Annotated in this window: 62 protein-coding genes and 1 tRNA gene (2 of these 63 cut by a window edge); 51 read left to right on the top strand and 12 right to left on the bottom strand. The window is 71.0% G+C overall.

The window, feature by feature from the left end; translation table 11 throughout:
* On the bottom strand, window positions 1–355 hold the 5' portion of the coding sequence (locus E7744_RS03880) for a molybdopterin-binding protein (protein WP_137772991.1). Its footprint begins 32 nt before the window's first position; only the first 355 of its 387 coding nucleotides appear in the window; it begins with the start codon at window positions 353–355; the stop codon falls past the left edge of the window.
* A gap of 66 nt (window positions 356–421) precedes the next feature.
* Complete coding sequence (locus E7744_RS03885; RefSeq protein WP_137772992.1) at window positions 422–1633, bottom strand: pyridoxal phosphate-dependent aminotransferase; 1212 nt, start codon at window positions 1631–1633, stop codon at window positions 422–424.
* Between the two features lie 125 nt (window positions 1634–1758).
* Here E7744_RS03885 and E7744_RS03890 point away from each other — a divergent pair.
* The 13 genes from E7744_RS03890 (at window position 1759) to E7744_RS03950 (ending at window position 18820) form a co-directional block, all read left to right on the top strand.
* Window positions 1759–1831, top strand: a tRNA-Trp gene (locus E7744_RS03890).
* A gap of 71 nt (window positions 1832–1902) precedes the next feature.
* Window positions 1903–2163, top strand: a complete 261-nt coding sequence (secE, locus tag E7744_RS03895; protein WP_137772993.1) for a preprotein translocase subunit SecE — start codon at window positions 1903–1905, stop codon at window positions 2161–2163.
* Window positions 2164–2238: 75 nt separating this feature from the next.
* Window positions 2239–3114, top strand: a complete 876-nt coding sequence (gene nusG / locus E7744_RS03900) for a transcription termination/antitermination protein NusG (RefSeq protein ID WP_137772994.1) — start codon at window positions 2239–2241, stop codon at window positions 3112–3114.
* 139 nt (window positions 3115–3253) lie between these two features.
* On the top strand, window positions 3254–3685 hold the full coding sequence (gene rplK, locus E7744_RS03905) for a 50S ribosomal protein L11 (RefSeq protein ID WP_137772995.1): 432 nt from the start codon (window positions 3254–3256) through the stop codon (window positions 3683–3685).
* A gap of 75 nt (window positions 3686–3760) precedes the next feature.
* On the top strand, window positions 3761–4465 hold the full coding sequence (gene rplA, locus E7744_RS03910; RefSeq protein ID WP_137772996.1) for a 50S ribosomal protein L1: 705 nt from the start codon (window positions 3761–3763) through the stop codon (window positions 4463–4465).
* Window positions 4466–4596: 131 nt separating this feature from the next.
* A complete protein-coding gene (locus tag E7744_RS03915; protein ID WP_168199745.1) occupies window positions 4597–6204 on the top strand; it encodes a glycoside hydrolase family 10 protein in 1608 nt (535 codons plus the stop codon).
* 18 nt (window positions 6205–6222) lie between these two features.
* On the top strand, window positions 6223–7374 hold the full coding sequence (locus E7744_RS03920; RefSeq protein ID WP_137772998.1) for a GNAT family N-acetyltransferase: 1152 nt from the start codon (window positions 6223–6225) through the stop codon (window positions 7372–7374).
* Window positions 7375–7582: 208 nt separating this feature from the next.
* Window positions 7583–8128: a 50S ribosomal protein L10 gene (rplJ, locus tag E7744_RS03925; RefSeq protein ID WP_137772999.1), complete on the top strand. Its 546-nt coding sequence runs from the start codon at window positions 7583–7585 to the stop codon at window positions 8126–8128.
* Between the two features lie 92 nt (window positions 8129–8220).
* The gene (gene rplL, locus E7744_RS03930; protein WP_137773000.1) at window positions 8221–8610 is read left to right on the top strand and encodes a 50S ribosomal protein L7/L12; all 390 of its coding nucleotides are present in this window, start codon (window positions 8221–8223) and stop codon (window positions 8608–8610) included.
* Window positions 8611–8834: 224 nt separating this feature from the next.
* Window positions 8835–10079 carry an acyltransferase gene (locus E7744_RS03935; protein WP_137773001.1) on the top strand — a complete coding sequence of 415 codons (1245 nt, stop codon included), beginning with the start codon at window positions 8835–8837 and terminating at the stop codon, window positions 10077–10079.
* Window positions 10080–10308: 229 nt separating this feature from the next.
* A complete protein-coding gene (gene rpoB, locus E7744_RS03940) occupies window positions 10309–13830 on the top strand; it encodes a DNA-directed RNA polymerase subunit beta (protein WP_137773002.1) in 3522 nt (1173 codons plus the stop codon).
* 56 nt (window positions 13831–13886) lie between these two features.
* On the top strand, window positions 13887–17777 hold the full coding sequence (locus E7744_RS03945; RefSeq protein WP_137773003.1) for a DNA-directed RNA polymerase subunit beta': 3891 nt from the start codon (window positions 13887–13889) through the stop codon (window positions 17775–17777).
* Between the two features lie 173 nt (window positions 17778–17950).
* On the top strand, window positions 17951–18820 hold the full coding sequence (locus tag E7744_RS03950) for an aldo/keto reductase (RefSeq protein WP_137773004.1): 870 nt from the start codon (window positions 17951–17953) through the stop codon (window positions 18818–18820).
* Here the strand turns inward: E7744_RS03950 and E7744_RS03955 are convergent.
* A complete protein-coding gene (locus tag E7744_RS03955) occupies window positions 18817–20028 on the bottom strand; it encodes a peptidoglycan bridge formation glycyltransferase FemA/FemB family protein (protein WP_246858537.1) in 1212 nt (403 codons plus the stop codon). The two genes, E7744_RS03950 and E7744_RS03955, sit on opposite strands and share 4 nt — an antisense overlap.
* 68 nt (window positions 20029–20096) lie before the next feature.
* Between E7744_RS03955 and E7744_RS03960 the strand changes: the two genes are divergently transcribed.
* The 36 genes from E7744_RS03960 (at window position 20097) to rplQ (ending at window position 43519) form a co-directional block, all read left to right on the top strand.
* Complete coding sequence (locus E7744_RS03960) at window positions 20097–21383, top strand: carbamoyl-phosphate synthase (protein WP_137773006.1); 1287 nt, start codon at window positions 20097–20099, stop codon at window positions 21381–21383.
* 250 nt (window positions 21384–21633) lie between these two features.
* Entirely contained in the window at window positions 21634–22008 is a 375-nt protein-coding gene (rpsL, locus tag E7744_RS03965) for a 30S ribosomal protein S12 (RefSeq protein ID WP_137773007.1), read from the top strand.
* Window positions 22008–22478, top strand: coding sequence for a 30S ribosomal protein S7 (gene rpsG / locus E7744_RS03970; RefSeq protein ID WP_137773008.1), 471 nt, complete (start codon window positions 22008–22010; stop codon window positions 22476–22478). The genes rpsL and rpsG overlap by 1 nt, the downstream gene beginning before the upstream one ends.
* A 92-nt stretch (window positions 22479–22570) precedes the next feature.
* The gene (gene fusA, locus E7744_RS03975) at window positions 22571–24685 is read left to right on the top strand and encodes an elongation factor G (protein ID WP_137773009.1); all 2115 of its coding nucleotides are present in this window, start codon (window positions 22571–22573) and stop codon (window positions 24683–24685) included.
* Window positions 24686–24970: 285 nt separating this feature from the next.
* Window positions 24971–26161: an elongation factor Tu gene (gene tuf / locus E7744_RS03980; protein WP_137773010.1), complete on the top strand. Its 1191-nt coding sequence runs from the start codon at window positions 24971–24973 to the stop codon at window positions 26159–26161.
* 80 nt (window positions 26162–26241) lie between these two features.
* The gene (locus tag E7744_RS15755) at window positions 26242–26382 is read left to right on the top strand and encodes a hypothetical protein (RefSeq protein WP_168199746.1); all 141 of its coding nucleotides are present in this window, start codon (window positions 26242–26244) and stop codon (window positions 26380–26382) included.
* A gap of 3 nt (window positions 26383–26385) precedes the next feature.
* The gene (locus tag E7744_RS03985; protein WP_246858538.1) at window positions 26386–26925 is read left to right on the top strand and encodes a DUF3817 domain-containing protein; all 540 of its coding nucleotides are present in this window, start codon (window positions 26386–26388) and stop codon (window positions 26923–26925) included.
* 325 nt (window positions 26926–27250) lie between these two features.
* Window positions 27251–27559, top strand: a complete 309-nt coding sequence (rpsJ, locus tag E7744_RS03990; protein WP_010145320.1) for a 30S ribosomal protein S10 — start codon at window positions 27251–27253, stop codon at window positions 27557–27559.
* A gap of 20 nt (window positions 27560–27579) precedes the next feature.
* Window positions 27580–28230, top strand: coding sequence for a 50S ribosomal protein L3 (gene rplC, locus E7744_RS03995; protein WP_137773011.1), 651 nt, complete (start codon window positions 27580–27582; stop codon window positions 28228–28230).
* 5 nt (window positions 28231–28235) lie between these two features.
* Window positions 28236–28886, top strand: coding sequence for a 50S ribosomal protein L4 (gene rplD / locus E7744_RS04000; RefSeq protein WP_137774827.1), 651 nt, complete (start codon window positions 28236–28238; stop codon window positions 28884–28886).
* A complete protein-coding gene (gene rplW, locus E7744_RS04005; RefSeq protein WP_115931893.1) occupies window positions 28883–29188 on the top strand; it encodes a 50S ribosomal protein L23 in 306 nt (101 codons plus the stop codon). The genes rplD and rplW overlap by 4 nt, the downstream gene beginning before the upstream one ends.
* A gap of 37 nt (window positions 29189–29225) precedes the next feature.
* Entirely contained in the window at window positions 29226–30065 is an 840-nt protein-coding gene (rplB, locus tag E7744_RS04010) for a 50S ribosomal protein L2 (RefSeq protein ID WP_137773012.1), read from the top strand.
* Between the two features lie 12 nt (window positions 30066–30077).
* Complete coding sequence (rpsS, locus tag E7744_RS04015; protein WP_137773013.1) at window positions 30078–30359, top strand: 30S ribosomal protein S19; 282 nt, start codon at window positions 30078–30080, stop codon at window positions 30357–30359.
* Window positions 30360–30405: 46 nt separating this feature from the next.
* The gene (gene rplV / locus E7744_RS04020) at window positions 30406–30768 is read left to right on the top strand and encodes a 50S ribosomal protein L22 (protein ID WP_029139314.1); all 363 of its coding nucleotides are present in this window, start codon (window positions 30406–30408) and stop codon (window positions 30766–30768) included.
* A 3-nt stretch (window positions 30769–30771) separates the two neighbouring features.
* Entirely contained in the window at window positions 30772–31578 is an 807-nt protein-coding gene (gene rpsC / locus E7744_RS04025; RefSeq protein WP_137773014.1) for a 30S ribosomal protein S3, read from the top strand.
* Entirely contained in the window at window positions 31578–31994 is a 417-nt protein-coding gene (gene rplP, locus E7744_RS04030) for a 50S ribosomal protein L16 (protein ID WP_137773015.1), read from the top strand. The genes rpsC and rplP overlap by 1 nt, the downstream gene beginning before the upstream one ends.
* Before the next feature lie 2 nt (window positions 31995–31996).
* Complete coding sequence (gene rpmC / locus E7744_RS04035; protein WP_137773016.1) at window positions 31997–32272, top strand: 50S ribosomal protein L29; 276 nt, start codon at window positions 31997–31999, stop codon at window positions 32270–32272.
* Window positions 32269–32547, top strand: coding sequence for a 30S ribosomal protein S17 (gene rpsQ / locus E7744_RS04040; protein WP_137773017.1), 279 nt, complete (start codon window positions 32269–32271; stop codon window positions 32545–32547). The genes rpmC and rpsQ overlap by 4 nt, the downstream gene beginning before the upstream one ends.
* Before the next feature lie 336 nt (window positions 32548–32883).
* Window positions 32884–33252 carry a 50S ribosomal protein L14 gene (gene rplN, locus E7744_RS04045; RefSeq protein ID WP_137773018.1) on the top strand — a complete coding sequence of 123 codons (369 nt, stop codon included), beginning with the start codon at window positions 32884–32886 and terminating at the stop codon, window positions 33250–33252.
* 5 nt (window positions 33253–33257) lie between these two features.
* Entirely contained in the window at window positions 33258–33599 is a 342-nt protein-coding gene (gene rplX / locus E7744_RS04050) for a 50S ribosomal protein L24 (protein ID WP_137773019.1), read from the top strand.
* Window positions 33599–34195: a 50S ribosomal protein L5 gene (rplE, locus tag E7744_RS04055; protein ID WP_137773020.1), complete on the top strand. Its 597-nt coding sequence runs from the start codon at window positions 33599–33601 to the stop codon at window positions 34193–34195. Before rplX ends, rplE begins: the two co-directional genes overlap by 1 nt.
* 71 nt (window positions 34196–34266) lie before the next feature.
* Window positions 34267–34665 carry a 30S ribosomal protein S8 gene (gene rpsH / locus E7744_RS04060; protein ID WP_137773021.1) on the top strand — a complete coding sequence of 133 codons (399 nt, stop codon included), beginning with the start codon at window positions 34267–34269 and terminating at the stop codon, window positions 34663–34665.
* Window positions 34666–34694: 29 nt separating this feature from the next.
* A complete protein-coding gene (gene rplF / locus E7744_RS04065; protein WP_137773022.1) occupies window positions 34695–35228 on the top strand; it encodes a 50S ribosomal protein L6 in 534 nt (177 codons plus the stop codon).
* Window positions 35228–35602 carry a 50S ribosomal protein L18 gene (gene rplR, locus E7744_RS04070; protein ID WP_137773023.1) on the top strand — a complete coding sequence of 125 codons (375 nt, stop codon included), beginning with the start codon at window positions 35228–35230 and terminating at the stop codon, window positions 35600–35602. Before rplF ends, rplR begins: the two co-directional genes overlap by 1 nt.
* Window positions 35599–36378: a 30S ribosomal protein S5 gene (gene rpsE / locus E7744_RS04075; RefSeq protein WP_137773024.1), complete on the top strand. Its 780-nt coding sequence runs from the start codon at window positions 35599–35601 to the stop codon at window positions 36376–36378. The genes rplR and rpsE overlap by 4 nt, the downstream gene beginning before the upstream one ends.
* The gene (gene rpmD / locus E7744_RS04080) at window positions 36371–36607 is read left to right on the top strand and encodes a 50S ribosomal protein L30 (protein WP_137773025.1); all 237 of its coding nucleotides are present in this window, start codon (window positions 36371–36373) and stop codon (window positions 36605–36607) included. Before rpsE ends, rpmD begins: the two co-directional genes overlap by 8 nt.
* Window positions 36600–37058 carry a 50S ribosomal protein L15 gene (gene rplO, locus E7744_RS04085; RefSeq protein ID WP_137773026.1) on the top strand — a complete coding sequence of 153 codons (459 nt, stop codon included), beginning with the start codon at window positions 36600–36602 and terminating at the stop codon, window positions 37056–37058. Before rpmD ends, rplO begins: the two co-directional genes overlap by 8 nt.
* 171 nt (window positions 37059–37229) lie before the next feature.
* Window positions 37230–38537 carry a preprotein translocase subunit SecY gene (gene secY / locus E7744_RS04090; protein WP_137773027.1) on the top strand — a complete coding sequence of 436 codons (1308 nt, stop codon included), beginning with the start codon at window positions 37230–37232 and terminating at the stop codon, window positions 38535–38537.
* 41 nt (window positions 38538–38578) lie between these two features.
* A complete protein-coding gene (locus E7744_RS04095; RefSeq protein WP_137773028.1) occupies window positions 38579–39208 on the top strand; it encodes an adenylate kinase in 630 nt (209 codons plus the stop codon).
* 10 nt (window positions 39209–39218) lie between these two features.
* Window positions 39219–40058, top strand: coding sequence for a type I methionyl aminopeptidase (gene map, locus E7744_RS04100; RefSeq protein ID WP_256376027.1), 840 nt, complete (start codon window positions 39219–39221; stop codon window positions 40056–40058).
* A gap of 210 nt (window positions 40059–40268) precedes the next feature.
* Window positions 40269–40490, top strand: coding sequence for a translation initiation factor IF-1 (gene infA / locus E7744_RS04105; protein ID WP_137773030.1), 222 nt, complete (start codon window positions 40269–40271; stop codon window positions 40488–40490).
* 41 nt (window positions 40491–40531) lie between these two features.
* Window positions 40532–40645, top strand: coding sequence for a 50S ribosomal protein L36 (rpmJ, locus tag E7744_RS04110; protein WP_010145295.1), 114 nt, complete (start codon window positions 40532–40534; stop codon window positions 40643–40645).
* 274 nt (window positions 40646–40919) lie between these two features.
* Window positions 40920–41288 carry a 30S ribosomal protein S13 gene (gene rpsM / locus E7744_RS04115; RefSeq protein WP_137773031.1) on the top strand — a complete coding sequence of 123 codons (369 nt, stop codon included), beginning with the start codon at window positions 40920–40922 and terminating at the stop codon, window positions 41286–41288.
* 46 nt (window positions 41289–41334) lie between these two features.
* Window positions 41335–41739 carry a 30S ribosomal protein S11 gene (rpsK, locus tag E7744_RS04120; protein ID WP_137773032.1) on the top strand — a complete coding sequence of 135 codons (405 nt, stop codon included), beginning with the start codon at window positions 41335–41337 and terminating at the stop codon, window positions 41737–41739.
* A gap of 147 nt (window positions 41740–41886) precedes the next feature.
* Window positions 41887–42888, top strand: a complete 1002-nt coding sequence (locus E7744_RS04125; protein ID WP_137773033.1) for a DNA-directed RNA polymerase subunit alpha — start codon at window positions 41887–41889, stop codon at window positions 42886–42888.
* Between the two features lie 70 nt (window positions 42889–42958).
* Window positions 42959–43519 (top strand): 50S ribosomal protein L17, encoded by a 561-nt coding sequence (gene rplQ / locus E7744_RS04130; protein WP_137773034.1) that lies wholly within the window; start codon window positions 42959–42961, stop codon window positions 43517–43519.
* 129 nt (window positions 43520–43648) lie between these two features.
* Here rplQ and E7744_RS04135 read toward each other — a convergent pair whose 3' ends face one another.
* The gene (locus E7744_RS04135; RefSeq protein ID WP_137773035.1) at window positions 43649–44488 is read right to left on the bottom strand and encodes a type II CAAX prenyl endopeptidase Rce1 family protein; all 840 of its coding nucleotides are present in this window, start codon (window positions 44486–44488) and stop codon (window positions 43649–43651) included.
* Window positions 44489–44549: 61 nt separating this feature from the next.
* Between E7744_RS04135 and truA the strand changes: the two genes are divergently transcribed.
* The gene (truA, locus tag E7744_RS04140; protein WP_137773036.1) at window positions 44550–45593 is read left to right on the top strand and encodes a tRNA pseudouridine(38-40) synthase TruA; all 1044 of its coding nucleotides are present in this window, start codon (window positions 44550–44552) and stop codon (window positions 45591–45593) included.
* On the opposite strand, the gene E7744_RS04145 is transcribed toward truA, so the two are convergent.
* A complete protein-coding gene (locus E7744_RS04145) occupies window positions 45579–46379 on the bottom strand; it encodes an A24 family peptidase (protein WP_210417154.1) in 801 nt (266 codons plus the stop codon). The two genes, truA and E7744_RS04145, sit on opposite strands and share 15 nt — an antisense overlap.
* The gene (locus E7744_RS04150; RefSeq protein WP_137773037.1) at window positions 46376–48193 is read right to left on the bottom strand and encodes a cell wall metabolism sensor histidine kinase WalK; all 1818 of its coding nucleotides are present in this window, start codon (window positions 48191–48193) and stop codon (window positions 46376–46378) included. The genes E7744_RS04145 and E7744_RS04150 overlap by 4 nt, the downstream gene beginning before the upstream one ends.
* Before the next feature lie 168 nt (window positions 48194–48361).
* Here E7744_RS04150 and E7744_RS04155 point away from each other — a divergent pair, with 168 nt between their 5' ends.
* Window positions 48362–49570, top strand: coding sequence for a response regulator transcription factor (locus E7744_RS04155; RefSeq protein ID WP_137773038.1), 1209 nt, complete (start codon window positions 48362–48364; stop codon window positions 49568–49570).
* Here the strand turns inward: E7744_RS04155 and E7744_RS04160 are convergent.
* The 6 genes in view from E7744_RS04160 to E7744_RS04185 are tightly spaced (at most 40 nt apart) and all read right to left on the bottom strand, a layout consistent with a single transcriptional unit that may run on beyond the window.
* On the bottom strand, window positions 49545–50420 hold the full coding sequence (locus E7744_RS04160; protein WP_137773039.1) for a type II secretion system F family protein: 876 nt from the start codon (window positions 50418–50420) through the stop codon (window positions 49545–49547). The two genes, E7744_RS04155 and E7744_RS04160, sit on opposite strands and share 26 nt — an antisense overlap.
* A gap of 10 nt (window positions 50421–50430) precedes the next feature.
* Window positions 50431–51366, bottom strand: a complete 936-nt coding sequence (locus E7744_RS04165; RefSeq protein WP_137773040.1) for a type II secretion system F family protein — start codon at window positions 51364–51366, stop codon at window positions 50431–50433.
* Window positions 51363–52823 carry a CpaF family protein gene (locus E7744_RS04170; protein ID WP_137773041.1) on the bottom strand — a complete coding sequence of 487 codons (1461 nt, stop codon included), beginning with the start codon at window positions 52821–52823 and terminating at the stop codon, window positions 51363–51365. The genes E7744_RS04165 and E7744_RS04170 overlap by 4 nt, the downstream gene beginning before the upstream one ends.
* Entirely contained in the window at window positions 52820–54019 is a 1200-nt protein-coding gene (locus E7744_RS04175; RefSeq protein ID WP_137773042.1) for an AAA family ATPase, read from the bottom strand. Before E7744_RS04175 ends, E7744_RS04170 begins: the two co-directional genes overlap by 4 nt.
* Complete coding sequence (gene cpaB, locus E7744_RS04180) at window positions 54016–54792, bottom strand: Flp pilus assembly protein CpaB (protein WP_168199747.1); 777 nt, start codon at window positions 54790–54792, stop codon at window positions 54016–54018. The genes E7744_RS04175 and cpaB overlap by 4 nt, the downstream gene beginning before the upstream one ends.
* 40 nt (window positions 54793–54832) lie before the next feature.
* A protein-coding gene (locus E7744_RS04185; protein WP_210417155.1) for a TadE/TadG family type IV pilus assembly protein crosses the window boundary here: on the bottom strand, window positions 54833–55460 show its 3' portion. It continues 443 nt past the right edge of the window; 628 of the gene's 1071 nt are visible here — the last part of the coding sequence; the start codon falls outside the window, past its right edge — the gene reads right to left on this strand; it ends in the stop codon at window positions 54833–54835.

Here is a 55460-nt window from a genome sequence, read left to right on the forward strand (position 1 = left end):
TGGCCTTGACGACCGCGGTGGCCGGCATCCCGGGGGCCAGCCCGAGTTCCCGCGCGGCCTCGGCGCTCATCAGGGACACGACGCGGAAGGGCCCGCACTGCAGCGTCACCTGCGCCATGACGGTGTCCACGAGCACGTCCGTGACGAGCCCGGACAGGCGGTTGCGCGCCGAGCTGCGCAGGGCCGGCAGCTCGGCGCCGGAGCGGATGAGCTCGGCGACCTCCACGCCGTCGACGGCGGCGCGGCCGGAGGCATCGGTGTGCGCGGTGAGGCGGCCGGAGGCCACCCAGCGGCGGACGGAGTCGTCGCTCACGCCCAGGTGGCGGGCGGCCTCGGCGATGCGCAGGAGGGTCACGGGACCCACCCTAGGGGACGCACCTGCGGAGCGGAACCGGGCCTCCGGTCCGCAGGTGCGGAGCGGCTACTCCGAGAGCAGGCGCTGGATGCGCCCGACCCCCTCGGCGAGGTCCTCGTCGCCCAGGGCGTAGGACAGGCGCAGGAAGCCCGAGGGGCCGAAGGCCTCGCCCGGCACCACGGCCACCTCGGCCTCGTCGAGGATGAGCCCCGCGAGCTCGGCCGAGGTCTGCGGCGTGACGCCGCGGTAGGTCCGGCCCAGCGCCTCGCGCACGTCCACGTACGCGTAGAAGGCGCCCTCCGGCGTCGGGCAGGAGAACCCGGGGACCGCATTGAGGCCCTCGACCATGGCCCGCCGGCGCCGGTCGAAGGCGGCCTTCATCTCCTCGACCGCGTCCAGGGGGCCGGAGACGGCGGCCAGCGCGGCGCGCTGGGAGACGTTGGCGACGTTGGAGGTGGCGTGGGACTGCAGGTTCGCGGCGGCCTTGATGACGTCGGCGGGGCCGGCCATCCAGCCCACGCGCCAGCCCGTCATGGCGTAGGTCTTGGCCACGCCGTTGAGGATGACGAGCTGGTCGGCCAGCTCCGGAACGGCGGCGGCGACCGAGGTGAACGGCACGCCGTCGTAGGTGAGGTGCTCGTAGATCTCGTCGGTGACCACCCACAGGCCCCGCTCCGCGGCCCAGCGGCCGATCTCCGCGGTGGCCTCCGGGGAGTACACGGCCCCGGTCGGGTTGGACGGGGAGACGAACAGCAGCACCTTGGTGCGCTCGGTCAGGGCCGCCTCGAGCTGGTCCACGGAGACCTTGTAGCCGGTCTCCGGGCCCGCGAAGACCTCGACCGGCACGCCCCCGGCCAGCCGGATGGACTCCGGGTAGGTGGTCCAGAACGGGGTGGGGACGATGACCTCGTCGCCCGGGTCCAGCAGGGTGGCGAAGGTGTTGTAGACGGCCTGCTTGCCGCCGTTGGTCACCAGCACCTGCGAGGCCTCGAGGCGCACGCCGGAGTCCCGCAGGGTCTTGTCCGCGATCGCCTGGCGCAGCTCCGGCAGCCCCGCGGCGGGGGAGTACCGGTGGTTGCGCGGGTCCCGGGCGGCCTCCACGGCGGCCTCGACGATGTAGTCCGGGGTGGGGAAGTCGGGCTCGCCGGCGCCGAAGCCGATGACGGGGCGGCCCGCGGCCTTGAGGGCCTTGGCGCGGGCGTCCACGGCGAGCGTGGCCGACTCGGCGATCGATCCGATCCTGCGGGAGACACGACTGCGCGGGGAGGGAGACGTCATGGGCCCCAGCCTAGCGGGTCGCCCCCGGTCCGGTTCGACTCCCCGCCCCGGATGGCGTACAGTGGATCCCCGGTGTTGAAACGCACCATGATGGGCCGTGCCGTGGTCATCCCTCGGCGGCCCGAAGGGTAGTGGCGCAATTGGTAGCGCAGCGGTCTCCAAAACCGCAGGTTGCAGGTTCGAGTCCTGTCTACCCTGCGCAGGGTGGTCCCGGTCATCCGGAACCCCCCGGCAGGACAGTTGAGTGTCGACCGAGCGAGTGAGGCCACGTGACCGAGGCAGCTGCGAACAGCACGGGGCAGCAGGCCCCCGGTGCTCCGCGGAAGCGAGGGTTCTTCGGCCGGATCGCCCTGTTCCTGCGCCAGGTCGTGGACGAGCTCCGGAAGGTCGTCACCCCGACCCGCGAGGAGCTGGTGAAGCTCACGGGCATCGTGCTCGCCTTCGTGATCTTCATGATCGCGCTGGTCAGCCTGCTGGACCTCGTGTTCGGCTGGGGCGCCTCGTTCGTCTTCGGCGACGGCGGCGCCTAGCCCCTCCGGCTCGGCTGGTCCTCCCGGAGGGGCGCCCTGCCGGAAGAACGTCGACCGTGAAGAAAGCAGGAACCCGTGTCCGAGCAGGAACTCGAACCGCAGGCCGTCGAGGACGCCGTCCTCGAGGAGCAGGCCCAGTCGTCCCAGGCTCCCCAGACTGCCGAGGACGCCGCCGTGGCCGGGGAGCCCGTGGAGGGTGCGCTGACCGAGTCCGCCGAGGACGAGGACCGGGTGGCCGCCGAGCTGGTCGACGAGCCCGTCGAGGCCGAGCTGGCCGAGGCCGCCCCCGAGCAGCCCGCCGTCGCCGCGGAGGTCGCCGAGCAGGCCGATCCCGCCGAGGAGCTGCGCTCCCGCCTGCGCCGCCAGCCCGGTGACTGGTACGTCGTCCACACCTACGCCGGCTACGAGAAGCGCGTGAAGACCAACCTCGAGACGCGCATCCAGACCCAGGAGATGGAGGACTACATCTATGAGATCGAAGTCCCCATGGAAGAGGTCGTGGAGATCCGCAACACCACGCGCAAGCTGGTCAACCGCGTGCGCATCCCGGGCTACGTGCTCGTCCGCATGGACCTGACCGATGCCTCGTGGGGCGTCGTGCGCCACACGCCCGGCGTCACCGGCTTCGTGGGCAACGCCCACGACCCGATGCCGCTCTCGCTCGACGAGGTCTTCGACATGATGGCCCCGTCCGTGCTGCAGGAGGCCACGAAGGCCGCCCAGGCCGGCGGCCGCCCGGCCCCGGCCGGCGCCCAGGAGGCCGCCCCGGCCATCGAGGTCGACTTCGAGGTGGGCGAGTCCGTCACCGTCAACGACGGCCCGTTCGAGACCCTCCCGGCCACGATCTCGGAGGTCAAGCCCGAGTCCCAGCAGCTCGTGGTCCTCGTGACCATCTTCGAGCGCGAGACCCCGGTGACCCTGTCCTTCAACCAGGTCACCAAGATCCGCTAGGCCTCCCGGCCCCCAGACTTCGCCGCCGCCCGGTTGCTTTGGCCGGGCGGGGGCGGACCGGCCACCGCGCCACGGTGGCCACCAGCCCCGCGACACGCTCCTGTGTCCCGGGGGACACCGCACAGAGAAGGACCCGACTATGGCTCCCAAGAAGAAGGTCGCAGGCCTGATCAAGCTGCAGATCCAGGCAGGTGCCGCCAACCCGGCCCCTCCGATCGGCCCCGCCCTCGGTCAGCACGGCGTGAACATCATGGAGTTCTGCAAGGCGTACAACGCCGCGACGGAATCCCAGCGCGGCAACGTCGTGCCGGTCGAGATCACCGTGTACGAGGACCGCTCGTTCACCTTCGTCACCAAGACCCCGCCCGCCGCCGAGCTCATCAAGAAGGCCGCCAAGGTCTCCAAGGGCTCCGCCACCCCGCACACCGCCAAGGTCGGCACGCTGACCCAGGCCCAGTGCGAGGAGATCGCCCAGACCAAGATGGAAGACCTCAACGCCAACGACCTGGCCGCCGCCGCGAAGATCATCGCCGGCACCGCCCGGTCCATGGGCATCACCATCGACGGCTGACACCCCCACCACACCACCCCCCAGTGGCAGGGTCGCGCGCGACCCGCAGACCACGACTGCAAGGAGAACAAGCAGATGGCACAGCGCAGCAAAGCATACAAGGCGGCCCAGGAGAAGATCGGCGAGGGCGTCTACGCCCCGGCCGAGGCGATCGCCCTGGCCAAGGAGACCAACCCGTCGAAGTCCGACGCCACGGTGGAGGTCGCCTTCCGCCTGAGCGTGGACCCCCGCAAGGCCGACCAGATGGTCCGCGGCACGGTCAACCTGCCGCACGGCACCGGCAAGACCGCCCGCGTGGTCGTCTTCGCCACCGGTGACAAGGCCGCGGCCGCCGAGGCCGCCGGCGCCGACGTCGTGGGCTCGGACGACCTGATCGCCCGCATCGCCGGCGGCTGGACCGACTTCGACGCCGCCGTGGCGTCCCCGGACATGATGGGCAAGGTCGGCCGCCTCGGCAAGATCCTCGGCCCGCGCAACCTCATGCCGAACCCGAAGACCGGCACCGTGACCCCGGACGTGGCCAAGGCCGTCACCGACATCAAGGGTGGCAAGATCGACTTCCGCGTCGACAAGCACGCCAACCTGCACTTCATCATCGGCAAGACCAGCTTCGACGTGAAGGCCCTGGCCGAGAACTACGCCGCCGCCCTCGAGGAGGTGCTCCGCCTGAAGCCGTCCGCGTCCAAGGGCCGGTACATCTCCAAGGCGACGATCGCCACCACCTTCGGCCCCGGCATCAAGGTGGACCCGAACGTGGTCAAGGTGACCACGGAGGCCTGATCCTCCACGCCGCATCCAGCGGCGGCACGACGGCGAGGGCCGGATCCCGGGACGTCCCGGGGTCCGGCCCTCGCCGTCTGCGTGCCCGCGGGAGGACAATGGGCGCGGAGGGGCGAGAGAAGCAGGTCGCCATGGACACGAACCCATCCCGCCGGGCCATGCTGCAGGGGGCTGCCGCCAGCGTCCTCGCCGCCGCCGGGACCGCGGTGGGAGCGGCCGCGCCCGCTCTCGCGGCGCTGCCGGGCCGGCCCTATCCGACGACCGGCCGCGAGACCACGCTGTCCCGTCCCTACCCCCTGCACGAGTTCCGCGGCGTGTGGGTGGCCACGGTGCTCAACATCGACTGGCCCTCTCGCCCCGGCCTGACGATCGCCGAGCAGCAGGCGGAGTTGACGTACCTGTGCAAGCTGGCCGGCTACCGCGGCTACAACGCCGTGCTGCTGCAGGTGCGCGCGGCGGGGGACCGGCTGTACCGCTCATCCCTGGGGGAGCCCTGGTCGCGCTACCTCACCGGGACCCTCGGGCGGGATCCCGGCTGGGACCCGCTGGAGTGGGCCATCCGGGAGGCCGGCCGCTGGGGACTGCAGCTGCACGCCTGGGTGAACCCGTTCCGGGTCGCGATGGACACGAGCCTGTCCTCCCTGTACCCGGGCAGCTACGCGGCCCGCAACCCGGGCCACACCTACGCCTACGGCGGCCGGCGCTACCTAGACCCCGGACTGCTCGCGGTGCGCCGCTACGTCCGTTCCGTGCTGGCCGAGATCGCCGGGCGCTACCGGGTGGCCGGCATCCACCTGGACGACTACTTCTACCCCTACCCGGTGCCCGGCACCCCGATCCCCGACGGCGCGGCCTACGCCGCGTACGGTGGCGGGCTCACGCTGGGGGACTGGCGGCGGGAGAACATCCGCCGGTTCGTGCGCGACGCAGGGCCGGACATCCACGCGCTCAACCCGCGGGCGGCCTTCAGCATCAGCCCGTTCGGCATCTGGCGCCACCTCACGTCCTCGCCACTGGGCTCCGCCACGAGCGGGCTGCAGGCCTACGACGACCTCTACGTCGACACGCGGCGGTGGCTCAAGAGCCAGTACGCCGACCTCTTCGTCCCCCAGCTCTACTGGCAGCTGGGGCACCCGACCGCCGACTACTCCGTGCTGGCCCGCTGGTGGAACGAGGCGGCGCGGGACACGCGCACCCAACTGGCGTTCGGCGAGGCGGTCTACAAGATGGGCAGCGCCGGCTGGACCGACCCGAACGAGTTGCGCAACCACGTCACGCTGACGCGCAGCCTGTCCCGGATGGACGGCAACGGCTTCTACAACGCGAGCGCCATGAAGGCGAACGTGCTGGGCGGCAGCTCGCGGGTGAGCTCGACCCACTACACGCGCCGGGCCCTGCCGCTGCGGATGCCGTGGCTGGGCAGCACCGGCCCCGAGGCGCCGGCGTTCACCCGGGTGACGGCCGGCACGGCGGGCGTGCGGCTGGAGTGGACGGTGCCGGCCGCCGGCGTGCCTGCGGCGTGGCTCGCCCTCTGGCGCCGCCCGGCGGTGAGCACCGACGTGCCGCGGCTGCCCTCGACGGCCGAGCACCTGGCGCTGGTGCGGGCCGGCGCCCCGGGCGCCGGGACCTGGACCGACGCCACCGCGGTGCGGGGCCAGCGCTACTGGTACATCCTGCAGTCGTTCAGCCAGAACGCGACCGGTTCCGTGGCGGGCTCGGCCATCATGACCACGGCCTGAGTGCGGCATCATGGAGCCATGACCCACACCCAGGACGGGCCCGGCCTCGACTGGCTGGCGCTGCCGGAGCGCCTCGAGCAGTCCCGGCTGCCGATGCCGGACGCCACCGCGGACTTCCTCCAGGTCGCCCAGCTGGCCAACCTGCTGACGTCCCTGTTCTGGGGCACCAACGACTTCTACGTCTCCCCGGAGCACCGGCTGGCCGCTGCGCACGGGGCGACGGACCACCTCGTGGCCCGGCGGGCCGACGGCGCGGACGCCCACGGCCGGATCGTGGGCTTCGCCGCCCTGGGCGCGGCGCCCGGGCCCGCCCGGCTGTGGGTCGGCGTGCACCCGGACTTCCGCCGCCGGGGCGTCGGCTCGGCGCTGCTGGCCGCCGCGGAGGCCGAGGCCGCGCGCCGCGGGGCCACGGGGTACGAGTCGTGGACGGACAACGCCCTCGTGGACCCGGCCGCCGTCGGCTCGGGGCCGGTGTTCGTCCGCGGCACCTCGCTCGAGACGGGCCTGACCCCGGTCCTGCCGCCGGCGGGGCGGGAGACGGGGCCCGACGCCGGCCCCGTCCGGTCCGGCGCCCCGGACGCCGCCTTCGCCGCGGCCCACGGCTACGCGCCGGACCGGCTCGAGTGGTGCTCCGTGCTCGACCTGCGCGGGGCCGCCGGCCCGGCCCTGCAGGCGGAGTCCGCCGCGGGGCTGGAGGGGGAGTACGAGGTCCTCGGCGGGGAGGGGGACCTGCCGCGGGAGCACGCGGCCACGCTGCCGGACCTGGGGCCCGGACGGCGGGGACTGGCCGTGGTGGCCGTCGACCGGCGCACCGGCCGGGCGGTGGGCCACGCGGTCATCGAGACCACGCCGGACCTGCCGCACGTGGCATACGCCCGCGGACCGGTCGTGGCCGCGGGCCACCGGGGCCGCGGGCTGGAGCTGCTGCTGCGCGCCGTCGTCGTCTCCCGGCTGCTGCGCTCCCGTCCCGGCGCCGAGCGGCTCTACGCGTGGCGGGCGGCGGAGGACGAGGCGGCCCGCCGGGACGACGAGGCTCTCGGCCTGGTCCCCGTGGCCACCCGGGCGTGCTGGCGCAAGGCGGTGCCCGGCACCGCGCGGGGCTCCGGGCCCGCGGCTGGACCAGGGGCCCGCCCGGCCGCCGATTTGGCGCCGGACGGCCGCGGGGCGTAGAGTTGGAGGCACCAAAGACCGCCGGTCGTCGGGTCCCCTCGGGGTCCTGACCGTAAAGCCCTCCTGACGGAGGCGGCCTGCGCAGGTGAGACAGAGCAACGCCTCCCTCCGCCCCTCCGGCGGCGGGGATCCGCCACGCCCCGTGCACCTGCACGGGGCGTTTTCGCGTCATGGGGCCGGACCGGACCCAAGCAATGGAAGGAGTGCCATGGCGACGTCTGCGAAGAACGCCGTCGTGGAGGAGCTCGCGGACCTGTTCCGCAACTCCACCGCGGCCGTGCTGACGGAATACCGTGGTCTCACCGTGGCGGAGCTCAAGGAGCTGCGCCGTTCCCTCGGTGAGAACGCGACCTACGCCGTGGTGAAGAACACGCTCTCCGAGATCGCGGCCAAGCAGGCCGGCATCGATGCCTTCGACGGCAAGATGTCCGGCCCGTCCGCGATCGCCTTCGTCTCCGGTGACCCGGTGGACGCGGCCAAGGCGATGCGTGACTTTGCCAAGGATCACCAGGCCCTGGTGGTCAAGGGTGGCTACATGGATGGCCAGTACCTTGACGAGACGGGCATCAAGAAGCTCGCGGACCTCGAGTCCCGCGAGGTGCTGCTGGCCAAGCTGGCCGGCGCCATGAAGGGCAACCTGTTCAAGGCCGCCTACATGTTCCAGGCCCCGCTGTCCCAGGCCGTCCGCACCGTGGACGCCCTGCGCGCGAAGGTCGAGGAGCAGGGCGGCGCTGCTGCGCCCGCCGCTGAGTGACCCGTGGCCGGGCGCCCGCCCGGCCGCGCCCCGGTCGCGTCCAGCGGCCAACCCCAGATTCGTGAAGTAATCCGTACGTGAAGGAGCCAACCATGGCCAAGCTGTCCACCGAAGAGCTGCTCGAGCAGTTCGCCGAGCTGTCCCTCATCGAGCTGTCCGAGTTCGTCAAGGCGTTCGAGGAGAAGTTCGAGGTCACCGCCGCCGCTCCGGTCGCCGCCGCCGCCCCCGCCGCTGCCGGCGGTGCCGGCGAGGCCGCCGCCGCCGAGGAGAAGGACGAGTTCGACGTCGTCCTCGAGGCCGCCGGCGACAAGAAGATCGGCGTCATCAAGGAGGTGCGCGCCCTGACCTCCCTCGGCCTGAAGGAGGCCAAGGACCTCGTCGACTCCGCTCCGAAGGCCGTCCTGGAGGGCGTCAACAAGGAGACCGCCGAGAAGGCCAAGGAGCAGCTCGAGGGCGCCGGCGCCACCATCACCCTCAAGTGATGCGTGCGGCCTAGCCGCTGCTGACCGACGGCCCCCTCCGTCCCGCCCCGCGGGACGGAGGGGGCCGTCGTCGTTCCCGGGTCCCGTCCCGCGCCCCGTCCCGGGAGTCCCGGGGGAGCGGCGACGCGGCTCCCAGCAACCGTCCAGCCGCACCCCGTAAGGTCACGAAATGGTAAAGCGCGGTCCGTCCGGGGTCGCGCGCGAGACGGGGAGGGTGCCGGCCGATGGTCGCGACGGCTCAGTTCGAGCAGGTGGGGGTCCGGCAGGCGGACCCGACGACGGTGCGGCGCGCCCCCGCGCCGGCCCCGGCGCCGACCCCCGCACCGGCGGCCCCCGCCGCCTCCCGTCCGCGGCTGGCCCTGCTGGACGCGCTGCGGCTGCTCGCGGCCCTGTCCGTGCTGCTGTTCCATTGGACGGCGTGGCACCACGGGAACTGGGGCCGGCACGGCGAGCCCGCGGCCGAGGCGTGGCCCTGGCTGAGCCAGTTCACCTCCGTCGGCGCCCTGGGCGTCCAGCTCTTCTTCATCATCTCCGGCTTCGTGATCCTGCTGTCCTCCTTCGGCAAGAGCCCGGCGCGGTTCATCGGCTCGCGCGTGGGCCGGCTCTACCCCGCCTACTGGCTGGCCGTGCTGCTGGCGGCCGTGCTGATCTTCCTCGTCTGGCCCGAGCTGGGGGCCCAGCGGCGGCCCGCCGACCTCTGGGCCAACCTGACGATGTTCCAGGGCGGGTTCGGCGTGGGCCACCTGGACGGCGTCTATTGGACGCTGTGGGTGGAGATGAAGTTCTACCTGTGGATCCTGGCCTTCACCCTCGTGGGGATGACGGTGCGCCGGGTCATGGTGTTCGCGGTCGCGTGGCCGCTGCTGGGCAACGCGCTGTACCTCGGGCTGCGCGTGGCCGGGCTGGACGTCGGCTGGGTCCAGCACCTCCTGTTCCCCGAGTACTCGGCGCTGTTCGCCGGCGGGATGGTCCTGTTCCTGCTCTTCCGGTTCGGCCACACCCCGGGCCGCTGGGCCGCGCTGTCCGTCAACGTGGCCCTCGCGTGCGCGTGGTCGGCCGGCATCCAGCGGCGCGAGACGCTCGAGCTCACCGGGTACGACTACCCGCTCGCGCTGTTCCTCGGCCTCGTGCTGGCCCTCTTCGCGGCCGTCGCGCTCATCGTGCTCACCCCCCTGGCCCGCGTGCGCCTGCCCGGGGCCACGCTCGCCGGGGCCCTCACCTACCCCCTGTACCTGCTGCACCAGCTGTGGGGCTGGTACCTCATCCGCCTGCTGTCCCCGCACCTGCCCGCCGCCGTGGTGCTGGCCCTGTCCCTGGCCGCCGTGCTCGGGGCGGCCTGGACCGTGCACCGCTGGGTGGAGTCCCCGCTGGGGCCGCGGCTGCAGCGCGCGGTGACGGCCGGCCTCGGGCGCTGGCCGGTCCTGGGCCGGGTGCACGGCCCGGCACCGGTGGCCCGCGCGGGTTCATAGCATATTCACAGCCTGCGCCGGAGGATCGAGTGGACTCCGGGCGTGCCGGGCGGTTATGCTAAGTCCTTACGTCTCCCTTCCATCCACCCCTGTGGTGTGTGCCGGCGCGCCCGGACCACCGGACAGCGGCGTGGCGTGCAGTCCGGCCTTCAAATAGCGGTGGGCCCGGTGCGTCGTGGACCGGCGGGGGAGCGCACGGAAATGAAGACGGTCTGTGGAAGGAACCCTCTTGGTCGCCTCGAGCACCTCAAATACCGAAACCGCTAACACCCCCGGGGGCGTCTCGCCCCGCTCCGGCGCCAGCGCCGGCCGGATCACCTTCGCGAAGATCCACGAGCCGCTGGACGTGCCGGACCTGCTGGCCCTCCAGACCGAGTCCTTCGACCGGCTCGTCGGCAACGAGCGCTGGGCCGCCCGCGTCGCCCACGCCCAGGAGATCGGCGACGACTCCGTGGCCACCACCTCCGGCCTCTCCGACATCTTCGAGGAGATCTCCCCGATCGAGGACTTCCAGGGCACCATGTCCCTGTCCTTCACGGAGCCGGAGTTCGCCGACCCCAAGATGCCGGTCGACGAGTGCAAGGAGCGCGACACCACCTACGCCGCGCCGCTGTACGTCAAGGCCGAGTTCATGAACAACAACACCGGCGAGATCAAGCAGCAGACGGTGTTCATGGGCGACTTCCCGCTCATGACGGACAAGGGCACCTTCGTCATCAACGGCACCGAGCGTGTCGTCGTGTCCCAGCTGGTCCGCTCCCCGGGCGCCTACTTCGAGCGCACCCCGGACAAGACCTCGGACAAGGACATCTTCACCGCCAAGGTCATCCCCTCCCGCGGTGCCTGGTTCGAGCTCGAGGTGGACAAGCGAGACCAGGTCGGCGTGCGCCTGGACCGCAAGCGCAAGCAGCCGGTCACCGTGCTGCTCAAGGCCATGGGCTGGACCGAGTCCCGCATCCTGGAGGAGTTCGGCCAGTACGACTCCATCCGCGCGACCCTCGAGAAGGACCCGACCGAGGGCCAGGAGGAGGCGCTGCTGGACATCTACCGCAAGCTGCGCCCGGGCGAGCCCGCGGCCGTGGACGCCGCGCAGAACCTGCTGAACAACCTGTACTTCACCCCCAAGCGCTACGACCTGGCGAAGGTGGGCCGGTACAAGCTCAACCGCAAGCTCGGCGTGGACCTGCCGCTGGGCGACCCGAACGCCTCCGTGCTGACCGAGGCCGACATCGTGCAGATGGTCCACTTCATCGTGGCCCTGCACGCCGGCGAGCGGACCATCACGGGCAAGCGCGACGGCGCCGACGTCGACGTGCGCGTCGAGGTCGACGACATCGACCACTTCGGCAACCGCCGCATCCGCGCCGTGGGCGAGCTGATCGAGAACCAGATCCGCACCGGCCTGTCCCGCATGGAGCGCGTCGTGCGCGAGCGCATGACGACCCAGGACGTCGAGGCCATCACCCCGCAGACCCTGATCAACATCCGCCCCGTGGTGGCGTCGATCAAGGAGTTCTTCGGCACCTCCCAGCTGTCCCAGTTCATGGACCAGAACAACCCGCTGGCCGGGCTGACGCACAAGCGCCGCCTGTCCGCGCTGGGCCCGGGCGGCCTGTCCCGTGACCGCGCCGGCATGGAGGTCCGTGACGTCCACCCGTCGCACTACGGGCGCATGTGCCCCATCGAGACCCCGGAAGGCCCGAACATCGGCCTCATCGGCTCGCTCGCGACCTTCGCCCGGATCAACCCCTTCGGCTTCATCGAGACCCCGTACCGCAAGGTCGTGGACGGCATCGTCACCGACCGGGTGGACTACCTGACGGCGGACGACGAGCTCGAGGCGCAGATCGCCCAGGCGAACGCCCCGCTGAACGAGGACGGCTCCTTCGCCGAGGAGCTCGTGCTCTGCCGCCAGCGCGGCGGCGGCGGCGAGCCGGTGCTGTCCTCCGTGGACGAGATCGACTACATGGACGTCTCCCCGCGCCAGATGGTCTCGGCCGCCACGGCCCTGATCCCGTTCCTCGAGCACGACGACGCCAACCGCGCGCTCATGGGCGCCAACATGCAGCGCCAGGCCGTGCCGCTGCTCCAGGCCGAGGCCCCCTACGTGGGCACCGGCATGGAGAAGTACATCGCCGTGGACGCCGGTGACTCCATCACCGCCGAGGCCCCCGGCGTGGTGACCGAGGTGGCCGCGGACATGGTGACCGTCATGCAGGACGACGGCACGATGCGCCACTACCCGATCATGAAGTTCGCGCGCTCGAACCAGGGCAACGCCTACAACCAGCGCGTGCGCGTCAACGAGGGCGACCGCGTGGAGCGCCTCGGCATCATCGCCGACGGCCCGGCCACGGACAACGGCGAGCTGGCGCTCGGCAAGAACCTGCTCGTCGCGTTCATGCCCTGGGAGGGCCTGAACTACGAGGACGCCATCATCCTGTCCCAGCGCATGGTCTCCGACGACGTGCTCACCTCGATCCACATCGAGGAGCACGAGGTCGACGCCCGTGACACCAAGCTGGGCGCCGAGGAGATCACCCGGGACATCCCGAACGTCTCCGACGAGGTGCTGGCCCAGCTCGACGAGCGCGGCATCATCCACATCGGTGCCGAGGTGGAGGCCGGGGACATCCTGGTCGGCCGCGTCACCCCGAAGGGCGAGACCGAGCTGACCCCGGAGGAGCGGCTGCTGCGCGCGATCTTCGGCGAGAAGTCCCGCGAGGTGCGCGACACGTCCCTGAAGGTGCCCCACGGCGAGTCCGGCACGGTCATCGGCGTGCGCATCTTCGACCGCGACGAGGACGACGACCTGCCCCCGGGCGTGAACCAGCTGGTGCGCGTCTACGTGGCGCAGAAGCGCAAGATCACCGACGGCGACAAGATGGCCGGCCGCCATGGCAACAAGGGCGTCATCTCCAAGATCCTGCCCATGGAGGACATGCCGTTCCTCGCCGACGGCACCCCGGTGGACATCATCCTGAACCCGCTGGGCGTGCCGGGCCGCATGAACCTGGGCCAGGTCATGGAGCTGCACCTGGGCTGGGCCGCCTCGCGCGGCTGGGACATCCAGGGCGAGCCCGAGTGGATCAAGGACCTGCCGAACTTCCCGCGGTCCTCCGGTCCGGTCAACGTCGCCACCCCGGTGTTCGACGGCGCCGAGGCCCACGAGATCGAGGGCCTGCTCGGCCACGTCAACGTCACGCGCGACGGCGACCGGCTGATGGGCACCAACGGCAAGGCCACCCTGTTCGACGGCCGCTCCGGCGAGCCCTTCCCGGACCCGGTGTCCGTGGGCTACATGTACATGCTGAAGCTGCACCACCTCGTGGACGACAAGATCCACGCCCGGTCCACCGGCCCCTACTCCATGATCACCCAGCAGCCGCTGGGCGGTAAGGCGCAGTTCGGCGGCCAGCGCTTCGGCGAGATGGAGGTCTGGGCCCTGGAGGCGTACGGCGCCGCGTACACCCTGCAGGAGCTGCTGACGATCAAGTCGGACGACATCCACGGCCGCGTGAAGGTCTACGAGGCCATCGTCAAGGGCGAGAACATCCCGGAGCCCGGTGTCCCGGAGTCGTTCAAGGTCCTGATCAAGGAGATGCAGTCGCTGTGCCTGAACGTGGAGGTCCTCTCCGCGGACGGCACGGCCATCGAAATGCGTGACTCGGACGATGACGTCTTCCGGGCCGCCGAGGAGCTGGGCATCGACCTGTCCCACGCCGAGCCGAGCTCGGTCGAGGAAGTCTGACCCCTCCCCGCCCCCCAGACGTCATTCCACAGCGAACATCAGGAGTTCAACGGACCATGTCCAACGACAACTCATCCTTCGGCCTCATGCGGATCGGCCTGGCCACCGCCGACGAGATCCGCAACTGGTCCTTCGGCGAGGTCAAGAAGCCGGAGACCATCAACTACCGCACCCTGAAGCCGGAGAAGGACGGGCTCTTCTGCGAGAAGATCTTCGGCCCCACCCGGGACTGGGAGTGCTACTGCGGCAAGTACAAGCGCGTGCGCTTCAAGGGCATCATCTGTGAGCGCTGCGGCGTCGAGGTGACCCGCTCCAAGGTGCGCCGCGAGCGGATGGGCCACATCGAGCTCGCCGCCCCGGTCACCCACATCTGGTACTTCAAGGGCGTCCCGTCCCGGCTCGGCTACCTGCTGGACCTGGCCCCCAAGGACCTCGAGAAGATCATCTACTTCGCCGCCTACATGATCACCTCGGTGGACGAGGAGGGCCGCCACGCGGACCTGCCGAACCTGCAGGCCGAGCACGACCAGGAGACCCGTCACCTGGCCGACCAGCGCGACGCCGACATCGCCGCCGTGGCCGCGGACCTGGAGAAGGACCTGGCCAAGCTCGAGGCCGAGGGTGCCAAGGCCGCCGAGAAGAAGAAGGCCCGGGACGCCGCGGACAAGACCATGGCGCAGATCCGCAAGCGCGCGGACGCCGAGCTGGACCGGATGGAGAAGATCTGGGACCGGTTCAAGAACCTCAAGGTCGCCGACCTCGAGGGCGACGAGGGCCTGTTCCGCGCCATGCGGGACAAGTACGGCCAGTACTTCGAGGGCTCCATGGGCGCCGAGTCCATCAAGCGGCGCCTGGAGTCCTTCGACCTCGAGGCCGAGGCCGAGATGCTGCGCGAGACGATCAAGACCGGCAAGGGCCAGCGCAAGACCCGCGCCCTGAAGCGGCTCAAGGTCGTCAACGCCTTCCTGACCACGGACAACTCGCCGCTGGGCATGGTCCTGGACGCCGTCCCGGTGATCCCGCCGGAGCTGCGCCCGATGGTGCAGCTGGACGGTGGCCGCTTCGCGACCTCCGACCTCAACGACCTGTACCGCCGCGTGATCAACCGCAACAACCGCCTGAAGCGACTGCTGGACCTGGGCGCGCCGGAGATCATCGTCAACAACGAGAAGCGTATGCTCCAGGAGGCCGTGGACTCTCTGTTCGACAACGGCCGCCGCGGCCGCCCGGTCACCGGTCCGGGCAACCGCCCGCTGAAGTCGCTGTCCGACATGCTCAAGGGCAAGCAGGGCCGGTTCCGCCAGAACCTGCTCGGCAAGCGCGTGGACTACTCGGGCCGTTCGGTCATCGTGGTGGGCCCGCAGCTGAAGCTGCACCAGTGCGGCCTGCCGAAGCAGATGGCGCTGGAGCTGTTCAAGCCCTTCGTGATGAAGCGGCTCGTGGACCTGAACCACGCGCAGAACATCAAGTCCGCCAAGCGGATGGTGGAGCGCTTCCGCCCGCAGGTGTGGGACGTGCTCGAGGAGGTCATCACCGAGCACCCGGTGCTGCTGAACCGTGCACCCACCCTGCACCGCCTCGGCATCCAGGCCTTCGAGCCGCAGCTCGTGGAGGGCAAGGCCCTGCAGCTGCACCCGCTGGTCTGCGGCGCGTTCAACGCGGACTTCGACGGCGACCAGATGGCCGTGCACCTGCCGCTGAGCCCCGAGGCCCAGGCCGAGGCGCGGCTGCTGATGCTCTCCAGCCACAACATCCTGAAGCCCTCGGACGGCCGTGCCGTGGCCGTCCCGGCCCAGGACATGATCATCGGCCTGAACCACCTCACCACGGTGCGGGAGGACGCGGCCGGTGCCGGGGAGGCCTACTCCTCGGTGGCGGAGGCCATCATGGCGCACGACGCCGGCGCCCTGCACCTGAACGCCCCGGTGAAGATCGCCGTGGACGGCTTCGTGCCGTCCGCCCAGACCCCCGCCCCCGAGGGCTGGGAGGAGGGCCAGCGCGCCGTCCTGGACACCACGCTGGGCAAGGTGCTGTTCAACGAGCTGCTCCCGGCCGACTACCCGTGGCTGGACACCCAGGCCACCAAGGGCACCCTCGGCGCCCTGGTCAACGACCTGGCCGAGCGCTACCCGATGGTGCAGACCGCCGCGACCCTGGACAACCTCAAGGACGCCGGCTTCTACTGGGGCACGTGGTCCGGCGTGACCGTGGCGATCTCCGACATCACCTCGGAGTTCGACAAGGCCTCCATCATGGAGGGCTACGAGAACCAGGCGCTCAAGGTCCAGGCCCAGTACGACAAGGGCCTGATCGCGGACGACGAGCGTCGTTCCGAGCTGATCGACATCTGGAACAAGGCCACCGACGAGGTCGCGGCCGCCATGAAGGACGGACTGCCGCGGCTGAACACCATCAACCGCATGGTCTCCTCCGGCGCCCGAGGCAACTGGCTGCAGGTCCGGCAGATCGCCGGCATCCGCGGCCTGGTGGCCAACCCGAAGGGTGAGATCATCCCGCGCCCGATCAAGTCCTCCTACCGCGAGGGCCTGTCCGTGCTCGAGTACTTCATCGCCACCCACGGTGCCCGCAAGGGCCTCGCGGACACCGCGCTGAAGACCGCGAACTCGGGTTACCTCACCCGTCGACTCGTGGACGTGTCCCAGGACGTCATCGTCCGCGAGGAGGACTGCGGCACCGAGCGCGGCCTGACCGAGGTCATCGCCGTGCCGAACGCCGACGGCGAGCTGGTGCGCCACGAGACCGTGGAGAACTCCGCGTACGCCCGGACCCTGGCCGTGGACGTCGAGGCCGAGGACGGCACCGTCCTGGGCCGCGCCGGCGAGGACATCGGGGACGTGGCGATCGACGCGTACATCGCCGCCGGCGTCACCGAGGTCAAGGTGCGCTCCGTGCTCACCTGCGAGTCCGCCGTCGGGACCTGCGCGAAGTGCTACGGCCGCTCCATGGCCACCGGCCAGCTGGTGGACATCGGCGAGGCCGTGGGCATCATCGCCGCCCAGTCCATCGGCGAGCCGGGCACCCAGCTCACCATGCGGACGTTCCACACCGGTGGCGTGGCCTCGGCCGACGACATCACCCAGGGCCTGCCCCGTATCCAGGAGCTCTTCGAGGCCCGCACCCCGAAGGGCGTGGCCCCGATCTCCGAGGTCGCCGGCCGGGTCACGATCGAGGACGCGGAGAAGCAGCTGCGCCTCGTGCTGACCCCGGACGACGGCTCCGAGGAGATCGCCTACCCGGTGCTGCGCCGTGCGCGCCTGCTGGTGGCCGACGGCGAGCACGTGGCCGTGGGCACCCAGCTCGTGGCCGGTGCCGTGGACCCGAAGCAGGTGCTGCGCGTGCTCGGGCCCCGGGCGGCGCAGAAGTTCCTGGTCCAGGAGGTCCAGGACGTGTACCAGTCCCAGGGCGTGGGCATCCACGACAAGCACGTGGAGGTCATCGTCCGGCAGATGCTGCGCCGGATCACCGTCATCGAGTCCGGCGACACGGACCTGCTGCCGGGCGAGCTGACCGACCGGGCCCGCTTCACCGCCGCGAACCGCAAGGCCGTGGCGGAGGGCCGCCAGCCGGCCTCGGGCCGTGACGAGCTCATGGGCATCACCAAGGCCTCGCTCGCCACCGACTCGTGGCTGTCCGCCGCGTCCTTCCAGGAGACCACCCGGGTGCTGACCCAGGCGGCCATGGAGGGCAAGTCGGACCCGCTGCTGGGCCTGAAGGAGAACGTGATCATCGGCAAGCTGATCCCGGCCGGCACCGGCCTGGACCGGTACACCAAGGTCAACGTCGAGCCCACGGAGGAGGCCAAGGCCAACCTGTTCACCGGCCCGGCCGGCTTCGCGGACTTCGACTACCCGGGCCTGGACTCCTCGTCCACCCCGGAGTTCCACGCGATCAGCCTGGACGACTACGGCACCGACTACCGCGGCTGACCGCTGACGGCTGACGGCTGAGCCCGTCGGCACCGCGCGAGGGGCGCCTTCCCACCCCGGGGAGGCGCCCCTCGTCGTCGTCCGGGGGAGGGACGGCCGGCGGGGCAGGGCAGAGGGCAGGGCGGAAGACGGCGCCGCGGGCCGGGCCGGGCGCGGGGTCTAGGGTGGGAGGCATGACCGACGAGCCCACCGCCCAGCGCCACGCCCTGCTCGAGGGCACCGGGGTGCATGACGTCCCCGTCCCCCTGATCGGCCTGGGCACCTGGCCGCTGTGGGGCGCGGAGTGCGAGGACGCCGTCGCCTCGGCCCTGGAGGCGGGGTACCGGCACCTGGACACCGCCGAGAACTACGCCAACGAGGACGCGGTGGGCCGGGCCGTGGCGGCCTCCGGGATCCCGCGCGAGGAGGTCTTCGTGACCTCGAAGTTCAACCGGCGCTGGCACGGGGGCACGGACCTGGTGCGCGCGGCCCTCGAGGCCGGCCTCGAGCGCGCGGGCCTGGAGCACTTCGACCTGTACCTCGTGCACTGGCCCAACCCGGACCAGGGGCGCTACGTGCAGGCCTGCGCCTCGCTCGCGGAGCTCGTGGGCACCGGGCTCATCCGCTCCTGGGGCGTGTCCAACTTCACCCCGGAGCACCTGCAGGCGGTGCTCGACGCCGGGCTGGTCCCGGCCGTCAACCAGGTCTACTGCGAGCCGCGGGACGCCCAGCGCCCCGTGCAGGACGCGAACCTGCTGGCCGGGGTGCTCACGGCCGCCTACACCCCGCTCGGCCGCGGCAGCGGGCTGCTCGCCGAGCCGGCCATCGCCGGGATCGCCGACCGGACGGGGCACACGCCGGCCCAGGTGGTGCTGCGCTGGCACGTGCAGCAGGGGCGGATCGCGATCCCCAAGTCGGCCGACCCGCGGCGCCAGCGGGAGAACCTCGACGTGTTCTCCTTCGCGCTCACGCCCGAGGACATGGCGGCGATCGACGCCCTCGACGTCAGCGTGGCCGGCGGCGCCTCATCGCACCGGGCGGACCCGGAGCGGTTCGGGCACTAGCCCCGGCGGGACATGTAGAGGTCGAAGGCCGTGGCCAGCACGCGGTTGACCCGGTAGTCCCACTCGCCGTGGGTCCGGACCACGTCCGCGCCCATGGTCGTCTTGAACCGCGTCAGCCCGGCCAACTCGTACTCGGGGTCCAGGGACGGGCTCATGCCGCCGAGGTCGTACCACGTGCAGCCGGCGGCCAGCGAGTCCTCGATCTGGCGCAGCTGCAATGCCCGCGGGGCGTAGCGCTTGCGTTCCTCGGAGGAGGACGCGCCGTAGACGTACCAGCCCATGGAGCCCTGCCGGACGTAGATCGCCGCGGCGAGCAGCTGCTCGCCCAGGTGCGCCAGGTAGAGGGTGCACCGGGTGCCGGGGGAGGCGTTCAGCGCGGCGAACATGCGCTCGAAGTAGGCCTGCGGGCGGCCGGTGAACCCGTCCCGGCGGGCGGTCTCCTCGTAGAGCGCCTGCCACGCCGGCAGGTCCGCCGCCGTGCCCTCGGTGACGGTCAGCTCCGAGCGGGTGGACTTGCGGGTCTGCCGGCGGGAGGTGGAGTCCATGCGGGACAGGGCGGCCTCCACGGCCGGGTCGAGGGCGTCCTTGCCGGTGCGCTCGGTGCCGTACAGCTCCGGCTGCAGGGGGATCCGGGCCTGGAACTGGGGCTGGCCGGCCTCGAAGGCGGCGGACTCGGCGGGCGCCCTCCACCCCATCGCCAGCAGCCGCCGGCGCAGGTCCTCGGCCTCCGGGTCCGTCTCGACCGGCTCCAGGTCCGTCACGCTGCGGTGGCCGCCCGCCGCGAGTGCCTTGCGCACCACGGCACCGTCCCAGCGGCGCTCCACGCCGGGCAGGCCCACGCGGACGAGGAACGCGCCGCGGGAGCGCAGGTACTCCACGAGCGGGGGCAGCACGGCCTCCACGGGGACCGCCGAGCGGTCGAACACCGGACCCTCGGCCACGTAGGCCAGGGAGCGGTTCCGCAGCCCCGGCACGGGCACGGGCAGGCGGCGGAACAGCACGAGCGCGGCGGCGCGCAGGGTCCCGCCGTCGAACAGGCCCACCGACTCGCCGCGCCAGTCGACCTTGACGCGCGGCCACTCGGGGTTCTGCAGGAAGGACGCCAGCGGGTGCTCGGCCAGGAACCGGCCGTGCTCCTCGGTGGTGATGCTGCGGACGGTCAGGGCGCGGGGGGTCTGGACACGGGGGGTCTGGTCGATCTCGGGCACGCCCCTCACCATAGCGTCCGGCCCGGCACGGGCCGGGTGCGCCCCGCCCCGCCGGTAGCATGAGGGCCATGATGGTCCCCGCCGAGCAACCCTTCGTCCCCGTGATCACCGGAGGGGACGTGGGGGCGTACTCCCTGGCCCGCGAGTTCCACGAGGCCTACCGGGTCGTCTCCGCCGTGGTCCCCACCGCCGAGAACCGCAACCTGCGGCACTCCTCCATCCTGCAGGCGTTCCCCGCCGGGCCCATGACCGAGGAGGGTCCGGTGGTCGAGGCGCTCGTGCGCGTGGCCGGGGAGCTGCTCGCCGCCGGCCCTCGCCGGCCGCTGCTGCTGCTGGCCGGCTACGACCACCTCGTCCGCTTCGCCGCCCGCCACCGGGCCACGCTCGAGGCGCACGGCTACACGGTGCCGTACCCGGACGAGCGGGCCCTGGACGCGGCGGCGCTGAAGGAGAACTTCTACGCGCTGTGCGACCGGCTCGGCGTGCCCTACCCCGGCACGCGGGCCTACGACGCCGGCGCGCACACCCCGGCGGCGCTCGAGGCCTTCGTCGCGGGGCTGGGGGAGGGGAGCGGGGCGGTCGCCTTCCCCGTCATCCTCAAGGCCGGCGACGGCGGCGCCTGGGCCGACGTCCGCTTCGAGGGCCGGCGCAAGGTGCACGTGGTCCACGAGGCCGGGGAGCTCGCCACGCTCATCGGGCGCGCGTGCGCCGCGGGCTACCGGGGCTCGCTCATCGTCCAGCGGCTCGTCCCGGGCCCGGACTCCCAGCTGGGCATCGCCACCTTCTTCCGCGACGGCGCGGGGGACACCCGGCTGGTCTCCTACGGCGAGGTCATCGTCGAGGACCACGCCCCGGGCACCGAGGGCAACGCCCGGGCGGTGCTCGCCGGCGAGCACCCCACGGTCGCCCGGCAGGGCGCGGCGCTGCTGGACGCCCTCGACTGGCGGGGCTTCGCCATGTTCGACCTCAAGGTCGACCCGCGCGACGGCGTCGCCCAGTTCCTGGAGATGAACCCCCGGCTGGGGCGCAACCACTACTACCTCACCGCCGCGGGGGCCAACCCGGCGCGCTACCTGCTGGGGGAGTACCTGCCGGAGTGCGCCGGCGGCGCCCCGGGCGTGCCCGAGGGCACCGTGACGACCACGGGTCCCGTGCTCACCACGACCATCCCCCTGGCCCTCGTGCGCCGGCATGCCTCGGCCGCCCAGCGCGAGCGGATCCGCGCCGCCGCGCGGGCCGGGCGGATCGTGCGGCCCTTCGAGTACGCGGCGGACCGGGACCTGCGGCGCCGCGCCGCCCTGCGCGCCGCGGAGCTCGCGAGCGTGCGTGCCTTCCGCCGGTACCCGCCGGCCTGAGCGCGCCGCTCCCGATTTCCCGGGCGCTCGCCCCGGGTGGTAGTCTGGAGCCAATTGTTTTTGTGTGGCACGAGGGACACGGTCCGGGCTGCGGGGTTCTTGCGCAGCGAATGCCACACTTTTGCACGCCTGCGGTCGTTCAGCTCGAACCCCCGGGTGCGTAAGGAAACGACCACCAAGCAGTCCTGGTTGACGCGGGCCCGTCCTGTGCGCCCGCCGGACTGGAAGCCAAACGACGGAGAGACCCAGAGTGCCTACGATTCAGCAGCTGGTCCGTAAGGGCCGCTCACCGAAGGTCGTCAAGACCAAGGCCCCTGCCCTGCAGGGGAACCCCATGCGTCGTGGCGTGTGCACCCGCGTGTACACCACGACCCCGAAGAAGCCGAACTCCGCCCTGCGCAAGGTCGCCCGCGTCCGCCTCAACGGCGGCGTCGAGGTCACCGCGTACATCCCGGGCGAGGGCCACAACCTGCAGGAGCACTCGATCGTGCTCGTGCGCGGCGGCCGCGTGAAGGACCTCCCGGGTGTCCGCTACAAGATCGTCCGCGGCGCCCTCGACACCCAGGGTGTCAAGGGCCGTGGCCAGGCCCGCAGCCGCTACGGCGCGAAGAAGGAGAAGAAGTAATGCCTCGTAAGGGCCCCGCGCCGAAGCGCCCCCTCGTCGTCGACCCCGTCTACGGGTCCCCGCTGGTCACCCAGCTGATCAACAAGGTGCTGGTGGACGGCAAGAAGTCCACCGCCGAGCACATCGTCTACGGCGCCCTCGAGGGCACCCGTGACAAGAGCGGTGCCGATCCGGTGGCCACCCTCAAGAAGGCCATGGACAACGTCCGCCCGGCCCTCGAGGTGAAGTCCCGCCGCGTCGGCGGCGCCACCTACCAGGTCCCGGTCGAGGTCAAGCCGGGCCGCGCGACCGCCCTGGCGCTGCGCTGGCTCGTGGGCTACTCCAAGGCCCGTCGCGAGAAGACGATGACCGAGCGTCTCATGAACGAGATCCTCGACGCCTCGAACGGCCTGGGTGCCGCGGTCAAGCGCCGCGAGGACACCCACAAGATGGCCGAGTCGAACAAGGCCTTCGCCCACTACCGCTGGTGAGCCACGAGCGCCCGGGAGCCGGATGACCGGTTCCCGGGCGCCGTGCCGCCCAGCAGTACCGGACCCACACACCAAACCCCAAGGGAGACACCGTGGCACAGGACGTGCTGACCGACCTCACCAAGGTCCGCAACATCGGCATCATGGCGCACATCGATGCCGGCAAGACCACCACCACCGAGCGCATCCTCTTCTACACGGGCGTCAACCACAAGCTGGGCGAGACCCATGACGGCGCCTCCACCACCGACTGGATGGAGCAGGAGAAGGAACGCGGCATCACCATCACCTCCGCCGCGGTGACCTGCTTCTGGAACAACAACCAGATCAACATCATCGACACCCCGGGCCACGTCGACTTCACCGTCGAGGTGGAGCGCTCCCTGCGCGTGCTCGATGGCGCCGTCGCCGTCTTCGACGGCAAGGAGGGCGTGGAGCCGCAGTCCGAGACCGTGTGGCGGCAGGCCGACAAGTACAACGTCCCCCGCATCTGCTTCGTCAACAAGATGGACAAGCTGGGCGCGGACTTCTACTTCACCGTGGACACCATCATCAACCGCCTGGGCGCCAAGCCGCTGGTGATGCAGCTGCCGATCGGCTCCGAGAACGACTTCGTCGGCGTCGTGGACCTGCTGACCATGAAGGCCTTCGTGTGGGAGGGCGACGCCAAGGGCGACGTCACCATGGGCGCCGCCTACCAGACCCAGGAGATCCCGGCCGACCTGCAGGACAAGGCCGAGGAGTACCGGACCGCCCTCATCGAGGCCGTGGCCGAGACCTCCGAGGAGCTCATGGAGAAGTACCTCGAGGGCGAGGAGCTCACGACCGAGGAGATCCAGGCCGGCGTGCGCCAGCTGACGATCAACGCCGAGGCCTACCCGGTCTTCTGCGGCTCCGCGTTCAAGAACCGCGGCGTGCAGCCGATGCTGGATGCCGTCGTGGCCTACCTGCCCTCCCCGTCCGACGCCGGCGCCATCAAGGGCCACGCCGTGGGCGACGAGGAGCAGGAGATGACGCGCGAGCCGTCCAAGGACGCGCCGTTCTCCGCCCTGGCCTTCAAGATCGCGGCCCACCCGTTCTTCGGCCAGCTCACCTACGTGCGCGTGTACTCCGGCAAGATGGCCGCGGGCTCCCCGGTGCAGAACACCACCAAGGGCAAGAAGGAGCGCATCGGCAAGCTGTTCCAGATGCACGCCAACAAGGAGAACCCGGTCGACGAGATGACCGCCGGGCACATCTACGCCGTCGTGGGCCTGAAGGACACCACTACCGGTGACACCCTGTGCGACCCGTCCGCCCCGATCATCCTCGAGTCGATGACCTTCCCGGAGCCCGTGATCTCCGTGGCCGTCGAGCCGAAGACCAAGGGCGACCAGGAGAAGCTCTCCACCGCCATCCAGAAGCTCTCCGCCGAGGACCCCACGTTCACCGTGAACCTCGACGAGGAGACCGGCCAGACCGTCATCGGCGGCATGGGCGAGCTGCACCTGGACATCCTGGTGGACCGCATGAAGCGCGAGTTCAAGGTCGAGGCCAACGTGGGCAAGCCGCAGGTGGCCTACCGCGAGACCATCAAGAAGAAGGTCGAGAAGGTCGACTACACGCACAAGAAGCAGACCGGTGGTTCCGGCCAGTTCGCCAAGGTGCAGGTGTCCTTCGAGCCCCTCGACACCGCCGAGGGCGAGATGTACGAGTTCGAGAACGCCGTCACCGGCGGCCGCATCCCGCGCGAGTACATCCCGTCGGTGGACGCCGGGATCCAGGACGCCATGCAGTTCGGCGTCCTGGCCGGGTACCCGATGGTGGGCGTCAAGGCGACCCTGCTCGACGGTGCCTACCACGACGTCGACTCCTCCGAGATGGCGTTCAAGATCGCCGGCTCGATGGTCTTCAAGGAGGGCATCCGCAAGGCCAACCCGGTCCTGCTCGAGCCCCTCATGGCCGTCGAGGTCCGCACCCCGGAGGAGTACATGGGCGACGTCATCGGCGACCTGAACTCCCGCCGTGGCCAGATCCAGTCCATGGAGGACGCCCAGGGCGTCAAGGTCATCAAGGCCGGCGTGCCGCTGTCCGAGATGTTCGGCTACATCGGCGACCTGCGGTCCAAGACCCAGGGCCGCGCCGTGTACTCCATGACGTTCGACTCCTACGCCGAGGTCCCGAAGGCCGTGGCCGACGAGATCATCCAGAAGAACAGCGGCGAGTGAGCCCCGTTCTCTAGCAATTCTTGTCCGGACCGGACGGCGGGGCCCGCGAGGGTCCCGCCGCCGGACCGGACAGGTGGGCCGGCCGCACTCCGGAGGCCGGAACCACCACAGGACGGAAGGTCCGGTCCGCGGAACAGGCGGTCCGGGTGGCCTGTTCCAGGACCGGTCCTGACGCAAGCCGGAGGATTTATCACCAGCAGCCAGATCGAAGTAGACTTTCCCAAGTTGTCAGCACGCCACCGCGGCTGAGAAGTCTCTTCAGATGAACAGTTCTAGGAGGAACCTGTGTCGAAGGCAAAGTTCGAGCGGTCCAAGCCGCACGTCAACGTCGGTACCATCGGCCACGTCGACCACGGCAAGACCACGCTGACCGCCGCGATCTCGAAGGTCCTGTACGACAAGTACCCGGACCTGAACGAGCAGCGCGACTTCGCGACCATTGACTCCGCGCCGGAAGAGCGCCAGCGCGGCATCACCATCAACATCTCCCACGTGGAGTACCAGACCGAGAAGCGTCACTACGCCCACGTCGACGCCCCCGGCCACGCCGACTACATCAAGAACATGATCACCGGTGCCGCCCAGATGGACGGCGCGATCCTCGTGGTCGCCGCCACCGACGGCCCGATGGCCCAGACCCGCGAGCACGTGCTCCTGGCCCGCCAGGTCGGCGTGCCGGCGCTGCTGGTCGCCCTCAACAAGTCGGACATGGTCGAGGACGAGGAGCTCCTGGAGCTCGTCGAGATGGAGGTCCGCGAGCTGCTGTCCTCCCAGGGCTTCGACGGCGACGACGCCCCGGTCATCCGCACCTCCGGCCTGAAGGCCCTCGAGGGCGACGAGAAGTGGGTCAAGTCCGTCGAGGAACTGATGGACGCCGTGGACTCCTACATCCCGGACCCGGTCCGCGACAAGGACAAGCCGTTCCTGATGCCGATCGAGGACGTCTTCACCATCACCGGTCGTGGCACCGTGGTGACCGGTCGCGCCGAGCGCGGCACCCTGAAGATCAACTCCGAGGTCGAGATCGTCGGCATCCGCCCGATCCAGAAGACCACGGTCACCGGCATCGAGATGTTCCACAAGCAGCTCGACGAGGCCTGGGCCGGCGAGAACTGTGGCCTGCTGCTGCGCGGCCTGAAGCGCGAGGACGTGGAGCGCGGCCAGGTCGTCGTGGCCCCGGGCTCCATCACCCCGCACACGAACTTCGAGGGCAACGTCTACATCCTGTCCAAGGACGAGGGCGGCCGCCACAACCCGTTCTACTCGAACTACCGTCCGCAGTTCTACTTCCGCACCACCGACGTCACCGGCGTCATCACGCTGCCCGAGGGCACCGAGATGGTCATGCCGGGCGACACCACCGAGATGACGGTCGAGCTGATCCAGCCGATCGCCATGGAGGAGGGCCTCGGCTTCGCCATCCGCGAGGGTGGCCGCACCGTGGGCTCCGGCCGCGTCACCAAGATCATCAAGTGATCTAGGGCGCTGACAACGAGACGACCCCCCTCCGGCCCCGGCCGGAGGGGGGTCGTCCCGTTCCCGGTAGACTGGGGGCCATGGAGTTCCTCATCGCCCTCGTGATCGGCCTGGCGGTGCTCGGCGCCGTCGTGGCCGGCGTGCTCAAGGCGCGCCGCACCTTCGCCCCCGAGCTCGAGCGCGCCCGGCGCATCCGCCGCGCCAACGGCCGGGACCGCTGACCCGTGACGCAGGCCGACACCCGCCCCGGACCCGCCACCGCCTCCACCCGCCGCCCCGCCGGCACCCCGCTGCCCGGACCGCGCGCCCTGTTCCGTGCCGCGGCGACGGCCGAGATGGGCACGTGGGCGCTGCTGCTGACCGCGATGGTCCTGAAGTACTCCGGCACCACCGAGGCCCTGATGCCGCTCGCCGGCGGCCTGCACGGCTTCGTCTTCCTGTGCTACGCGCTCGTCGCGGCCGCGGTGGGCACCGACCAGCGCTGGGGCACGGCCCGGCGCGCCGCCGCCGTCGCGCTGGCCGTGGTGCCCTTCGCCACGGTGCCCCTCGAGCGCCGACTCGACCGCCGCGGGGCCCTGGGTCCGCAGTGGCGGCTGGCCGCCACCGCCGGCCGGCCGGCCGGCACCCCGCGGGGGCCGGCCGAGCGGGTCCTGGCCTGGGTGCTGCGGCACGTGCTGCTGGCCGCCGTCCTCGCGGTCGCCGCCGTCGTCCTCGTCTTCCTCGCGCTGCTCGCCGCCGGCCCGCCGGGGGAGTGGCTGGGCTGAATTCGCGCGTTCGCGGCTGATCTGTCATACTGGATCAGTTGCTCAAGCGCATGGGTGCGCGTGGGGCCGTTTCCGGCACCGCCGCCCGTGACCAAACACAACACCAATCCCCACACTGGATCGGCGGTCCGGTGCGCCTGCCCGCGATTGCGGAGCAAGTCACGACACGCCCGACCGCGTGGGTCGATGCCCCGGCAGGGCGAGGAACCCGGAGGACTCCGGATTCGGCCTGCGCGGGTGAAGAGAAGAAGCGCGGGACCGGCACGCCGGCCCCGTCGCACACAGGGACAGGTACGGACAACAAGTACGAAAGAGGCATGACGCCATGGCGGGACAGAAAATCCGCATCCGGCTGAAGTCGTATGACCACGAGGTCATCGACACTTCGGCTCGGAAGATCGTCGACACGGTCACGCGCGCAGGCGCAACGGTGGTGGGCCCGGTGCCGCTGCCCACCGAGAAGAACGTGTACGTCGTGATCCGCTCTCCCCACAAGTACAAGGACAGCCGCGAGCACTTCGAGATGCGCACGCACAAGCGGCTCATCGACATCATCGACCCGACGCCGAAGGCCGTGGACTCGCTCATGCGCCTCGACCTGCCGGCGGACGTCAACATCGAGATCAAGCTCTGAGAGGGAGGTGCTGAGAAACTATGACCATCACCCGTAATGTCAAGGGCCTGCTGGGCACGAAGCTCGGCATGACCCAGGTGTGGGATGCCGACAACAAGCTCATCCCCGTCACCGTCGTGCAAGCCGAACCCAACGTCGTCACCCAGCTGCGCTCCGCCGAGGCCGACGGCTACACCGCCGTCCAGATCGCCTACGGCCAGATCGACCCGCGCAAGGTCACCAAGCCGCTCGCCGGCCACTTCGAGAAGGCCGGGGTCACCCCGCGCCGCCACGTGGTCGAGCTGCGCACCGCCGACTCCGCCGACTACACCCTGGGCCAGGACGTCACCGTCGAGGTCTTCGAGGCCGGCCAGAAGGTCGACGTCGTCGGCAACACCAAGGGCAAGGGCTTCGCCGGTGCCATGAAGCGCCACGGCTTCTCCGGCGTCGGCGCCTCCCACGGTGCCCACAAGAACCACCGCAAGCCGGGCTCGGTCGGCGGTGCCTCCACCCCGGGCCGCGTCTTCAAGGGCCAGCGCCTGCCGGGCCGGATGGGCAACGTCCGCCAGACCACCCAGAACCTCACCCTCCACGGCGTCGACGTGGAGAAGAACCTGCTGCTCATCAAGGGCGCCGTCCCCGGCCCCCGCGGACAGGTCGTCCTGGTTCGCACCGCAGTGAAGGGAGCATGAGCTTCATGGCCACGAACTCTGAAGCCAAGGTCGTCTCCGTCGATCTCCCCGCCGAGATCTTCGACGTCCAGTCCAACGTGCCGCTGATGCACCAGGTCGTGGTGGCCCAGCTGGCCGCCGCCCGCCAGGGCACCCACAAGGTCAAGCGCCGGGGCGAGGTGTCCGGTGCCGGCCGCAAGCCGTTCAAGCAGAAGGGCACCGGCCGCGCCCGCCAGGGCTCCATCCGCGCCCCGCACATGACCGGTGGTGGCGTGGTCCACGGCCCCGAGCCGCGTGACTACTCCCAGCGCACCCCCAAGAAGATGAAGGCCGCCGCCCTGCGCGGTGCCCTGTCCGACCGTGCCCGCAACGGCCGCGTCCACGTGATCGAGGAGCTGGTCTCGGCCGGCACCCCGTCCACGAAGGCCGCCAAGTCCGCCCTGGCCTCGCTGACGGCCGGCCGCAAGAACGCCCTCGTGGTCATCGACCGCGCGGACGACGCCGCGGCCCTGTCCGCCCGCAACCTGGAGTCGGTGCACACCCTGTACTTCGACCAGCTGAACACCTACGACGTCCTGGTCAGCGACGACGTGGTCTTCACCAAGGCTGCCTTCGAGGGCTTCGTCCAGGCGGCGTCCGCGGCGAAGGCCGGCGCACAGAAGGAGGATGCCCAGTGAGCGGCTCCATCAACAAGAACCCCCGCGACGTGGTCATCGCCCCGGTCGTGTCGGAGAAGAGCTACGGCCTGATCGACGAGGGTAAGTACACCTTCCTGGTCGACCCGCGCTCGAACAAGACCGAGATCAAGCAGGCGGTGGAGGCCATCTTCTCCGTCAAGGTTGACTCGATCAACACCCTTAACCGTGCCGGCAAGCGCAAGCGCACCAAGTTCGGTTGGGGCTCCCGCAAGAGCACCAAGCGCGCGGTCGTGACGCTCAAGGAAGGCACGATCGACATCTTCGGAGGTCCGCTCGCCTGACGGCGCGGCGGAGACCACTTAATCGAGGAACTGACACATGGCTATCCGTAAGTACAAGCCGACCACCCCGGGCCTGCGTGGCTCGTCCGTGGCCGACTTCGCAGAAATCACCCGGACCACCCCGGAGAAGTCGCTGCTCCGCCCGCTCTCCAAGAGCGGCGGCCGCAACAACTCCGGCAAGATCACCACCCGCCACAAGGGCGGCGGCCACAAGCGCCAGTACCGCGTCGTCGACTTCCGTCGCCACGACAAGGACGGCGTGCCGGCGAAGGTCGCGCACATCGAGTACGACCCGAACCGCACCGCCCGCATCGCCCTGCTCCACTACGTGGACGGCACCAAGCGCTACATCCTGGCCCCGGCCAAGCTGAACCAGGGTGACACGGTCGAGGCCGGCGCCACCGCGGACATCAAGCCCGGCAACAACCTGCCGCTGCGCAACATCCCGCTCGGCACCGTGATCCACGCCGTGGAGCTGCGCCCGGGTGGCGGCGCCAAGCTGGCCCGCTCCGCCGGGTCCTCCATCCAGCTCGTGGCCCGCGAGGGCCGGTACGCGCAGCTGCGCCTGCCCTCCGGCGAGATCCGGAACGTGGACGTGCGCTGCCGCGCCACGATCGGCGAGGTCGGCAACGCCGAGCAGTCGAACATCAACTGGGGCAAGGCCGGGCGCATGCGCTGGAAGGGCGTCCGCCCGACCGTCCGCGGCGTGGTCATGAACCCCGTCGACCACCCGCACGGCGGTGGCGAGGGCAAGACCTCCGGTGGTCGCCACCCGGTCAACCCCAACGGCAAGCCCGAGGGCCGCACCCGCCGCCCGAACAAGGAAAGCGACAAGCTCATCGTGCGCCGTCGCCGTACCGGCAAGAACAAGCGATAGGAGCCTGGAGACATGCCACGCAGCCTGAAGAAGGGCCCCTTCGTTGATCAGCACCTCTACCTCAAGGTGGACGCTGAGAACGAAAAGGGCACCAAGAACGTCATCAAGACCTGGTCCCGCCGGTCCATGATCATCCCCGACATGCTCGGGCACACGATCGCGGTGCACGACGGTCGCAAGCACGTCCCGGTGTTCATCACCGAGTCGATGGTCGGGCACAAGCTCGGCGAGTTTGCCCCCACGCGCACGTTCCGCGGCCACGTGAAGGACGACCGGAAGGGCAAGCGCCGCTGATCGCGGTGACTGCCCCGCCGACAGAGAATTCGAAAGAAGGAAAGCAATGGAAGCCAAGGCAATTGCGCGCCACCTGCGTGTAACGCCGATGAAGGCCCGGCGCGTCGTCGACCTTGTCCGTGGCAAGCAGGCGAACGAAGCACTGGCCATCCTGAAGTTCGCCCAGCAGGGCGCTTCGGAGCCGGTGTACAAGCTGGTCGCCTCCGCGGTGGCCAACGCCCGGGTGAAGGCCGACCGTGAGGGCCTGGCGTTCAACGAGGACGCCCTGTTCATCACCGAGGCCTTCGTCGACGAAGGACCGACCATGAAGCGGTTCCAGCCGCGGGCCCAGGGCCGCGCCGGACGCATCAACAAGCGCACCAGCCACGTCACCGTGGTCGTTGCCACCGAGGAAGAGGAGGGGAAGTAACCCATGGGTCAGAAGATCAACCCGAACGGATTCCGCCTCGGCATCACCACCGACCACGTCTCGCACTGGTTCGCTGACTCCACGAAGGAGGGCCAGCGGTACAAGGACTTCCTCAAGGAAGACATCAAGATCCGCGAGCTGATGACCGACGGCATGGAGCGCGCCGGCATCTCCAAGGTGGAGATCGAGCGCACCCGTGACCGCGTGCGGGTGGACATCCACACCGCCCGCCCGGGCATCGTCATCGGCCGCCGCGGCGCCGAGGCCGACCGCATCCGCGGCGAGCTCGAGAAGCTCACCGGCAAGCAGATCCAGCTGAACATCCTCGAGGTCAAGAACCCCGAGGTCGACGCGCAGCTGGTCGCCCAGGGCGTCGCCGAGCAGCTGGCCTCCCGCGTGGCCTTCCGCCGCGCCATGAAGAAGGCCATCCAGTCGGCCACGCGCGCCGGTGCCCAGGGCATCCGGATCCAGTGCGCCGGCCGCCTGGGCGGGGCCGAGATGTCCCGCTCGGAGTTCTACCGCGAGGGTCGGGTGCCGCTGCACACCCTGCGGGCGAACATCGACTTCGGCAAGTTCGAGGCCAAGACGACCTTCGGCCGCATCGGCGTGAAGGTCTGGATCTACAAGGGCGACCTGACGGCCAAGGAACTGGCCGCCAAGGAAGCCGCAGCACCGTCCGGCCGTGGCCGCGGTGGCGACCGTCGTGGTCCGGGCGGCGGCGGCGAGCGTCGCCGGCGCCAGGACCGGGCGCCGCGCGAGGCCGGCCAGCAGGGCGCGCCGCAGGGCGCCGCTGAAGGAGGCAACGCCTGATGCTGATTCCCCGTCGAGTCAAGTACCGCAAGCAGCACCACCCGAAGCGCTCGGGCAACGCCAAGGGCGGCACCGCCGTCACCTTCGGCGAGTGGGGCATCCAGGCCCTGTCCCCGGCGTACGTGACGAACCGGCAGATCGAGTCCGCCCGTATCGCCATGACCCGCTACATCAAGCGTGGCGGCAACGTGTGGATCAACATCTACCCGGACCGTCCGCTCACCAAGAAGCCGGCCGAGACCCGCATGGGTTCCGGCAAGGGTTCCCCCGAGTGGTGGGTCGCCAACGTCAAGCCGGGACGCGTGCTCTTCGAGCTCTCCGGCGTGAGCGAGGACGTGGCCCGCGAGGCGCTGCGCCTGGCAATGCACAAGCTGCCGCTGAAGGCACGTATCGTCCGCCGAGAGGGTGGTGAGTGATCATGGCTATCGGTTCCAAGGAACTGAACGTCGAGGCCCTGGACGGCCTGGACAACGCCCGTCTGGCCGAGGAGCTCAAGCGCTCCAAGGAGGAGCTGTTCAACCTGCGGTTCCAGTCGGCCACCGGCCAGCTGGACAACCACGGCCGCCTGAAGACCGTGAAGCGGGACATCGCCCGGATCTACACGATCCTGCGCGAGCGTGAGCTGGGCATCCGCGAGGACGTCGTGGCCCCGGCCGCCGACAAGACCGAGAAGACCGAGGAGGAGGCGAAGTGACCGAGAACGTGAGCACCGAGGCCGCACGCGGCTACCGCAAGTCCGTCCGCGGGATCGTGGTCTCCGACAAGATGGACAAGACCATCGTCGTCGAGGTCGAGGACCTGAAGAAGCACGCCCTGTACGGCAAGGTCATGCGCTCGACCAAGAAGGTCAAGGCGCACGACGAGGAGAACTCGGCCGGCATCGGCGACCGCGTGCTCCTCTCCGAGACCCGCCCGCTGTCCGCCACCAAGCGGTGGCGCCTGGTGGAGATCGTCGAGCGCGCCAAGTAAGGCGAACCCCCCGGACACAGGGGCCCCGGACTGCGATTGGCAGACCGGGGCCCCTGTGCGCTAGGATGGTGTGGCTGTGCGCCCTTGTTGGCGGGACTATCCACCCCGCGCGCCAGGGGTTTCGCGAACAACCTCCCGACCAGCCGCCTCGGCCTTGCCCTGCGGACTGCGGGTGCGGAGCACCGTCGTCGCCCGTCTGAACCGGGGCCACGGCAGGACCGGACCGGCGGATCCGCCTCCAGGGGCAGGGGTAAGCAGCCCGGGAAGACAACAATATCCGTTCCGCAAGGCTCGCCCAGGTCTGGGGGAGAACCAGCGCGACGACAGGAGTAACGAGTGATTCAGCAGGAGTCGCGGCTCAAGGTCGCCGACAACACCGGGGCCAAGGAGATCTTGACCATCCGTGTTCTCGGCGGGTCCGGACGCCGCTACGCAGGCATCGGCGACACGATCGTCGCCACCGTCAAGGACGCCATCCCCGGCGGCAACGTCAAGAAGGGCGACGTCGTCAAGGCCGTCATCGTGCGGACCAAGAAGGAGCGCCGTCGTGCCGACGGTTCCTACATCCGCTTCGACGAGAACGCCGCCGTCATCCTCAAGGCCGACGGCGAGCCGCGGGGCACCCGCATCTTCGGCCCCGTGGGCCGCGAGCTGCGTGACAAGAAGTTCATGAAGATCGTGTCGCTGGCACCGGAGGTGATCTGACCACCATGGCAAAGATCAAGAAGGACGATCTCGTCCAGGTCATCGCCGGCAAGGACAAGGGCAAGCAGGGCAAGGTCCTGCGCGTGTTCCCGTCCCGTGACCGCGTGCTCGTGGAGGGCGTGAACCGCGTCACCAAGCACCTGCGCGCCGGCCAGAACAACAACGGTTCCACCGAAGGCGGCCTGCAGGTCGTCGAGGCCCCGGTCCACATCTCCAACGTGGCCGTCGTGGACCCGGAGACCAAGAAGCCGACCCGCGTGGGCTACCGCTTCGAGACCGTGGAGAAGAACGGCGAGACCAAGACCGTCAAGGTCCGCTTCGCCAAGGCCTCCGGAAAGGAGCTGTGATGACTGAGGTGCAGACTGCAGACACCACCGCTGCCCCGAAGGTGACCCCGCGCCTGAAGACGAAGTACCGCGAGGAGATCCGTGCTGCCCTGCAGGACGAGTTCACCTACGGCAACGTCATGCAGGTCCCCGGCCTGGTCAAGGTCGTGGTGAACATGGGCGTCGGCGAGGCCGCCAAGGACTCGAAGATCATCGACGGCGCGATCCGCGACCTGACCCTGATCACCGGCCAGAAGCCGCAGGTCACCAAGGCCCGCAAGTCCATCGCCCAGTTCAAGCTGCGCGAGGGCATGCCGATCGGCACCCACGCCACCCTGCGCGGGGACCGCATGTGGGAGTTCCTGGACCGCCTCGTCACGTTCGCGCTGCCGCGCATCCGTGACTTCCGCGGCCTGAGCCCGAAGCAGTTCGACGGCAACGGCAACTACACCTTCGGCCTGTCCGAGCAGTCGGTCTTCCACGAGATCGACCAGGACAAGATCGACCGCGTGCGCGGCATGGACATCACCGTGGTGACCACCGCCAAGAACGACGACGAGGGTCGTGCGCTGCTCAAGGCGCTCGGCTTCCCGTTCCAGACGACCGACAAGAAGTAAGCATCTACGTCGCAGGTCCCCACCGGTGAACCGGGAAGGGAAACCACGACGAGGAAGGGCACGAAGCCCACATGACCATGACAGATCCTGTCGCAGACATGCTCACGCGTCTGCGCAACGCCAACTCGGCCTACCACGACTCGGTCGAGATGCCGTCCTCCAAGCTGAAGATCCGGGTCGCCGAGATCCTCAAGGCCGAGGGCTACATCGCCGACTACACCGAAGAGGACGCCCAGGTGGGCAAGAAGCTCGTCATCGAGCTGAAGTTCGGTCCCCAGCGCGAGCGGGCCATCGCCGGCCTGCGCCGCATCTCCAAGCCGGGCCTGCGCGTGTACGCGAAGTCCACGAACCTCCCGCACGTGCTGGGCGGCCTGGGCATCGCCATCCTGTCCACCTCCTCCGGTCTGCTCACCGACCGCCAGGCAGCCAAGAAGGGCGTGGGTGGGGAAGTCCTCGCCTACGTCTGGTAATCGGCGCAACGGAAGAAAGGTAGAACAGCATGTCACGTATTGGACGTCTTCCGATCACCGTGCCGTCCGGCGTCGATGTCACCATCGACGGCTCGACCGTGTCCGTCAAGGGCCCCAAGGGTGAACTGAGCCACGTGGTGGCCAACCCCATCGAGGTCTCGCTCGAGGAGGGCACCCTGACGGTGACCCGCCCGAACGACGAGCGCGAGTCCCGGTCCCTGCACGGGCTGACCCGTACCCTCATCGACAACATGATCGTGGGGGTGACCAACGGCTACGAGAAGCAGCTCGAGGTCATCGGCACCGGTTACCGCGTGCAGGCCAAGGGCCAGGACCTCGAGTTCGCCCTCGGCTACTCCCACCCCGTCCCGGTGAAGGCCCCCGAGGGGATCACCTTCACGGTCGCCGGCAACAAGGTGACCGTGGCCGGCATCGACAAGCAGCAGGTCGGCGAGACCGCTGCGAACATCCGCAAGCTGCGCAAGCCCGACCCGTACAAGGGCAAGGGCGTGCGCTACGCAGGCGAGGTCATTCGCCGCAAGGCCGGAAAGGCAGGTAAGTGATGTCCACGCTGAAAGTGAAGGGCAAGGGCAAGTTCGTCTCCCGCACCCGCCGCCACCTCCGTGTCCGCAAGCGGATCTCCGGCACCGCCGTGCGCCCGCGCCTGGTCGTCAACCGCTCTGCCCGGCACATGTTCGTGCAGGTCGTGGACGACACCCGCGGCGTGACCCTGGCCTCGGCCTCCACCATGGAGGCGGACCTGCGCGCCCTCGAGGGCGACAAGTCCGCCAAGGCACGCCGCGTGGGTGAGCTGGTCGCCGAGCGCGCCAAGGCCGCCGGCATCGAGGCCGTCGTGTTCGACCGCGGCGGCAACAAGTACCACGGCCGCGTGGCCGCCGTCGCGGACGGTGCCCGGGAGGGTGGGCTGCAGCTGTGAGCGAGACCAACAACGAGAAGGGCACTCAGGTGACCGAAAGCACTGAGAACACTGCCGCCGGCACCGTCTCGGAGACCGCGGCCGGCTCGGCCGGCCAGTCCACCGAGGCCGGCCGCGGCGGCAACGACCGCGGCGGCCGGGGCAACGACCGCGGCCGTGGCGGCAACGACCGCGGTGGCCGCGGCGGTCGCCGCGACGACCGCGGTGGCCGCGGTGGCCGCGACGAGGAGAAGGACAAGTTCCTCGAGCGCGTCGTCGCGATCAACCGCGTCTCCAAGGTCGTCAAGGGCGGCCGTCGGTTCTCCTTCACCGCGCTGGTCGTCGTCGGCGACGGCGAGGGCCTGGTGGGCGTCGGCTACGGCAAGGCCAAGGAGGTCCCCGCGGCGATCTCCAAGGGCGTGGAGGAGGCCAAGAAGTCCTTCTTCCGCGTGCCCCGCGTCGGCTCCACCATCCCGCACCTCGTGCAGGGCGAGGACGCCGCCGGCGTCGTCCTCCTGCGCCCGGCCTCCCCGGGTACCGGCGTGATCGCCGGTGGTCCGGTGCGCGCCGTGCTGGAGTGCGCCGGTGTCCACGACGTGCTCTCCAAGTCCATGGGGTCCGCCAACGTGATCAACATCGTGCGCGGCACCGTGGACGCCCTGAAGAAGCTGGAGGAGCCGCAGGCCGTGGCTGCCCGCCGTGGCAAGTCGCTGGACGAGGTCGCTCCCCACGCCATGCTCCGCACCCTGGAGCAGGACCGTGCGAAGAAGAAGGCAGGTGTGGCGGCGAATGGCTAACACCAACAACGGCAGCACCCGGAAGAACCTGGCCGCGAGCGGTGCCACGCTGGCGATCACCCAGGTCAAGTCCGCCATCGGCGGGAAGCAGAAGCAGCGCGACACCCTGCGCTCCCTGGGCCTGAAGCGGATCGGCCACACGGTCACCCGCACGGCCGACGAGGTCACCGTGGGCATGGTCAACGCCGTGCCGCACCTGGTGGCAGTTGAGGAGGTCAACAATGGCTGACGAGATCCAGAACGCCATCAAGGTCCACGACCTGCGCCCCGCGCCGGGGTCCAAGAAGGCCAAGACCCGCGTGGGTCGTGGTGAGGGCTCCAAGGGCAAGACCGCCGGTCGCGGTACCAAGGGCACCTCGGCCCGCTACCAGGTGAAGGCCGGCTTCGAGGGCGGGCAGCTGCCGCTGCAGATGCGCCTGCCGAAGCTGCGCGGGTTCAAGAACCCGTTCAAGGTCGAGTACCAGGTCGTGAACCTGGACAAGCTGTCGGCGCACTTCCCGGCCGGCGGCGACGTGACCGTGGACGACCTGGTCGCCAAGGGCCTGGTCCGCAAGAACCAGCCGGTGAAGGTCCTCGGGACCGGCGAGATCACCGTGGCCGTGAACGTGAAGGCCCACGCCTTCTCCGCGTCCGCGGTCGAGAAGATCTCCGCCGCCGGCGGCTCCACCGCGACGGCCTGATCCCCGCCGCGATCGGATCCGATCCCCCCTGCGCACGGCCCCCGTGCCGCGTTCCCCCCGTCCGCCGGGCGGGGGACGCGGCGCGGGGGCCGTGCCGTTTCCGATAGACTCGCCCAGTGGCCCGGCCCGTGTGCCCGCGGCCGCAGCCCCACCCCACCTCCAGGAGGACGCTTGTTCAGCGCGATTGCCCGGGTCTTCCGGACGCCCGACCTGCGGCGAAAGATCTGGTTCACCCTCGGGATCATCGTCATCTACCGGCTGGGCGCCTTCGTCCCCGCCCCGGGGGTGGACTACGGCACCGTCCAGGTGTGCCTGGACCAGGGCAACACCTCCGGCGGGCTGTACTCGTTCGTGAACATGTTCTCCGGCGGCGCCATGCTGCAGGTCTCCGTCTTCGCGCTGGGCATCATGCCGTACATCACGGCCGCGATCATCATCCAGCTGCTGCGCGTGGTCATCCCGCGCTTCGAGGAACTGCAGAAGGAGGGCGCGCAGGGACAGTCGAAGCTGACCCAGTACACGCGCTACCTCACCATCGCCCTCGCGCTGCTCAACGCCACCACGATCGTCTCCCTGGCCCGGACCGGGGCGCTGCTGGGCTGCAACCTGCCGATCGTGCCGGACGACTCCCTGTGGACGATCCTGCTGATGATCGTCGCGCTGACCGCGGGCGCCATCCTCGTGATGTGGCTCGGCGAGCTCATCACCGAGCGCGGCGTCGGCAACGGCATGTCCCTGCTGATCTTCCTGTCCATCGCCGCGGGCTTCCCGGCCGGCCTCGGCCAGATCTGGACCACCCAGGGCTGGCGCGTGTTCGGCATCGTGACGGTGGTGGGCCTGCTGACCATCATGGCCGTGGTGTTCGTGGAGGAGTCCCAGCGCCGGGTGCCGGTGCAGTACGCCAAGCGCCAGATCGGCCGGCGCACCGTGGGCGGCACGACCACCTACATCCCGATCAAGGTCAACATGGCCGGCGTCATCCCGGTCATCTTCGCGTCCTCGATCATGATGCTCCCGGGCATCCTGGTGCAGTTCAACACCCCGCAGGACGGCAGCACGCCGCCGCCGTGGGTCCTGTTCCTCTCCCAGTACTTCGGCACGGGCTCGCACCCCGTGTACATGACCCTGTTCTTCCTGCTGACCGTGTTCTTCACGTACTTCTACGTGACCATCACGTTCAACCCGGTCGAGATCAGCGACAACATGAAGAAGTACGGCGGCTTCATCCCCGGCGTGCGCGCCGGGCGCCCGACCGAGCGCTACCTCGAGTACGTCATCAGCCGGATCACGTTCCCGGGCGCCCTGTACCTGGGCATCCTGGCGATGATCCCGATGATCGCGTTCGTCCTGATCAACGCCAACCAGAACTTCCCCTTCGGCGGCATTTCCATCCTCATCATGGTGGGCGTGGCCCTGCAGACCATCAAGCAGATCAACGCCCAGATGGAGCAGCACAACTACGAGGGGCTGCTCCGGTAGCAGGTAGCATTCCCCCTGACCGACGACAGTAAGGAACCACCATGACCCGCATGCTGATCATGGGCCCTCCCGGGTCCGGCAAGGGAACCCAGGCTGCCCGCATCGCGGACAAGCTCGGCATCGTGGCCATCTCCACGGGCGACATCTTCCGCTACAACGTCAAGGAGATGACGGAGCTGGGCCGCGAGGCCAAGCAGTACATCGACAACGGCGACTTCGTGCCGGACGACGTCACCAACCGGATGGTCGCGGACCGGCTGCGCCAGCCCGACGCCCAGCACGGGTTCCTGCTGGACGGCTACCCGCGCACCGCGGGCCAGGTCGAGGCCCTGGACGCGATGCTCGCCGAGCGCGACGAGAAGCTGGCCGTCGTGGTCGAGCTGACCGTGCCGGACGAGGAGCTCGTCGCCCGCCTGCTGCACCGCGCCGAGACCGAGGGCCGCGCGGACGACACCGCCGAGGTCATCCAGCACCGCCTGGACCTGTACCACGAGCAGACGGAGGCCGTGGTCGGCTCCTACGTGGAGCGCGGCATCGTGGCCCGCGTGGACGGCACCGGGCAGATCGACGACATCACCGAGCGCCTGCTGCAGGCCGTGTACTCGGTGCGGGAGAGGACCGGCACGCTGCCCGTCGTCTCCAAGGTCGACGCCGGCGACGCGGAGTCCTGAGCGCTTGCCCGTGACCAGCCGCCAGGTCGAGCTCAAGACCGTCCCGCAGATGCAGACCATGCACCGCGCGGGACTGGTCCTCCACCGCGCCCTGGACGCCGCCGTCGCCGCGGCCGTCCCGGGGACCACCACGGCCGCCGTCGACGCCGTCTTCGCGGGCGTCCTGGCCGAGGCCGGGGCCACGCCCAACTTCCTGGGCTACTACGGCTACCCGGCCACCATCTGCGCCTCGGTCAACGAGGAGGTGGTGCACGGGATCCCGGGGGAGCGCGTGCTGCAGGCCGGTGACGTGCTGAAGATCGACGGCGGCTGCATCATCGACGGCTGGCACTCCGACTCGGCGCGCACGGTGGTGCTCGGCAGCTCCGCCGCCGGCACGGCCGACCCCGAGGACGAGCGCCTGTCCGAGATCACCCGGCAGGCACTGTGGGTGGGCATCGCCGCCTTCGCGACCGCCAAGTACGTGGGGGACATCGGGGACGCGATCGACGACTTCGTCTCCTCCCAGCCGGGCGCCCCGCTGGGGATCCTCGAGGACTACGTGGGCCACGGCATCGGCACCGCCATGCACCAGGCCCCGGACGTGCTCAACTACCGCTCGCGGCACCGCGGGCCGAAGGTCAAGCCGGGGCTGTGCCTGGCGATCGAGCCGATGCTCGTGCGCGGGGGACTGGACACGGACGTGCTCGAGGACGAGTGGACGGTCGTCACCCGTGACGGCGCCCGCGCCAGCCAGTGGGAGCACTCCGTGGCCCGGCACCGCGGCGGGATCTGGGTCCTCACCGAGCCCGACGGCGGCGCCGCCGGCCTGGCGGCCCACGGCGTCGTCCCGGTGCCCCCGGGCGCCTGAACCCCACCGGTCCGGCCACCGCGGTCGGGTCTCCCCGGTCCGGCGAGCCGATTTCCCTTCCTTGGCGCCAGCCGCTACCATGGATTGCTGGTTGTCTCTGCGGTGCGTCAGCGCCCGGATCCGGCAACCGGTACCATCCCCGTCCTGTCCCGTCCCACCGCGGCCGCGTGCCGTCGGGGGAGTGGACCGGGCACTACGTAAGTGGAGGACATGGCTAAGAAGGAAGGTGTCATCGAGGTCGAGGGCACGGTCAGCGAGGCATTGCCGAATGCGATGTTCCGCGTCCGCCTGCAGAACGATCACGTCGTTCTGGCGACGATCTCGGGAAAGATGCGTCAGCACTACATCCGGATCCTCCCCGAGGACCGGGTCGTGGTGGAACTTAGCCCGTACGACCTCAACCGGGGTCGCATCGTGTACCGCTACAAGTAAACCCGCCCATTCACTGAACAGCTAGCGCTGGAGGAGGAACCATGAAGGTTCAGCCGAGCGTGAAGAGGATCTGCGACAAGTGCCAGGTCGTGCGCCGCAAGGGCCGCGTCCTCGTCATCTGCGAGAACCCACGCCACAAGCAGCGCCAGGGCTGACCTCGTCCCCCGACGGGATCGTCCGCGCGCAGCACCCCCCGGCCCCCTGAGGGGCCAAGGTCCAGTCCGGACCGAACAGCAGCACAGCCGTCCTCGTGGCGGCAACCCCTGGACGCAGAGGCCGGGGACCCGAACCGCGGTCACGCCCGGGTCGGCGGGATGATCCTCCGGAACTTCGCCGGGGCCGCCGCAGGGCACCGCAGGGAAGAGATTCCCGGGTGAGGGGACGTGCTGGTGCAGACCTCTGCTCCAGAAGAACCAGGAGGACGGCCACATGGCACGTCTAGCAGGCGTCGACATCCCGCGCGAGAAGCGCGTCGTCATCGCTCTTACGTACATCTTCGGCGTGGGCCAGACCCGCTCCGAGCAGACCCTGGCGGCGACCGGGATCGATCCGAACACCCGCGTGAAGGATCTGACCGACGATCAGCTGGTGGCCCTGCGCGACTACATCGAGGGCAACTTCAAGGTCGAGGGCGACCTGCGGCGCGAGGTCGCCGCGGACATCCGCCGCAAGGTGGAGATCGGCTCCTACGAGGGCCTGCGCCACCGTCGTGGCCTGCCCGTCCGCGGCCAGCGCACCAAGACCAACGCCCGCACGCGCAAGGGTCCGAAGAAGACCGTTGCCGGCAAGAAGAAGTAACGACTCTTCCGGCCCCGCCAAGATCCAGCTTTCGTAGGAGACACACATGCCCCCCAAGACACGCGCTGCGGGCGTCCGCAAGCCTCGTCGCAAGGACAAGAAGAACATCACCGTGGGCCAGGCCCACATCAAGAGCACCTTCAACAACACCATCGTGTCCATCACGGACACCACCGGTGCCGTCATCTCGTGGGCCTCGGCTGGCGAGGTGGGCTTCAAGGGCTCGCGCAAGTCCACCCCGTACGCCGCGCAGATGGCCGCCGAGAAGGCCGCCAAGGCTGCCCAGGAGCACGGGCTGAAGAAGGTCGACGTGTTCGTGAAGGGTCCCGGCTCCGGTCGCGAGACCGCGATCCGTTCGCTGCAGGCCGCCGGGCTCGAGGTCGGTTCCATCTCGGACGTGACCCCCTCCGCCCACAACGGTTGCCGTCCGGCCAAGCGCCGCCGCGTCTGACCCCCGTACCGAGCGCACGCCCCGGGCGGTGGTCCACGTCCAGTGGACCCCGCCCCGGGGCGTGCGCGCCGGTGCTTCCAGCCCACCCCATTCGTTTCCACCCATCGTGTGCGTCATATGGCGGACGCTCGCCGAAAGGAAATGTCAGTGCTCATTGCACAGCGCCCCACGCTGACTGAAGACGTCGTCGCCGACAACCGCTCCCGGTTCATCATCGAGCCCCTGGAGCCCGGCTTCGGCTACACCCTCGGAAACTCCCTCCGCCGGACCCTGCTGTCCTCCATCCCCGGCGCTGCCGTCACCAGCATCCGCGTGGACGGGGTGCTGCACGAGTTCAGCACCGTCGCCGGTGTGAAGGAAGACGTCACCGAGGTCATCCTGAACATCAAGAAGCTCTCGGTCTCCTCGGAGCACGACGAGCCCGTCGTGGCCTACCTGCGCAAGCAGGGCCCCGGCGTCGTCACCGCCGCGGACATCACGTCCCCGGCCGGCGTCGAGATCCACAACCCGGACCTGCACATCGCCACCCTGAACGGCAAGGGCAAGTTCGACATGGAGCTCATCGTGGAGCGTGGCCGTGGCTACGTCACCGCCGCCCAGAACAAGGCCGCCGACGCGGAGATCGGCCGGATCCCGGTCGACTCCATCTACTCGCCGGTCCTGAAGGTCACCTTCAAGGTCGAGGCCACCCGCGTGGAGCAGCGCACCGACTTCGACCGGCTGATCCTGGACGTGGAGACCAAGGAGTCCATGCTGCCGCGTGACGCCGTGGCCTCGGCGGGCACCACCCTGGTGGAGCTCTTCGGCCTGGCGCGCGAGCTGAACGTGGACGCGGAGGGCATCGAGATCGGCCCGAACCCGACCGAGTCGGACATCACGACCGACCTGGCCCTGCCGATCGAGGACCTCGAGATGACCGTGCGCTCCTACAACTGCCTGAAGCGCGAGGGCATCCACACCGTCGGCGAGCTGGTCGCCCGGTCCGAGGCCGACCTGATGGACATCCGGAACTTCGGTGCCAAGTCCATCGACGAGGTCAAGGAGAAGCTGACCGAACTGGGTCTGTCCCTGAAGGACTCCCCGGCTGGCTACGACCCCTCGATGCACTCCCAGGAGTCCGACGAGGAGTCCTACGGCGCCGAGTACTGAGCCGCCGTACCACCACCCATAGCGTCCTGGCGGCCGGCAGCCGCCAGGGTCCATCTGAGGAGAAACACCAATGCCTACCCCCACCAAGGGACCGCGCCTGGGCGGCGGCCCTGCCCACGAGCGGATCATGCTGGCCAACCTCTCGGCCAACCTGTTCGAGCACAAGAAGATCACCACGACGGTGACCAAGGCCAAGCGCCTGCGTCCCTTCGCCGAGCGCCTGATCACCTTCGCGAAGAAGGGTGACCTCGCGTCCCGCCGCAAGGTCCAGGGCATCATCTCGGCCAAGAACCGCACGAACAAGACGATCGTGCACGAGCTGTTCACCGTGATCGCCCCGGCCATGGCCGAGCGCGAGGGTGGCTACACCCGCATCACGAAGATCGGCAACCGCCACGGCGACAACGCCCCGATGGCCGTCATCGAGCTCGTCATGGAGCCGGTGTCCGCCAAGCAGGCCGTGGTGAAGGAGGCCGAGAAGGCCGCCGAGACCGCCGCGCCGGCCGAGGCCCCCGCTGCCGGGGCTCCCGCTGCCGGGGCTCCCGCTGCCGAGTCCACCGAGGCGCCCGCCGCCGAGGCCCCGGCCACCGAGGCTCCGGCCGAGACCGAGGAGAAGACCGAGGACAAGTGATCCTCGCCTGATCCCCGGCACCCGCCGACGGACCGGCCCGCCCCCAGCACCACGGTGCAGGGGGCGGGCCGGACCCGTTTGACGACGGCGGCGGAACCGCGGCGGTCGCGGAGCGACCCGAGGCGGGCGTCAGACGAGGCCCGAGGCGAGGACGAAGATCGCTCCGCCGTGGGCGACCGTCGCGCCGAGCACGCCCTGGCGCATGGCCACGACGGCGCACACGAGTCCCTCGAGGAGGGTGAAGGCGACGACCGGCCAGCCGAGGTCGGTCAGCAGGTACGCCAGGGCCAGGTGCGCGGCGGCGAAGACCAGCCCGGACAGCAGGGCCGCCCGCCACCGTCCGGTGCGCCCCGGGGTGGCGTCCTCGAGGTGGGCCTGCAGGAAGCCGCGGAACAGCACCTCCTCCACGAGGTTGCCGCACAGTGCGAACACGGCCAGCGCGACGAGGACCCCGCCGGCCACCGCCCCGCCCCGCTCGTCCAGGGGCACGACGCCGGCCCCGCCCGCGAGGGCCGGGAACCACGTGCCGAGGGTGCCGTAGAGCCAGAGGAAGGGCGCGACGATCACCGCCGCGCCGGCCAGGCCGGCGAGGACGGAGAGCCACCAGCGCGGTCCGCTCCACAGCACCGTCCAGCGCAGGTCCCGGCACGCGAGCACGATGCCGGCCGCCAGCGCGAGCGAGGCGACGGCCAGGACCAGGAGGGCGACCGGGTCGTCGGTGAAGCGCAGCCACGGCACGGGCGGGACTGCGGTACCCGGGACGGCGTCCGGCCCGCCACCGGCCTCCCGGCCCACGACGCCCATCTCCCACAGCCCGTGGGTGGTCATCGCGTCGCGGGCGAAGACGAAGCCGAGGACCAGCACGAGGATCCGCACGCCGTGGGCCTGCCGGGGGAGCAGGGCGGCGATGATGCCGATGAGCACGAGGCCCGGCGTGACGGTGAGCAGGTACGGGATCCACGACTCCATGCCAGCCATTCTGCCGTGGCGGCTGGGAGCCCGGTGCCGTCGTCGTCCTAGGATGAAGCCCATGCTCCCGTCGCTCCCGTCCCCGCCGCCCGCCCCGGACGCGAGCCCGGAGGCACGTCCGGACGCGGCTCCGGCAGCCCCGGGGCCGGACGAGGCCCTCGGCCTGGCGCCACGGAGCACCCCGGACGCCCCCGCCCTCGTGCGGGTCCGCCTCGACCTCGCCTACGACGGGACCGACTACAGCGGCTGGGCCACCCAGCCCGGGCTGCCCACGGTCCAGGGGGCGCTGGAGGAGGCCCTCGCGACGATCATCCGCCGCCCCGTGCGCACCGTCGTCGCCGGCCGCACGGACGCGGGGGTGCACGCCCGCGGTCAGGTCGTCCACCTCGACCTCACCGAGGCCGAGTGGCAGGGGGTGACGCGGAACCGCGAGGGCCTGGAGCCGGCGTCGACCCTCGTCCGCCGGCTGGCCGGTGCGCTGGGCCGCGAGCACGGGGCGCTGGCCATCCACCGCGCGGCGGTGGCGCCCGAGGGATTCGACGCCCGCTTCTCGGCGCTGTGGCGCTCGTACAGCTACGCGATCAGCGACGTCCCGGCCACGCGCGACCCGCTCAATCGCCGGTACACCTACTGGCACAAAGCTCCGCTGGACGTGGCCGCGATGCAGGCCGAGGCCGAGTCGGTCCTGGGCCTGCACGACTTCCTGACCTTCTGCCGACCGCGCGAGGGGGCCACCACCATCCGCGAGCTTCAGGACTTCGGGGTCACCCGGGACGAGCGCACCGGACTCATCACGGCCCGGCTGCAGGCGGACGCGTTCTGCCACAACATGGTCCGGGCGCTCGTGGCGGCCGTGGTCCAGGTGGGGGAGGGCCGCCACGAGCCGGGGTGGGTCGCCCGGCGGCTCGGCGCCATGGTCCGCGACGCCCAGACCCGGCTGGCCCCGCCGCACGCCCTCGTGCTCGAGCACGTCCAGTACCCCGACGACGGCGCGGACCCGGGTGCCCACGCCGCGCGCGCCGAGGGGACCCGGGCGCGCCGGTCGGCGCACGAGACGGCACGGGAGCCGGCGGGAGAGGACGGAGCCCGGTCAGCCGGCCAGTAGCACCACGGACAGCGTGCCGAGCAGCATCGCGGGGCCGTAGGCGAAGCGGTCCCGCCGGCCGGCGAGCCGGGCCAGCAGCAGCACCGTCGCCATGACGGCGCCGAGCACGAAGCCGGACAGGGCCGTGGCCACCCACGCCGACCAGCCCAGCCATCCGCCGTAGGCGCCGAGCACGGCGGCGATCTTCACGTCGCCCATGCCCAGGCTGCCCGGCGAGACGAGCGCGAGCAGCAGGTACACGGCGAACAGCCCGGCGGCCCCGGCGGCGGCCCCCGCCAGGCGCAGCGGCTCGCCGAGCCCGAGGGCGGCCACCGCCAGCGCGACCGCCGCGGCCACGCCGAAGGGCCCCACGAGCCGGTTCGGCAGCAGCCGGCTGCGCAGGTCGATCGCGCCCAGGGCGACGACGCCGGCCCCGAGCACCAGCGCGGCCGGCCACGCCCAGGGGGAGGTGACGGCCAGCACGGCGGCGGCCCAGGCGATCGCGGTGGCGAGGGCCAGGACGGGACGCCAGCGGCGGGGCAGCGTCGTGCGCTCCTCGGCGGCGGCCAGCGACCAGCCCCACCAGCCGACCCCGGCGCCCGCCACCGCGGCGAGTCCCGCGAGGAGGAGGGTGACCAGGAGGTCGGGAGCGCCGGGAGTGCCGGGGAAGGCGGACAGGACGGGGAGGGCCGGCAGGTCGAGGGCGCCGGACGGGACGGGGAGGGCCGGCAGGTCGAGGGCGCCGGACGGGACGGGGAGGCCGGACAGGACGGGGAGCGGGGCGGGAAGCACGGCGGGGACGGTCATCGGCTCCTCGCGTCCGCGGGGTCGTGGGCGGGGTCGTGGGCGGCATCGTCGGCGGGCCCGCCGGACCGGCCACCAGGCCGGTCACCGGCGGGGGAGGGCGCGCCGGACCGGGGGCCGGGGCGGCCGCCGTCGGGCGCCTCGTCCGCGGCCAGGGGCAGGCGGACGGTGAAGGTGGTCCCCTCGTTGGGGCGGCTGCGGCACTCGATGGTGCCGCCGTGGGCGTCCACGATCGACTTGCAGATGTACAGGCCCAGGCCCACGCCCGGCACCGCGCTGTGCCGCGCCGAGTCCGCGCGGTAGAACCGGGTGAAGGCGTTGCCCGCCTCCGCCTCCGTCATGCCGCGGCCCCGGTCCTGGACCTCCACGACCGCCTCGCCGTCCTCCGAGGCGAGGGCCCGGACGAGCACCTCCCCGCCGACGGGTGAGTACTTGATGGCGTTGACGAGCAGGTTGTCCAGGACGCGGCGCATCCGGATGGGGTCCACGAGTGCCGGCAGCTGGTGCGGGAGGTCGAGGGCGAGGTCCACCTCCGCGTCGGTGGCCGCGTGCTCCGCCGCCGCCACGGTTTCCTCGATCAGCTCCACGAGGTCCGCGGGCAGGGGCACGGCCTGCGGGGCGCCGGCGGAGGAGTGCAGCAGGTCCTGGACGATGGACTGCATGTGCTCGGCGCCGTGGACGATCGCCGCCAGGTCCCGCTCCGCACGTTCCGGCAGCCCGCCGCGCTCGAGGGCCAGGTCCGCCCGGCCCAGGATGGCGGACAGGGGGGAGCGCAGGTCGTGGGTCACCGTGGCCAGGAGCTGGTCCCGGGCGGTGACGGCGTGCAGCAGGTCGGTGACGTCCGTGAACGCGAGCACGGAGCCGCGCCGGGCCGGGCCGTCCCACACCGACCTCGCGGTGACGGACACGGCCCGCGGGTGCTCGCAGTCCCCGATCCACAGCAGCTGGCGGGAGAAGTCCTCCCCGGACAGCGCCCGGGCCACCGGGCGGCGCGCGGCCGACACGGGGCGGCGGCCGTCCGCGCCGAGCACGAGGAAGTCCGGCTCGGACGCGGCCGGGTCCTCCGCCGCGCGCGGGTCCCCGGGGGCGGCCACCGCCAGCAGCCGCTGCATCTCGGCGTTGCGGCTCACGGCGTGGCCGTCCTCGTCGATGACGAGGATGCCGACGTCGATGGCCGCCAGTCCCGCGCTGAGCAACTCGGCCGAGTGACGGGACTCCTCCACCGCCCGCTCGGCGGCCTCGCGCTGCTCGGCGAGCAGGCGGTCCTGCTCGCGCTGGTGGACCGTGGCGGCGTGGACGGAGACCGCCAGGGCGATGACGCCCAGCGGCAGGAGCAGGGCCAGCACCGTCTGGCCCGGTGTGGTGGGCGGATGGCTCAGCCAGGCCGGGAGCGCGACCAGGGCGGCGCCCATCAGCAGCAGGGTGAGCATCCACCGGCCGTGGAGGCCTGAGGCGGCCAGCCAGACGGCGGGGAAGACGACCAGCATGCCCAGGGCGTGCCCGTAGCCGGGCACGGCCAGGACGGCCAGCGCGACGGCGGCGACGTCCAGGACGGGGATCACCAGGGGACTGCCCGGCGGGAGCCGGGGCCACGGCACCGCGAGCCCGAGGACGAGGAGGGCCAGGGCGCCCAGGAAGGCCGTGGCCGTGATGACGGCCGCCGTGGCCGTGCCGCCCGTGGTCGCCGTGCTGATCCAGACGAGGGCGAGGAGCCCGGTCAGCGGGAGCTGCAGGATCGTCGTGGCCGTCCGGCCCTCACGGACCTGCAGCAGGCTCCGCGCCAGCGCGGTGGTCCAGGTCTCCGGTGAGCGGCTCATGGCATCAGTATGACGCGGGACACGGACACGCACGGGGCACCGCGCGGTCCGGTGCCGACCGGATGACCGAGCATGACGACCGGGCGTGACTAGGGATGTCGGTGAACGCCGGGGATCGGTAGGCTGGCCCGAGCCGGAGGTCCGGCGCCGGGACGGGAGGGGAGCTGGATGCCGAGGCGTGAGACCGCCCTCGTGATCGACGACGACGAGCAGATGCGGTCCCTGCTGTCCGAGATGCTGAAGGAAGCGGGCTTCAACGTGCTCGAGTGCTCCCGCGGGGCGGACGCCGTCCAGGCCGTGGACAATCACGGCCCGCTCCTGGTGACCCTCGACATCGGCCTGCCGGACATGGACGGCTTCGAGACGCTGCGCCGCATCCGCAGCCGCTCGAGCTGCTACGTCATGATGATCTCCGGCCGGGACGACGAGATGGACCTGCTGAGCAGCCTGCAGCTCGGGGCCGACGACTTCATCACGAAGCCCTTCCGCGCCCGGGAGCTGCGGGCCCGACTGAACGCCATGCTGCGCCGGCCCCGGACGGCGGCGCTGCCCCCCGCCCTGCGCACCGGCCGGGGCGGTGCCCCGGAGCCGCGCGGTCCCGTGCGGTCCGTGTCCGGGAACCCGGGCGATGTCCTGGGCGCCGGGGAACCGGTGACGCGGCCACGGACGGACGGCGGTGCCGGCAGCGACGCGAGGGGCGCGGGGGGACCTGCCCGGGGCAACGCGGGCCCGCACGCGACGGGGACGGTGTGGCCGGTCGGCGACCTGGGGCGCGGGGGTCCTGCGCTCGCCGGCGCCGAGCGTCCGGAGTCCGCTCGCCCCGGTTCCGCCCCCTCGCGTCCTGCTCCTCCTGGAAACCGCCACGCCGCGGATCACCACCCCTCCAGCCACCCCGGCTCCGTACAGCGGGACGCGCCTCCCGGAGCGGCCCCCGCGCCGGGGTCGACCGGCTCCACCGGCGTCCCGGGCCCCGCCGCCTCGACGGCCGGGTACCGCCGGGTGCCGCCGGGGCCCTCGGAAGCCGTGCGCCGCGGCGTGCTGTCCCACCTGGGCCTCGTGCTGGACCCCGCCGGGCGCGAGGTGACCGCGGACGGTGTCCCCGTGCCGCTGACCCGGATGGAGTTCGACCTGCTGCACGAGCTCATGCGGGCCGGTGGGGCCGTCAGGACCAAGCAGGACCTGGTCCAGGCCCTGCGCGGGGACGAGCAGTCCGCGGGCGCCCCGAGCGACTACGTCAGCACGGCGGACGAGCACGCCCTCGAGGTCCACATGGGCAACCTCCGGCGCAAGCTGGGGGAGCGGCGCGGCTCCCCGCGCTGGGTGATGACCGTGCGCGGGGTGGGTTACCGGCTCACCCCAAGACCCCGAGGGCATTGATCACCGCCGGCCCGAGCAGCACGATGAACAGCACGGGCATGATGAACAGCATCAGCGGCATGAGGATCTTCACGGGGATCTTCTGCGCCGCCTCCTCGGCACGCAGGCGCCGCCGGATGCGCATCTCCTGGGCCTGGGTCTTCAGCACGGCGGCGATGGTTACGCCGAGCGCCTCCGCCTGGACGATCGCCCGGACGAACTGGCGCAGGTCCGCGCTCGTGTTGCGCTCGGCCATGGCCACGTAGGCGTCCCGGCGGCTGCGTCCGACCTGCACGTCCTGCAGGGTGCGGACGAACTCCACGGACAGGGGGCCCTGCGAGTTGTGGGCCACGTGGGCGACCGCCGCGTCGAAGCCGAGGCCGGCCTCGACCGCGATGGTCATCTGGTCGAGGGCGTCTGGCAGGGCCTTGGTGATCTTCTGCTGCCGCTCCTGCCCTCGGCCGGTGAGCACGAGGTCCGGGACGAAGTACCCGAGGACCGTCAGGGCGAGGGCCAGCAGCAGCGGCAGGGGACCGTGCAGGGACCGCAGCAGGAGCGCCCCGAGCAGGAGCCCGACGCCGGCCGCGATCACCTTCGCGGCGAGCACGCGTTCCAGCGGCCACGAGGCCGGCCGGCCCACGAGGGACAGCTGCCGGTCCAGCCGGGCCCGGAGGGACGGCGGCGTCAGCTTGACGACCAGGCTCCGGAAGGGTTGGGGGGACTCGACGTTCAGGCCGGGGGCCGACAGGCCCCGGGAGAGGTTGGTCCGCACGGCCTGCTCGAGCGGGGTGGCGCCGCGGAACAGGGCCCAGCCCAGGAGGGGGAGCGCCAGGCCCACGGCCAGGGCCGCGGCGATGATCACGGGGGGCATGGTCGTCTCCTCAGAACTCGATGGTGATGACGCGGCGCATCCAGACGCCGCCGATGACGAACATGAGGACGCTCGCCACCAGCAGGCCGATCCCCAGCGGGTGCGTGAAGAACGCGCCGATGTAGGAGGGTTGGATGACGCTCAGGAAGAGGCCGATGGCCACGGGCAGGCCCATTAGGACCATGCCGGAGAGCCGCCCGTCGGCGCTGAGCGAGCGGATCAACCCGATGATCTGCTGGCGCTCGCGGATGGTGCGCCCCACCTCGTCCAGGACCTCGGCGAGGTTGCCGCCGACCTCCCGGTGGATGGCGATCGCCTGGGTCACCCAGTGGAAGTCCTTGCAGTCCATCCGCTCGGCGGTCTCGTGGAGTGCCTCCGAGACGTCCCGGCCGAGCCGGACCTGGTTGACGACGCGGGAGAACTCCTCGCGGGTGGGCGAGTCCGACTCCTGCACGAGGCTGTCCAGCGCGCGCAGCAGGCTGGACCCGGCGCGCAGGCTGCCGGCGATCAACTGTAGGGAGGACTCCAGCTGCCGCGCGAAGGCGGCCCGTCGCCGGGAGGCCAATACGCCCAGGACCACCCGCGCGAGGACGGGCACGAGCACGGCGAGGACGATGCCCAGCACGAGCACCCCGCCCAGCGCGCCGAGGGCGAGGCAGACGAGCATCACCACCCCGAGGATGACCAGGAAATCCGGCGCGGAGACCCGCAGACCGGCCAGGTCGAGGGCCCGGGAGAGGGAGTGGCTGCGCTCGCCGCGCCGCAGGAGCGAGTCGGCGGCCTGGGAGGTGCGGTCGGCCAGCCGGGACAGCAGGCTCGCCGCCTCCGGGCGCTGGACGCGCCCGGCCAGGTTGGCGGCACCGGCGGAGGGGCCCAGCTGCCAGACGGCCAGCAGCAGGGCGGCGTAGACGAGCACCAGCCCGGCCACGATGACGAGGGTGCTCATCGCCGCCCCCTCGCGGGTGCGGCCCCGAGGGGCCCGGAGGGTGCCTCGAAGATGCTCGCCGGGACCTCGATCCCGAGGTCGTGCATCCGCTCCGTGAAGGAGGGACGGATCCCCGTGGAGATCGCCTGGCCGAGGAACCGGCCCTGCGCGTCCACCCCGGCGGCGTAGTCGAAGACGAAGGCGTCCTGGAGCGTGACGACGTCCCCCTCCATGCCCTGGACCTCGGTCACGTGCGTCACGCGGCGGGTGCCGTCCCGCAGGCGGGTCAGCTGGACGATGACGTCCACGGCCGAGGCGAGTTGCTCCCGGATGGCCCGCAGCGGCAGGTCCATCCCGGCCATCAGGACGAGCGTCTCCAGACGGGCGAGGGCGTCTCGGGGGCTGTTCGCGTGCACGGTGGACAGCGAGCCGTCGTGGCCGGTGTTCATGGCCTGGAGCATGTCCAGCGTCTCCCCGCCGCGGACCTCGCCCACGACGATCCGGTCGGGGCGCATGCGCAGGGAGTTGCGGACCAGGTCGCGGATGGTGACCTGCCCCCGGCCCTCCACGTTCGCCGGCCGCGACTCGAGGCGCACCACGTGCTCCTGCTGCAGCTGCAGCTCCACGGCGTCCTCGATCGTGATGATGCGCTCGCCGTCCGGGATGAACGAGGAGAGGACGTTGAGCAACGTCGTCTTGCCGGTGCCGGTGCCCCCCGAGATGATGACGTTCAGCCGGGCGCGGACGCAGGCGTCGAGCAGCTGGGCCATGGACGTCGTCATGGTGCCGAACCGGACGAGGTCGTCCACCTTGAGGGGGTCGCGGGAGAACTTGCGGATCGTCAGGGCGGAGCCGTTGACGGCCAGCGGCGGGATGATCGCGTTGACGCGGGACCCGTCCTCGAGGCGCGCGTCCACGAGCGGGGAGGACTCGTCCACGCGCCGGCCGATCTTGGTGACGATGCGCTCGATCACCTGGCGCAGTTGCTCCTCGGAGGCGAACCGGACGCCGCTGCGGGTGATCCGCCCGTGCTGCTCCACGTAGACGAGGTCCGGCCCGTTGACCATGACCTCGGTGATGGAGTCGTCGTCGAGCAGGCGCTGGATGGGCCCGTAGCCGAGCACGTCGTCCGTGACGCCCCGGACGAGGCGCTGACGCTCCTCGCGGGACAGCGGGATCTCCTCCTGCGCCACCACGCTGGACAGTTCTTGGTGGACCAGCTGGCGCAGCTGGGCGTCGTCGAGGGACGTGTCGGAGAGGCGGGCACCGAGCCGCTCGAAGAGCTGCGCGGAGGCCGTGTCCTTCAGCGCCGTCAACGCATCGCTGAGCGGGGCGGCGTCGCCCGCGGGCGGGGCCGCGGTGGTCGACGTCGGCGCCGAGGCGGGGGCCGGCGGCGTCACCAGCGCAGGGATCTGGGCTGCCGAGGCTGCGGCGCCCGTGGGGGCGCCGCCCGACTGGAGGCGTTCGGAGAGCTTCACACCCGTTCCTTCCGGTGGCGGGCCCGTGCGCCGGCCCCGACGGGCCGCGACGAGCCGTAGTACTGGACGAGCCGCTGCAGTTCCTTCGCGGCGGGATTGCGCGGGGCCTTGAGCAGGATCGGCACCCCCTCGTTCGTGGCCACGCGCATGGCCCGGTGCTCGGGGACCATCACGTCGGCCTTGATCCCGAGGGTGGCCTCGGCGTCCGGGCGGCTCAGCCCGTTGCGGGGGTGGGTCGCGTTGAGGACGATGCGCCGGGACAGCGTGCCGAGTTCCAGCATCTGCAGCACCTCGAGCTCGCGGTGCATGCCGCGGATGCTCGGCACGTCCAGCCCGCCGACCATGACGAAGTCCGTGGCGGCGTCCAGGGCCGAGAGCGTGTGCTCGGTCAACCCGGGCGAGGTGTCGATGACCACGAAGGCGTACTGCTCGGCGAGCTGCTCGAGCAGGTCGGTGACCTGCTGGGGGCCGATCTGGTCGGCGTCCGCGGCGGCCTCGGGGGCGCACAGTACGTAGAGCCCGTCCGGGTGGGGCGTCAGGTGGCTCTTGAGCACCATGCTGTCCCGCAGGGAGTCCGGCTGCACCGCATCCACGATGGTGTGCTTCGGGTACAGGTGCAGCGCCGAGGCGACGTCCCCGAACTGGAGGTCCAGGTCCACGAGGACCACCTCCTGCGGGAAGTCGACGGCCAGTCCGGTGGCGAGGTTGGTCGCCACCGTGGTCTTGCCGGCCCCGCCCTTGGGCGAGAGCACGGGGATCACGCGGCCGCGGGCCGGGACACCGTCATCGCCGGAGGCGAAGGGCCGGCGGGCGGTGGCGCTGCGGGTGGCGCGCTGGACCAGCTCGCGGATCTCGGCGACCTCGGCCTCCGGGGGGATGATGTCCCGGACCCCGGCGCGCATGGCGGACAGCATGAGGTCTGTCGTCGGCTCGCCGACGACCAGGACGCTGACGTCCGGCCGGACCACGGCGAGCGAGGCGGCCATGCGCAGGGACTCCTCCACCGGCAGTCCGTCGCCGAGGACGACGACGTCGAGGAGGGCGGGCCGGTCCAGGCCGGCCGTGACCTGTTCGGGCTGGTGGGGGACGTCGTCGCCGGTCCACGTGGTGACCTGCCCCTCGAGGGGGCCGGTGATCGCCGCGAGGAAGCGCTCGTGGAAGGTGGGGGACGGGCCCAGCAGGGCGTAGCGGCTCATTCGTGCACCTCTTCCTTGGTGACGGGGCGGGAGCCGTCGTCGGTGGTGTCCTTGGTCTGGTGGGAGAGCCAGGTGAGTCCGAACTCCTGGGCGTAGACGAGGCGCTCGGCGTCCGGGGTGTCGAGCGCCAGGGTGACGATCACGGCGTCCTCGGGGACGGCCGGGGCGTCCGGGTCGGTGGAGCCGTTCGCGGACGGCTCCTGGCCGTCGGCCTTCGCGCCGGTCTCCGCCTCGACCGCGGGCAGGCCCTGCACCTGGGTGACGAGGACCTGGTGGAGGGCCAGCTGGGAGAAGGGAATGTCCTTCGACTTCTTCGCTCCCTCCAGGGAGACGAAGACGCCCACGAGGTCGCCGGCCTCGAGCTGGCCGCCGACGACGCGCTGCGGCGCCAGGGCGACGGAGATCTCCTGGAGGCCCTTGGGCACCGGGACCTTCCGCTTCTCCTCGAGTTCCTCGGGGGTGGCGAACCGCGAGGCCAGGACCTGCTCGCCGGGCTGGAGCTCGACGGTGGACACCCGGCCCTCGAGCTCCGTGAGGGAGCGGACGGCGTCGGACGGGACGGCCTTGGCGGGATATTCGGTGGCCTCGACGTACTCGGGCAACTGCTGGGCAGTGGTCCCGGCGGGTACGGCGGTGGTCACGACGTAGACGGAGGTGGCCTTGGCATCGCCCATCGCGCGGCTCTCGGCCGCGGAGACGTACTGGAGGATGAGGACGGTGCCGACGACGGCCAGCAGGACGGCGATGAGACCGCCGATGATGCGCTTTTTCACGATGCTCCTGGGGCTGGTGGGGAGGGTGCGGACCGGGGGATCAGTCCACGAGGGTGACCAGGCGGGTGCCGAGGTCGAGGGGATTGGGGCCGAAGTCGTAGTCCTGCTCCGCGGCGTCGAGGGTGACGAAGGAGACGAATTCGCCGATGATGCCGCGGCAGGTGCCGACGCAACTGTTCGGAGGGGTGGTGTTGTTCTCCCGGCTGCCGCTGAGGTTCCAGCCGTGCAGCTGGAACGAGGCGAAGCCGATGATGCGGTACTGGCCGCTCATGCCGGCCCCCATCACCTCGGTGAAGATGGGCACGAGGACGGGCTCGTCGAGCATGTCGTACAGGTCGTCCCGGCAGGCGTTGGGCACGTCGTTGCCGGGGTTGCCGTCCATGACCGCCGTTGTCGAGGGATCGGAGAGGTCGAGGCCAGACAGGTCGATCGAGGTCCCGCAGACGGTGCTGTCCGGGAGGTCGAGCCAGCCGAAGCCGCCGGGGAGTTCCGGACCGCCCGTGCCCGAGTATCCGGGGGCGCCGCTCGACGGGCATCCGGGGACCGTCTCCGTGGGGTTCGTGCTGGTCCGGATGACCTGCACGCCCGCATCGAGCTGGTACTCGAACTGGCACCAGGAGATGGCGAGGGGGAGCACCCGCGGGCCGCCCGTGGGAACGAACCAGCCG

Source organism: Citricoccus sp. SGAir0253 (assembly GCF_005877055.1).
Taxonomy (GTDB): Bacteria; Actinomycetota; Actinomycetes; order Actinomycetales; family Micrococcaceae; genus Citricoccus.

What these genes read in the sequence shown, in the direction of transcription:
- E7744_RS03885 (WP_137772992.1), bottom strand. Translation starts at nt 1,633, where the DNA reads ATGACGTCTCCCTCCCCGCGCAGTCGTGTCTCCCGCAGGATCGGATCG.
- rplK (WP_137772995.1), top strand. Translation starts at nt 3,254, where the DNA reads ATGGCTCCCAAGAAGAAGGTCGCAGGCCTGATCAAGCTGCAGATCCAG.
- rplA (WP_137772996.1), top strand. Translation starts at nt 3,761, where the DNA reads ATGGCACAGCGCAGCAAAGCATACAAGGCGGCCCAGGAGAAGATCGGC.
- E7744_RS03915 (WP_168199745.1), top strand. Translation starts at nt 4,597, where the DNA reads ATGGACACGAACCCATCCCGCCGGGCCATGCTGCAGGGGGCTGCCGCC.
- E7744_RS03920 (WP_137772998.1), top strand. Translation starts at nt 6,223, where the DNA reads ATGACCCACACCCAGGACGGGCCCGGCCTCGACTGGCTGGCGCTGCCG.
- rplJ (WP_137772999.1), top strand. Translation starts at nt 7,583, where the DNA reads ATGGCGACGTCTGCGAAGAACGCCGTCGTGGAGGAGCTCGCGGACCTG.
- rplL (WP_137773000.1), top strand. Translation starts at nt 8,221, where the DNA reads ATGGCCAAGCTGTCCACCGAAGAGCTGCTCGAGCAGTTCGCCGAGCTG.
- E7744_RS03935 (WP_137773001.1), top strand. Translation starts at nt 8,835, where the DNA reads ATGGTCGCGACGGCTCAGTTCGAGCAGGTGGGGGTCCGGCAGGCGGAC.
- E7744_RS03945 (WP_137773003.1), top strand. Translation starts at nt 13,887, where the DNA reads ATGTCCAACGACAACTCATCCTTCGGCCTCATGCGGATCGGCCTGGCC.
- E7744_RS03950 (WP_137773004.1), top strand. Translation starts at nt 17,951, where the DNA reads ATGACCGACGAGCCCACCGCCCAGCGCCACGCCCTGCTCGAGGGCACC.
- E7744_RS03960 (WP_137773006.1), top strand. Translation starts at nt 20,097, where the DNA reads ATGATGGTCCCCGCCGAGCAACCCTTCGTCCCCGTGATCACCGGAGGG.
- rpsG (WP_137773008.1), top strand. Translation starts at nt 22,008, where the DNA reads ATGCCTCGTAAGGGCCCCGCGCCGAAGCGCCCCCTCGTCGTCGACCCC.
- E7744_RS15755 (WP_168199746.1), top strand. Translation starts at nt 26,242, where the DNA reads ATGGAGTTCCTCATCGCCCTCGTGATCGGCCTGGCGGTGCTCGGCGCC.
- rpsJ (WP_010145320.1), top strand. Translation starts at nt 27,251, where the DNA reads ATGGCGGGACAGAAAATCCGCATCCGGCTGAAGTCGTATGACCACGAG.
- rplC (WP_137773011.1), top strand. Translation starts at nt 27,580, where the DNA reads ATGACCATCACCCGTAATGTCAAGGGCCTGCTGGGCACGAAGCTCGGC.
- rplD (WP_137774827.1), top strand. Translation starts at nt 28,236, where the DNA reads ATGGCCACGAACTCTGAAGCCAAGGTCGTCTCCGTCGATCTCCCCGCC.
- rplB (WP_137773012.1), top strand. Translation starts at nt 29,226, where the DNA reads ATGGCTATCCGTAAGTACAAGCCGACCACCCCGGGCCTGCGTGGCTCG.
- rpsS (WP_137773013.1), top strand. Translation starts at nt 30,078, where the DNA reads ATGCCACGCAGCCTGAAGAAGGGCCCCTTCGTTGATCAGCACCTCTAC.
- rplV (WP_029139314.1), top strand. Translation starts at nt 30,406, where the DNA reads ATGGAAGCCAAGGCAATTGCGCGCCACCTGCGTGTAACGCCGATGAAG.
- rpsC (WP_137773014.1), top strand. Translation starts at nt 30,772, where the DNA reads ATGGGTCAGAAGATCAACCCGAACGGATTCCGCCTCGGCATCACCACC.
- rplP (WP_137773015.1), top strand. Translation starts at nt 31,578, where the DNA reads ATGCTGATTCCCCGTCGAGTCAAGTACCGCAAGCAGCACCACCCGAAG.
- rpmC (WP_137773016.1), top strand. Translation starts at nt 31,997, where the DNA reads ATGGCTATCGGTTCCAAGGAACTGAACGTCGAGGCCCTGGACGGCCTG.
- rplX (WP_137773019.1), top strand. Translation starts at nt 33,258, where the DNA reads ATGGCAAAGATCAAGAAGGACGATCTCGTCCAGGTCATCGCCGGCAAG.
- rplE (WP_137773020.1), top strand. Translation starts at nt 33,599, where the DNA reads ATGACTGAGGTGCAGACTGCAGACACCACCGCTGCCCCGAAGGTGACC.
- rpsH (WP_137773021.1), top strand. Translation starts at nt 34,267, where the DNA reads ATGACCATGACAGATCCTGTCGCAGACATGCTCACGCGTCTGCGCAAC.
- rplF (WP_137773022.1), top strand. Translation starts at nt 34,695, where the DNA reads ATGTCACGTATTGGACGTCTTCCGATCACCGTGCCGTCCGGCGTCGAT.
- rplR (WP_137773023.1), top strand. Translation starts at nt 35,228, where the DNA reads ATGTCCACGCTGAAAGTGAAGGGCAAGGGCAAGTTCGTCTCCCGCACC.
- rpmD (WP_137773025.1), top strand. Translation starts at nt 36,371, where the DNA reads ATGGCTAACACCAACAACGGCAGCACCCGGAAGAACCTGGCCGCGAGC.
- rplO (WP_137773026.1), top strand. Translation starts at nt 36,600, where the DNA reads ATGGCTGACGAGATCCAGAACGCCATCAAGGTCCACGACCTGCGCCCC.
- E7744_RS04095 (WP_137773028.1), top strand. Translation starts at nt 38,579, where the DNA reads ATGACCCGCATGCTGATCATGGGCCCTCCCGGGTCCGGCAAGGGAACC.
- infA (WP_137773030.1), top strand. Translation starts at nt 40,269, where the DNA reads ATGGCTAAGAAGGAAGGTGTCATCGAGGTCGAGGGCACGGTCAGCGAG.
- rpmJ (WP_010145295.1), top strand. Translation starts at nt 40,532, where the DNA reads ATGAAGGTTCAGCCGAGCGTGAAGAGGATCTGCGACAAGTGCCAGGTC.
- rpsM (WP_137773031.1), top strand. Translation starts at nt 40,920, where the DNA reads ATGGCACGTCTAGCAGGCGTCGACATCCCGCGCGAGAAGCGCGTCGTC.
- rpsK (WP_137773032.1), top strand. Translation starts at nt 41,335, where the DNA reads ATGCCCCCCAAGACACGCGCTGCGGGCGTCCGCAAGCCTCGTCGCAAG.
- rplQ (WP_137773034.1), top strand. Translation starts at nt 42,959, where the DNA reads ATGCCTACCCCCACCAAGGGACCGCGCCTGGGCGGCGGCCCTGCCCAC.
- E7744_RS04135 (WP_137773035.1), bottom strand. Translation starts at nt 44,488, where the DNA reads ATGGAGTCGTGGATCCCGTACCTGCTCACCGTCACGCCGGGCCTCGTG.
- truA (WP_137773036.1), top strand. Translation starts at nt 44,550, where the DNA reads ATGCTCCCGTCGCTCCCGTCCCCGCCGCCCGCCCCGGACGCGAGCCCG.
- E7744_RS04145 (WP_210417154.1), bottom strand. Translation starts at nt 46,379, where the DNA reads ATGACCGTCCCCGCCGTGCTTCCCGCCCCGCTCCCCGTCCTGTCCGGC.
- E7744_RS04150 (WP_137773037.1), bottom strand. Translation starts at nt 48,193, where the DNA reads ATGAGCCGCTCACCGGAGACCTGGACCACCGCGCTGGCGCGGAGCCTG.
- E7744_RS04155 (WP_137773038.1), top strand. Translation starts at nt 48,362, where the DNA reads ATGCCGAGGCGTGAGACCGCCCTCGTGATCGACGACGACGAGCAGATG.
- E7744_RS04160 (WP_137773039.1), bottom strand. Translation starts at nt 50,420, where the DNA reads ATGCCCCCCGTGATCATCGCCGCGGCCCTGGCCGTGGGCCTGGCGCTC.
- E7744_RS04165 (WP_137773040.1), bottom strand. Translation starts at nt 51,366, where the DNA reads ATGAGCACCCTCGTCATCGTGGCCGGGCTGGTGCTCGTCTACGCCGCC.
- E7744_RS04175 (WP_137773042.1), bottom strand. Translation starts at nt 54,019, where the DNA reads ATGAGCCGCTACGCCCTGCTGGGCCCGTCCCCCACCTTCCACGAGCGC.